Raw genomic sequence first — 57,671 nt, 5'->3', positions numbered from 1 at the left:
ACTACTTAACAATCATAATAAATAGAGCAAAGTCTAAACGACATACATTATAATTGTGTAGCATCATACAGTGCTTTTGACCAGTGGGATTTGAAGAATATAAGTCGTACTGTGTATTTAGATGACAGCAAACAATCCACTTGTTTTATTAATTACAATTTTATGGTAAATTACTATTAGCAAGGTGAACCCTTTCTTTTAGTGTTGTAATTGGTTATGCTTTGTCGGTAAATATGTCTAATTTTATAGCGCCTTTTTTATTAAATTAAGATAAGGCTTTAGTGTTATATATTTACAAAAAGCAAAATATTTAATGAATAAATTAGTTGTAGTATTAGTAATGGTAATAGGACTTTCAGGTTGTAAAACCATTTCCATTCAAAAAGAATCACAACAAACAACCACTCAAAACATGATGTTGGGTGTTGTTGGTAATCAAAAAGCTTTTTTTTTAGAGCAAGATTATAATCATGTAGCAATACCGGATTACAATCAACCAATTAAAGTGCAACCTAATGTGATTGCCTTTTCTAAGTCTTCTTTTAGTGCTTTTAAAAGTGCGCAACAAACACAAAATAATACGATTGATGTTAATTATATAGATTCTGTTAAAACTAACCAATCAAGTTTCTTAAAGCTAGAAATAGCAGATAGAGTTAGCGTTATAAAAGCACTAAAAAGTAAAGAAAACACAGAGGTGTTTCAGTTTTTACAAAACAATAATCAAACACATATTGTCACAAGTATTTCTATAGCGTTAAACCAAGGTGATCAAGATGTAATTAGAAATGCAGATGAAGTCTTTCTGGAAACATCAGGGGTTAAAAATTATGTGTTAAAAGCGTATATAAATAAAGCGTTGCAGCAGACTATAAAATTTACAGATGGCGTGGTGTTTACCTATCAGACGTCTAGTGCCTGCTGGAAAGAAGATAGTAAATATCAATTACAAATTATAGATTTGGTGGAGCGTAATGATAAATGCCCTAGTAAATCATATCTTTCAGCAAAACGTGCTAAAAAGAAGATTAATTATTTCAATTTTTAAAGATGAAAAACATAAGTTTTATACTAACTCTTTTAGTAATGTTTAGTTGTGATGATATTATTGAAGTAGAGGATATTTCAAGCAGTACAATAACCGTTTTAGCGCCACAAGAAGGTAGTGCGCTTACTAATTCTAATGTAGTATTCTCTTGGGAAGGTATTGAAGATGTTGAAAATTACCATATACAAATTGCAAATCCAACATTTGCAAATGCGATAGAGGTTATTGCAGATTCTTTAGTAACTAATACTAGTTTTTCTGCAACGTTGTCTACAAATAATTATGAATGGCGTGTAAGAGCAGAGAATTCCGGTTATCAGACAGCGTATACTTCTCAGAATTTTTCGGTTACAGAAACAGATGCAGTTGATATTTCAACCGAAACAGTTGTTTTATTAGCGCCTGCGGACGGACTTGTTTTTGACACTACAGAAACTATTAATTTTTCTTGGGAAACACTATTAAATGCTAACAGCTATGTTGTACAGATTGCTACACCAAGTTTTGCAGATGCCATAGAAATTATTGAAGATGAAACAACAACTGCGACTAACTTTAGTGTGTCTGCTTTAGATGCAAGTAATTATGAATGGCGTGTAAAAGCAACAAATTTAGATTATCAAACTAATTATACTACACAAGGTTTTACTATTGAATAAAACAAAAACATATCTGCTTCTTGTAGTCGTCTTAGCTATTTGGGGTACTATTGGTTACAAAATAATCAACGGTATAAACTCTAATACTCCAGAATTAAAAGTCCAAGAATTTAATGTGTCTTTTAACCCAAAAATCAATCCGAAAATTGATACATTCTCTATCCAAAAAACAAATAAAGATCCTTTTTTAGGCACTTTAACTTCCAAGCTTATAAAAGGAAAAGCCAAGACAATTTCTAAAGATAAAAAAACAGAATACTATCCAGTAGTATCTTTTAGTGGTGTAGTAAAAAAACAAAACACTTCAGATCAAATTTTTGTTGTTTCTATTAATAATAAGCAATATCTTCTAAAAAAAGGTCAAAAAGCAGATAGTGTAACTTTAATAAATGGAAATATTAAAGCAATTATTGTAAAATATAAAAATAAATCTCAAAGCATAAGTCGTAATTAATGGTTTGGTTAAAACTAAAGGGTGGGGCATTGCAACTTACACTGTTTATAGCTGTGGTAATAGCGTTACTTCTTGCGGGTTTTATTTTATTGATACATACGCACAAACGTTTTAATATTCAGACGGATTTTATAATACAAACAGCGCAAAATAGTAGTAAGGGTATAAGCCAAGTATTAATTAATCGCGTGCCTTTAAATGATACCATAAATGTAGGTTTAGAAGATGAAGATTACCAAAGTTTAAGAGTGTATCGCGAGTTTTGGGGTGTTTTTGAAAAAGTAACTTCTACAGCAAGTATAAAAAAAAACACGTTAAAACGTGTCGCTTTAATTGGAGGTGTACAATCTAAAAATAACAGAACAGCATTATATGTTCAAGACAACAATAAACCCTTGGTTTTGGTTGGTAATACAAAAATCGAAGGTGTTGTTTATCTGCCAGAAAGAGGTGTTAAGTCGGGAAGTATTTCGGGGCAATCTTATTATGGTGCCCAACTTATTTATGGGCCCATTAGAAAAGCAGTTGGTCTACCTAGTTTAGGTAAAGAGATTATATCTCAATTAACATCTGTTGAAGCCCAAGTTAATAAAACAGAAGTAGAAGATTTCATAACTTTAGAAAATGAAAAAACATTGTCGAATTCTTTTTTGAACAAAAAACAGATAATATTTTCTAATTCAGAAATAAGACTCAATAATATTAATATAGCTGGTAATATTGTTATTCAATCAAAAATTAAAATAATTGTTGAAGCGTCAGCATCATTAAATGATGTGATTTTGATTGCTCCCGAAATTGAAATAGGAGATTCTGTAAAAGGTGTTTTTCAAGCAATAGCTTCAAAAAATATTTTTGTTGGCAAACAAGTAACCATGGAGTATCCATCTGCCTTAGTTTTTAGTGCGGAACAAACTGAGCAATCAAATAATGATTTAGATACGTTAAATAAAAACAGCATTTTTATAGATGATTATTCAGTAATAAAAGGTGTTGTGATTTACATATCTACCCCCAAAGCTCAAATAAATAATTATAACCCACAAATAGAAATAAAGGAAAATGCTACGGTTATTGGGGAGATCTATTGCAGTGAAAACTTAGAGTTAAAAGGTAGGGTTTATGGAAGCGTTTTTACTAATAATTTTATAGCAAAGCAATCTGGGTCAGTATATCAAAATCACATTTATAATGGGGGTATAATGGTCAATAATTTACCTCAAGAATATATTGGTTTATCATTTAATGATTCTAAAAAAGGAATTTTAAAATGGCTGTACTAAAACAAAATAAAAACATGTGGACAACTTTATACCTGGTTTACCGCCTAAAAGGGTCTACATTAATGGAGACATTAGTAGCAACCGTATTGATAGTTGTTGTCTTTATAATGGCAAGTATGGTTTTAAATACGATTTTTTCAAGTAGTATTAAAAATAACACTCGTGCTATTAAGGCACAATTAAACCAATTACAATATTTAAAACTAAATGATAAATTAGAGTTGCCCTATCAAGAGTCTTTAGGAGATTGGTCTATAAGTGTTGAGAAATATATAGAGAATAATCAAACTATTATAGAATTTGAAGCAACCAATATAAATACCAATAAAACTATTGAGAGAAAGGAAAATGAAACAAAATAGTAAAACAAAGGCCTTTACACTAAGCGAAATGATTATCGTACTAATATTAACAAGTATTGTTGTAGGACTAGCTTTTTCTGTATTAAGTTTAGTGCAAAAACATATGAGTAGTATTCAGGAAAATTACAATAATACGACAGTTTTAAATAAGTTAGAAACAGCATTGTGGTTAGACTTTAATAGATATAACAGAATAGTATTTGATACTTTAGAAAACGAATTAAAGTTTGTTACAGCTTTGGATTCTGTCTCATATAAATTTCATGAGAACTATATCATAAAGGGACAAGATACTTTTAATATCACTTTAGAAAATAAAGTATTTTACTTTGTAACGGAAACTGTTGAAGATGGTAGGATAGATGCCTTAAAATTAGAAACAACTAAAGTATTACAGAATCAACAACTTTTTGTGTTTAAGCAAAATGATGCATCAACATTTATGAAATAAAAGTAGATGAATTAGTGAATTGTAAAACTAATAACTTGCCATTGCTATTTATGTAAATAGCTAGTGTAGCTTACAATGTGTAAGGTTAAAGCTTTCTGATGGTAAGCTTTACTTTTTGAATTTAAAAAATAGATTAATTTACTTTATAAAATTAATTATATCCAAGCATGAAAAATATTGTTTTATCTTTTTTAGTACTTTTAATTGGCACTGAATTATTTTCTCAAGAATTACCCAAGATAATTCAGCCTTCTCCAACAGTTTCTAGTTTAATGAGGTTTGAAGAGGTTGCAATAAATAATTATACTGGTCAGCCAAATATATCAATTCCTTTATTTCAGAAAAAACTAGTAAATAATTTTAATTTCCCCATTTCAATATCATACAATACTCAAGGTATCAAAATAGATGAAAGATCGGGTTGGTTAGGCAGTGGTTGGTCTTTCTTTGGTGAAGCTGTAGTATCAAGAACAGTTATGGATGTACCAGATGAAGCAAATTATAGTATAAATGGTTATAAGAGTGTAGGGGTGTATCATAATGGATTCTTTGATTTAAATTGGAATTTTAATACTACTAGCACGGGAAGTGTGAGCTATTTAGATTCTAATTATTCTGAAAACAGTAGCGATTTAACAATTCAAGAGTACCTATGGAATGCCAGTAATAAAGGTAGTAGTAAATATGATGGAGATTTTGACAATACATTAGATATTTATCAAGTTAGCTTGTTTGGTGTTTCTGCCAGATTTGTAGTAGAAAAGTTGAATAATGTTCTAGTTCCAAAAATGATTTCAAATGATGATAATTTGAAAATTACAATAGATTACTCAAACCAATTCCATATTAATTCATTTTTAATACAAGACACAAAAGGATTGAAATATTTGCTTTCACAAAAAGAGGTTAGTATATCTGATAATACTAGTGGTAGTATTTTACAAAATGGTTCCAATAATTTAAGTGGCTCAATATCAAATGCAAGAACGGAATATGTTTCGGCATGGAAAATAGAAAAAGTTATAAATGAGTCAAATATAGCGCTTGCTACATTTTTATATGATCACGTTGAAGAGGTTTATATTGCTCCTGCATCGATTAAAGAGAATATTATTGAAAATATAACTAGTCCTCACACAAAAGCTTCTCTTTTTGGTGGGGCTACAGCTTTTGAACAAAATGAATTAACTAATTATAATAATTCCATTGCTTTGCCAAAATGGTCGAAAGCGGTGTCTTATTTGACAATAGATACTCAAAAATTAAATACTATTAATTTTCACGACGGTACAAAGTTTGAATTTAGTAAATCGACTTCTCACTTAGAATATTCTTCTGGAGGTTGTTTATTAAATAGTATAACAGAAAGGGACTCATATAATAACGTTGTCAAAAAAATTGATTTTAATTATTCAACGAATGGTAGTAGAGCATTTTTAAGCACTTATTCAGAAACATATAATAGCATTGAAAATACTTCTTTGCTTTATACTTTGGATTATGATAGGAAAGAACTTTTGCCTGCTTTTGGAAGTTTAGAAAAGGATATTTGGGGTTATTATAAACCAGATTATCCAAATCAAATTCCTATTTATAAAACTAAATACGCAAGTGATAAATCTTACGTTACCGTTGGCTCTCTAAAAAGTATTCTATATCCCACAGGTGGAGTTAAAGAGTTTAATTTTGAATCTAATGATTTTTATCACTCAGGAACTAGCGCTTTTACCGATTTAGATTTTAAGAAATATAATGAAGATAATTGGAGAGCTTTAAACGTGTCTAGTACATTTTCTATTGCAGGCCAAAACACTTATACTAGTAATGAGGTTTTTAATATAGATGAGGAACAAGAAGTATTTATTGATCAAACTTTTATTTCTGGAGATTTAAACACTGCTAATAATTGTAGAATTGATATTATATCTGTTTTAAATACCGGAAATACAATTGGTGTTGGCGGTTTTAATAGTGAGGAAGATATTAGTGTAGTTGTACCTTCAGGTAGGTATAAAATAAAAATAACATCTTTGACTACTCAGCAGTATAATGCGCCTTCATCTAATATAAAAATTAAGATTTATTATAAAGATTATAAAGAAGATATAAACAGATTTATTAGAGGAGGAGGTGTAAGAATAAAAAATTGGAAGTTCAAAAATAGCATACAAGATACGTTTTCGGAAAGAGAGTTGAATTATAGCTATAGTTTAGAAAATGATGCTTTTAATTTAAATAATAGAGCAATCCGCTCTAGTGGAGTAATTGATGGTTTCTTTACTAATGTAAAAAACTATGAACTAACTAAAAAACATATTTTTGCTATACCCAATGGCGGATTTGGAAATACTTCGACATATGTGCCTACTCCAGTTTCTGTAAGGTATAACGTAAAAGAACAACTAAACAGCGTATATACTGCATTAACAAATGGGGTAAATGTAGGGTATTCTAGAGTTTCTGTCTCAGAATTGAATAAAGGAAAAAGTGTTTTAGAATATACATCTGCAATAGAATATCCTACATATGCGACTGACTATGGCTATCCTTTTCTCCCTTTGAAATCTAAAGAACATTTACAAGGTGCGATAAAAAAGCAAGAAATATTTAATAATGAAAACTCTCTTTTAAGTGAAACATTTTATAGTTATTTCCCGGAGATAACGAATGAAATTGCAAGATCTCTTTTTATATATGAAGATTTAAATTGTCCAGAGATTCAGTTTTATAGTACATTTCAAAATTATTTAAATCAATTTCCCTCTCCTGGAAGGGAATTTGTTGGGAGTACTGACGGTAGAATTTATTCTAACTGTGGTACTATTGCCCCTCTGTATTATAATTTTTATTCTCACTCCTTTAGTAAATTTTTATTGAAAGATAAATTATCTAAGCAATATTTTTATGATGCGAATGGTAATCAAACAGCGACGGAGGATGTTGAAACTTATGCCTACAATAACCAAATTTTTAAGATAAGTGAGCAAGTTCATAAATATCAAATTAATAGTCAGGAAATTGAATTAAAAAATAAATATCACTATCCTGTTGGTAGTGCTAATATAGATTCCAACACAAATGAGGTGAAAAACAAACTTATTGAATCAAATAAAATTACGGAGGTTTTAACTGTAGAGTCGTTTAGAAACGATATTAAACTTTCCCAAGTTTCTAATATCTATGAAGAACAAGCACCTAATTTAATTTTGCCTGCAAGGGTTCAAGTTTCAAAAGGATTGGGTTTACCAGAAACAAAATTAGAATATCATAAATACGATTTACAAGGTAATATTTTAGAGCTTAGTCAAAAAGACAATATGCATATTGTGTATATTTGGGGGTATAATAAAAGGTATCCTGTTGCAAAAATTGAAAATGCCACTTATTCAGAAATAGAATCGATATTAGGAACTAATTTTGATTTAGGGTCTAACGGATTATCTATTTCTCAAGAGTCTAATCTAAGGGGTAGTACAATCCTTTCTGGAGCAATGATTACGACTTATAAGTACAAGCCTTTAGTCGGTATTACGAATATTACAGATCCAAGAGGAGATATTATATATTATGAATATGATGATTCTAATAGACTTAAGTATATTAAAGATAAAGATGGTAATGTGTTAAATCTGACAGAATATAAGTATAGTTCATCTCAATTTTAAGATGTAAATAATTACAGTTGTAAGTAGCTTGTTAGTTAGTCAATGTTGTTATCTTTAGTTAATCTTATATAGCCAAAGTGTTTTTAGTTTAATGAAGAAAATAGTGGTATAGTTTAATGGGATTTAATTTAGAGAAAATTACTGCCTCAAAAAAAAAGGAAACAGTGAATAGAAAGAGTGAGCAAAAATCTTCTTTTTTGACAAAAGAAATCACGTTTTTTGGTCATTCGTTTTCAAACAAGATTAAAGAAGATTTTTATGCTGAACTTAGTGTTTTACTAAAAGCAGGTATAACTTTAAAAGATGCATTAGAATTGATTCAGAAGGCATTTAAAAAAGAACAGCACAAACAAAAACTTAAATTAATATCAGAAGACATTGTCTCGGGTTTAAGCCTCTCAGAAGCCTTAAAAAAGCAAAAAGAATTTACAGACTATGAATACTATTCTATAAAGATTGGAGAGGAAACAGGTACTTTATCAAAAGTGTCTGAGCAATTGGGGGCTTTTTATTTAAGAAAAAATGACCAACGCAGAAACTTGGTTGGTGCATTGACTTATCCAGCGATTATATTATCCACTGCAGTATTGGTTGTTGTTTTTATGTTGCAATTTGTAGTGCCTATGTTTCAGGATATTTTCCTGCAACAAAAAGTAGAATTACCAGCAATAACAAAGGTTATAATTTATTTGTCTAAAATGTTTAAAAGCTACGGTTGGTTAATGCTTTTAGTGATAGTTGTGTTACTGTTGTTAAGACCGCTTTTAAATAAAAAAGAAGAGTTTAAAAAGTTAAAAGATACGTTTGTTTTAAAGCTCCCTTTTATTGGTGATTTTGTTAGAACGGTTTATTTATCTCAATTTACACAAGCTGTATCCTTGTTAACAGCTTCAAAAGTACCTGTTGTAAACAGTATTCAATTAGTAAAAGAAATGATTGATTTTTATCCGCTTAAAGTTGCTTTAGAAGATGTAGAGCAAAATATATTAAGAGGAAAATCATTAAGTGAAAGCTTAAATGAGCATAATTTTTTTGATGCCAAAATGGTGGCATTGGTTAAGGTCGCTGAAGAAACTAACCAAAATGAGTTTATTTTTGAGCGTTTAAATACGCAATACAATACACAAGTACAACAACGCTCTAAACTGTTATCTACAGTAATGGAACCATTTATTATTTTAATCGTTGGTGTTTTGGTTGGTGTTATTTTAATAGCGATGTATTTACCTATGTTTAAACTAAGTAGTGTTTTAGGATAATAAATGTTACTTGTACTTTATTGTATAATTTATAAAAGGTTGTTTTAAGAAATCAACTTCGTTAATTCTGTTCTAGCCAATATTCTTCCAACTTATCCAAGTGTTCTTTACATAGGATAAAAACTGAAGATAGCTTCTTTGTGTCGTTATTGCTATTATGGTTTTGTCATCTATTTTTCCATAATGATTAGTGACAAAACTACTTTGACAAAATGTTTAATTTTTTGGAGATAGAAGGAACTGGTAAGAGAGAATAATTTTTTTTATTTTGTAATATTGAGTTTAAGTCAATGATATAAATAGGTGTTAAACTTATTTTGTGTTTTAAACAGCAAGGTATGTTTTGAGTACCTCAAAACTCAAAAACGCGTTTTTGTCCTTGCTAAAATAAGTTTTAGGGTTACGCTCCAAAGTCGCTAATTAGTTCTGTTTTTTTTGAAATAAGAGTGGATTTTAATGCGTTTTTTTATTTAATCTTAGAGAGCTTTTAGTGTTATGTAATGATTGTTTATATTAATTCATATAATAGCATATAGTTCCAAAATGTTTTATTCTAAGGTTTGTGTCAAGTATTTATTAGAATGGATTAGTAGGTTGTTTTGCAATAATAGTTAATATTTGAGGTGCATTGATTTCTGTAAAAATTTTTTTATTTTTTTAATAAAAAAGTTTTTATTATTTATATTTTTAATAAAAATTTTTTTAAATTTTTATTTTTTCACAGCCACACAGCCACACAGCCACACAGCCACACAGCCACACAGCCACACAGCCACACAGCCACACAGCCACACAGCCACACAGCCACACAACCACACAACCACACAGTGAAATAGTGATTTGTAAAAACTTTTTTAATAAAAAAAATTTTACTTTTTCTAAGCGAAACAGTAACAGAGTATAATAGTCTTACAAGATTACTTTTATAAAAACTGTTTAATTAATCATAATTTTACATAAAAATGCCATCAATTTCCGATTTCGAAGATTATCAAACTCAATTAGATAAACACCAAGATTATATTCTTTTAAACAGAGAATATAGTCATACTGAAATATTTAAAGAAATTATCCTTTTTATGGATAGCGCTTTTCCAGAATGGACCACTAATAGAGGAATTGGTTTTTGGGCTGCGGAGTTTGTGCTAACTGCAATTCAAAACTTGGAACATTTATATGAAGATATTAATAATAGTTCTATTCAAGTTTTGAAAGATGTTTATATGAGTTTAGTAGTCGATTATAAAATAACTAAAAAACAGTTTACTTCTGTTGTAATTGATACAATCATCCACAATTTCGAAATTGAATACAATGAGTTATTGGATGAAAATGAATACTTACCTATTAATGATTTTAAAGCTTTATACGATGAACTTTATAATGTGTATGAAATTAAGATTCTAAATAAAGTTACTTATAATTTTATGAATGAAGAGTTTCCTATTCTTTAAAGCTACAAATCTATAATTATACATTTATATAAAAATATTTTTATACAATTACGGAAACCCGTAATTATATGTAAACACGATACATTACTTTTATGTTTCGTTAATTATTTTGTTATTACCTAAGCATTAATATCAGTTTTAAATTTATTATCGTTTTTATCTTCTTATATCTTAAAATAGTCAAGCAATTTTTCTATTTTTGATATGAAGACAAACTTTAATTTTTATTAAACTAAATATGCTTAAAGAACTTTTAAGATCTAAAGGTGTTAAACAAAAATGGCTTGCTAACAAAATTGGTGTTAGTGAGGTTTCTGTTAGTAATTGGGTGAAAGGAAAAAGCGAACCTACCTTAAAAAACTATCAGAAAATAAGTGATGTTTTAAATATCCCATTAACAGAATTAACGAATTAATGGTTGCAGAAAAGAAATATAGTTTTTCGTTTACTGCAGCTTCTTTGCGCACAAGAGAATTAACGCTTGTGGCAAATCATGTTTTGGTGGAGCCTATTGATGATATAGAAGGTGTTTTGGGTCATGGAAAAAGAACCACAGGGAAACGCTATTTAGTAGAAATGGTTAAATGGTTGAATGTACTTACAGAGGAGCAAAAAGAGTTGTTATTGGAAGGGAATTTTAATGTGCAGAAAGAGATTACATTTATTGCCGTTTGTAAAAATTTCGCTTTTATACGTGATTTTATTATTGAAGTAGTTAGAGAAAAATATATCGTTTTTGATTATGAAATAACCAATGGAGATTACCTTTCTTTTTTTCGTCGAAAAGCAGAAAGCCATCCAGAAATAGACAAATTAACAGAGGTAACTCAAAATAAAGTAAGGCAAGTGACCTTTAAAATATTAGAACAAGCAGGATTGATAAACAACATAAAATCAAAAATGATACAACCTCAAATTATAGAGCCTCAAACCAAAAAGGTGATTCTTAAAGATAGTTCAGAATTGTTCAAAATCTTCTTGTACAGTGATTTTGATATTCAAACGTTGACAGTATAATTATGGGGAATCTTACAACAAAATTCGAGCATTTATTCAATGTTATTTCATCCTCTAATTTCTTAAATAAAGAATCGTTAGGAGGCGAAATTCCTTTCTTTATCTCTTCTTATAAAGCAGAAGAGGAATTAGCGTGTAGAGAAGAAATACACTTACTAAAAAAGAAATTAGAAAATCAAGGAGTACCTATTTTAGAACTAAATCTTTACGATCTTATTTGTGAGATATTAGAATCTAAAGGCGGAATGGAACGTATGTTTAAAGTAGAAAAAGCAAAGTCTAAAGATAAGTTTTTAAATGCTTTACAATCCTCCTTAAATATGCATCAGGTATTGATGCCATTAATAAAACAAAAAATAGAATCTAACAGTGCTAAGGTATATTTCTTAACCGGAATTGGTTTAGTATTTCCATTTATACGTTCTCATAACGTACTTAATAATCTTCAAAACATAGCAAAAGAAGCACCTACGGTTGCTTTTTTCCCAGGAGACTATAATGGACATACTTTAAATCTTTTTGGTTTACTAAAAGATGACAATTACTACCGTGCATTTAATATGGATAAAATAGAAGTTAAGCTATGATCAAAAATTATTTTGAAAAACTAATAGACCGCCCAATTGAAACGGTTATTAAAGCCGATGACCGCGATAACATTTCAACCGAAGTTACCGAGTACGTCATCACTAACGAAATAGGAAAAAAGATAAAAGACTTTTTTCAGGCCTACAATGATTATTCTGGAGCCAATGGTGTTTGGATCTCTGGTTTTTTTGGTAGTGGTAAATCTCACTTATTAAAAATCATATCGTACGTTCTTGAAAACAAAGAATACGATGGCTGGAAATCGGGAGAATTATTTGCTGAGAAAGTAGATAATGATGCGGTTTTAAAAGACGACATTCTAAAAGCGACACGTGTACCTTCAGAGTCAGTCTTATTCAACATAGACCAACAAGCACAGATTACCAGTAAAGAAGATGCTAATGCTATTCTTTCTGTGTTTTACAAAGTGTTTTACGACCATTTAGGTTATTATGGTTTTCAACCACACGTTGCTGAGTTCGAAATGTGGTTAGATAGTAAAGGTAAATACGATGCTTTTAAAACGGAATATGCAAAAGTTAACGACAATACTTGGGAAGTAGATCGTTTAGAATATTTTGTACTAGATGTAAAAGATGTTTTAGCAACGGTTTTTAATGAAAGTGCCGATAAGTATGAAAATATACTTGATGAATTAGAAGACAGAAACAAACAATCTATTGAAGATTTCTGTAATCGTGTAAAAGCATATATCGACTCTAAGCCAAAAGGATTCCGATTAAACTTTTTTGTAGATGAAGTTGGTCAATATATTAGCGACAATACCAAGCTAATGCTTAATCTGCAAACCATAGCAGAAACTTTAGCAACTAAAACAAAAGGTAATTCTTGGATTTTAGTAACCTCGCAAGAGGATATGGAAACTGTTGTTGGCGATATGAATAAAAGCCAACAAAATGACTTCTCTCGTATCCAGGCACGTTTCAAAATTAAAATCCCATTAACATCTGCAAACGTCGATGAAGTTATCGAAAAACGTTTACTAGATAAAAATGATAATGCGCAAGAAGAGTTAGGTGCCGCACATAAAAAAAATGGTTCGCATTTAGAATCGTTATTATCATTTTCAGAAGCTGGTGTACAATTTAAAGGCTATAAAGATGATGCCGATTATGCCAACAAATTCCCATTTGTTCCGTATCAATTTGATTTGTTTCAGCAATGTAGAATAGCCTTATCTAACCACAACGCCTTTCAAGGTAAACATGCTTCTGTAGGAGAACGATCTATGCTTGGTGTATTTCAGCAAGTGATAAAAGCGATTCAAGAGCGCGATAAAAATGCTTTAGTTAGTTTCGATTTAATGTTCGAAGGTATTCGTAACGAATTGCGAGGCGAAATACAACAATCCATCATTCTTGCCGAAAAACAGTTAGATGATGTATTTGCCATTAAAGTGCTAAAAGCTTTATTCCTAGTTAAGTACTTCGGGAATTTTAAAACCACAAAACGTAACATTTCCGTTTTGTTAATAGACGATATTAATGTAGATCTTAAAGCGCACGAAACTAAAATTGATACGGCATTAACCATTCTAGAAAACCAAAGTTATGTGCAACGTAATGGTGATATTTATGAGTTTTTAACCGATGATGAAAAAGATGTTGAAGAAGAAATAAAGAATACAAGTATTGATGAACAAGCGGTTACGCAATTGTTAAAAGAAATTCTTTATGATGATATTATAGAAGTCAACCGAATTAAATACCTAGAAAATAAGCAAGATTACGATTTTACAACCAAAATAGATGGTAGTTTTTTTGGTAGAGAAAAAGAGCTAGAGATAGAAATTATTACAGACGACTCTAGTAAAGATTTTAACGAATCGCACATACAATCCCAAACCATGGGAAGTACAGGTATGAAAGTGGTTTTAGCATCTAACGCTACTTTTATGCGCGATGTTAGAATGTATATTAAAACAGCCAAATATGAAATGCAAAATAGAGGTTCTGGTACTAGACCTCAAGTAGCAAGGATTCTTCAAGAAAAATCCATGCAAAATGTAACGCGTAAGAATAATTTAAAAGTCATGGCAAATACCGCTTTGGCAGCATCTAAAATATACCTAAACGGTGGTAAGTTAGAGATGACGAATTCTAGCGACGGTAAAACACGAGTTATTAATGCGTTTCAAAAATTGGTAGCAGTTGTATATCCTAATTTACGCATGCTAAAAGCGGTGACGTTTACAGAAGATACTATTGTTAGTACCGTACGCTCTGCACCTGAAATGTTATTTACGGAGGAAGAGGCTATTATGTCGGAAGCCGAAGGCGAAATTTTAAGCGAAATTTTAAAACGTAAAAAACGTAGTGATCGTACCACACTTAACGATCTTAAAAACGTCTTTATTAAAAAACCTTATGGTTGGTATCCTAACGCTATTTGGACAATTACAGCAAAACTGTACAAACGTGGAAAAATAGAAGCCAAACAAGATTCTAATTTATTAGATAATGATGCGTTTTTAAATGCCTTGTTAAATAGCTCTAACCACGGTAATACCATTTTAGAGCCACAAGCTTCGTTTGATGCTACAGCGGTAAATAAACTTAAAGAGGCTTATAAAGATGCCTTTAATGAGAGTTGTCCGTTACGTGAAGCTAAAGATGTTGCTACTGCTTTTAAAGATAAATTAATACAAATGCGTATTGATGTCAATCAGCTTTTAGCAAACAAACAATCCTACCATTTTCTAAAAAGTCTAGAACCATTCTCAGAGAAATTAGAGCGTTGGTCTAAAAAGGACTACAGTTTCTTTATTACCAATTTATCGGAGTTTGAAGACGATTTATTAGATGGTAAAGAAGACCTGTTATCGCCTATTCAAACGTTTATGAATGGCGAACAGCGCAAAATATATGACGAAGTAAAAGCGCTTTTAGAAGGCAATACCGCAAACTTCGATTACATACAAAGTGACGAGTTAGAGACCTTAAAAACCTTAATATCAACTAACACGCCATATAAAGGTAGCGCTGTACAATTGGCTAAAGCAGCAAAAGACCAACTGTCTAAAAAAGTAATAACGCTTATAGACGAAGAGAAGACCAATTTTACTAAAACAGCAGAAGACTTTATAGCAGATATTACAAACCGTAAGGCGTTTAAAAACTTAGGTATAGAACAGCAAACTAATGTTATTAGTGCTTTAAGTTATAAAAAGAGCGCGATAACTAACGAACGCTATATTTCTAACATTCGCCAGTCTCAACATCAGTTATCGCAGATACATACAGATGCTTTAAACTTAATGGCAAATTTAGCTGCGCCAAAACAAGAAGATGGTAAAGTAAAAGAGCCAGTTGCTAAATATATAAGGCGCTCACAAATACATGTAGATTACGATAAAAACGAGCTCGTATCTGAAGAAGATGTAAACGATTATGTAGAAGCGCTTAGAGAAGCCTTTTTAAAGCGTATTAACGAAAATATTAAGATCAACTTAAAATAGCATGAACACCAACCAACTAAAACGCTTTGCCCAAGACGCACGTATAAAATTGATAGACCAAATTGGTGCCAAGCTTGAAAAAGTATTGACAACTGATAGTGTAGAGTTACGTGAAAAAGCAGGGCATTTACAAAAACTACAACAGGCTATTAACAAAACCTCTAAAGCAGACGTTATAGATACCGTTGCTTATACTTGGTTTAACCGTTTTGTAGCCTTACGGTTTATGGACGTTAATGGCTACCAACCTATAGGTGTCTCTATTGTAAGCCCAACAGAAGGTGGTACGCTACCAGTTATTTTACAAGAAGCCAAACAAGGTAATATTGCAGAAGAATTGCCTGTGCAACACCAACGTATTTACGATTTGTTAGATGGTAAAATACCAAGTACAGATGCACAAAACGAAGCCTATAGTAATTTATTAGTTGGTGCTTGTAACCATTTAAGTGAAACTTTACCGTTTCTATTTGAAAAAATTGAGGATTATACCGAGTTATTATTACCAGACGATTTAATATCTAGTTTTTCTATAATTGAAGATATTAAAGTTGGGATGCAACCCGAAGATTGTAACGAAGTTGAAATTTTAGGATGGTTGTATCAGTTTTATATTTCTGCTTTAAATGAAAAGCTAATCAGCTCAAAAAAGAAATACGCTAAAAACGAATTAGCACCAGCATCACAATTATTTACGCCCAAATGGATTGTGCAGTATATGGTAGATAATACTTTAGGGCAAGTTTGGTCGGAAATTAGACCAGATTCTAAAGTTATGGACACCTTAGAGTTTTATATAAAACCAACTTATACAGAGCAAGCACAAAAACGAAAGCCTAAAAGTATAGAAGACGTCACCTTTTTTGAACCATGCGTAGGTTCTGGGCATATTCTGTCTTATGCTTTTGATGTATTTTATAAAATATATGAAGAAGAAGGTTATAATCCTTCTGAAATACCGAAGCTTATTATTACCAAAAATTTATTTGGTGTAGATATAGATAGACGTGCGGCACAAATAGCCTCTTTTGTCTTAATAATGAAAGGTCGCGAAAAGCAACGACGCTTTTTAAGAACCGTAGCAAAAGAACATATAGAGCCTAACATATCATTTTACCAAGATTTTGAGTTCGATAATAAATTCCATAACGCTACTGCATTAGGCTCTTTAATTGAAATTAATCCAAAAGACGTAGAAAAATTTAAAATTGAACAAAACTCATTATTTGCAGAACGCCAAAAAGAGGTTTTTAAACTGTATAAATTATTAGGGAAACGTTACGATTGTGTGGTAACGAATCCACCTTACATAACTTCCTCTAGAATGGAAGGGAGTTTAAAACAATATGTAGAAGCAAACTTTCCTGAAACTAAATCAGACCTCTTTGCAACCTTTATTTTGCGTTGTTTAGAGTTATGCGATGGTGATGGTTTAACTGGGTATATGACGCCTTTTGTTTGGATGTTTATTTCTAGTTATGAAAAATTAAGAGGTGAAATTATAACGAAACATTTTATAAATAATCTTATCCAATTAGAATATTCTGGGTTTGATGGAGCAACTGTGCCAATTTGCACATTTACTTTGCGAAATAAGCATTTGGACGCTCAAAGCAGTTTTATAAGTCTAGAAAAATTTAAAGGTTCTCAGAACCAAGGACCAAAATCACTAGAGGCTATTAATAATAGAAGTTGTGGTTGGTTTTATAATTCTAATCCTAAAAGATTCAAGAAAATTGACGGAGATTTACTTGGTTATTGGTTGAATGATATACAAATTGAATCACTTCAAATAGATAAAACACTTGATGATTTAGGAAAAACGAGAAGAGGTCTACAGCCAGGAGATACTCCAATGTTTGTAAGAGCATGGCATGAGATTGAATTCGAAAAACTCTTTATAGCTGAAAGTAATTCAACTGAAAAAATGGCTAATAAGAAATGGGCATTATTAAATAGTGGAGGTAAATTTAGAAAATGGTACGGTAATTTTGATTCTGTTGTAAACTGGGGGAATAATGGATATGATATTAAATCTTATGGCAAAGGAATAATTCCGAGTGAGCATTTATACTTTACTAAAGCAATTGTGTGGAACAAAATCACGTCAGGAAGGATGGGATTTCGCTTGCAACCTTTTAATATTATACCTGGTGATGCAAGTCCTGGTTTTTTTCCAAATGATTATAATGATATTAATACTATTTTAGGTTTTTTGAACACTAAAGTGACTAAGCCATTATTAAAACTATTTGCACCCACTTTAAATGCTCAAGTAGGAGATTTAAAAAAAATCCCACTGAAGTTAACCAAAGAAAATAGTATTCCGCTTTTGGTGAAAAGTATTATTGGTACTTCAAAATTTGAATGGCATTCAAGAGAAACCTCATGGGGTTTCAATAAAATTGAACTCATTAGCTTACAAGGTCAAGACCTAGAAGAAGCATACAATAATTTTTGTCAATCTTGGAAAAGTAAATTCTTTGAGGTACATAAAAACGAAGAAGAACTCAACAAACAATTTATAGATGTTTACGGTTTGCAAGACGAGTTAACGCCAGAAGTGCCGTTAGAAGATATAACTATTTTAAAAGAAGAAACCAGTATTAAAGATGGCAACTTAGTATTTCGCGAAAGCGAAATTATGGCACAATTTATAAGCTATGCGGTAGGTTGTATGTTTGGGCGTTATAGTTTAGATAAACCAGGTTTAATATTAGCTAATCAAGGAGAAACCTTAGAAGATTACCTCAAAACTGTCACACTGAGTGCAGCCGAAGTGTCTTTCCTACCAGATGATGATAATATTATCCCAATACTAGACAACGAGTGGTTTGAAGATGATATTGTTGGTCGTTTTTACGCCTTCTTAAAAGCCACTTTTGGCAAACCAAACTTTGATAAAAACTTAGCATTTGTAGAAGATGCAGTTGGCGATATACGCAAGTACTTTTTAAAGTCTTTTTATAATGATCATTGGAAGCGTTATAAAAAACGTCCTATTTATTGGTTGTTTTCTTCGCCATCAGGTGCGTTTAATGCATTAATATATATGCATCGCTACACACCAGATACGCTTAACACCATGCTTAATGGCTACGTTAAAGATTACCAAGAAAAATTAAAAGCGCAAAACCAACAGTTAGACCACGTTAAAAACGTGGGTACAGACCGTGAGAAAGTTAGCGCAGAAAAAGAACAAGCACGTATTAACAAAATACTACTAGAACTACAAGAATACGACCGTGAGTTATTTAAAATAGCCACAGAGCGTATCGCTATAGATTTAGACGATGGTGTGCTGGTTAACTATAATAAGTTTGGTAAAGTAATTAAAGAAGTTAAAGGCTTAAACGATAAAAAAGCCAAGGATAAAGTAAGAAAGTTTGATTGGATAGATGTAACAGAAATACAGTAGAGGCATGGGATTAGAAATCACTTATAATAAAGCAGAGCACCATCACGAAAATGTACAATTTAGACGTGTAGCAAATGCGTTAAAATCCTTGTTTGATAAACAAAATTGGGACGGTATACTTATAGGTAATCCAGTAAACGAAGACTATTATCGCTTTAGGGCAGATGGCTTACTTTTTTATAACAATGGACTTGTTATATTAGATTTTAAAGACTATTCGGGTGATATCATATTACCAGCAAGTGATGAAGATTTTGAAAAAGAAAGGTGGTTTCTAAATACAAAAGAAGGTGATCAAATTAAAATAGATGGTGGTGCAAATTTCCCAAACCCTTTTAGGCAACTAAAGTCTTATAGACAAGTTATGTATGATATCATTAATGATGATACATTGATGAAATATGTACTAGAACCAAGTCGTGTTTGTGCTTTAAATATTTTTTCTGGACCAATAACAACGAGCCGAAGAACTTCTAGAAAAGTGCCATATTACCAACTTGTTCAAGAATTAGATTTACATACTTTTTTATACGTTTACACTAGTAAGAATGCTTATGAAAAAGCAATTGCGGATAAATTTAGATTACTATTCCCAGCTGAAGAATGGCAAGAAGACCTTGTAGTTTCTGTAGAACCTAATGTATTAAAAGAAGAACCTTCCTTTGTTGATGGAGATTTAGAGCCCGTATTAGATGATTTTTTTAAAACTGAGGACGCAGGAGTTTTAATTTTAGAATCAAAGGATGCTAAACTTCGAGATAATTGGATGAAACGCGTAAATGCATATGCACTCGACAATCTTGGTGCAGAAACTCATTTATGGTCACACTCGACTAGAATAGCAAGCAAAATATTTAAAAGAGCTGGATTGTTACCTTTAAGTCTATACACTACTATTTATGGTGGTAAACAACAAGCTTCTGCTAATAATAATTTAGAGGAAGAGGATAATGAAGCTAAAGATGAAGATGAGATTTCTCAAGATGTTATTGGTTTAAGAAGTGACATAAATATTGATTTAAATGATGTTTTTATCATTCCAGAGGCACATCTAGTATCAAGAAGTTTACACCAATCAGATTTAATTCGATTTGGATCAGGAAGACTTTTAAATGACCTGTTTTCTTTTTTAAAGTTAACATCCACAAAGCGAAAGCTAATCCTTATAGGAGATCCATATATGCTGTCATATGGAAGAGTTGAGGATACAGCTTTAAATGTATCAGTTATAAATGAACTATTTGAAAATGGTAATATTATAACTTATAGAAATATTGATGATGAAACAAGTTCTAAGTCTCAAATATATAAAACGAGAAAAAAAATAACATCAGCTATTGATGAGCAGATTTTTAATAGACTGCAATATCATTATGATGAATCTCTGCTTGAGGTAAATCAAAATGGTGCGAGCGAACTCCTGACTGATTGGTTCGGGACACCTTTAGATAATGAACCAATAAATGCGGTACTTTTTTATTCTAAAAGTGATGCTAGAAAAACAAATCTGTGGATAAAAGATAGATTATTAAGAAATGGGCGTAATATATGTGATCGCGATTTATTAATTGTTAACAATAATATTAATATACCAGATGAATCTGGCTTTGGTCATCCTACGAAAGTAACAAACGGAAGTTACCTTAGGGTATTGGGAGTCGAAGGACTTGAACAAAAAGAAATTTCTTTAGGTAAAAATAAGACTTCTATTATTTTAAACTATCGAAAGATTAGAGTCAAATTATTAAGTAACTCACAACAACCAATCTTATCAATACTAATTCTTGAAAATTATTTAAATAATGAAGAGGATCTTGATAGGCAGGAACAAATAGCGCTTAAGATATTCACCAATCATAGATTTGCGGAATTAAAGAAGACATATAGTTTCGAGAAAAGTGTAAGCTATAATAGTCTACAAATTAATTCTGAATTTAAAAAAGTTACAGAACAATTAAAAGAGTTAGAGTACAGAGAACAGAAAGGAGAACGTATTCTTAAAAAGGATATTAAGCGGTTAACAGTAGAGCGCAATAAGATAGAAAGGCGTTACAAAAAAGACTATACAGCATCGTTAATAATAGATTTACGCAAATCTGATCCTTATATAAATGCTGCTTATATAAATTATGGATGGGCTATTACAGTTCATAAATCTGTTGGTTCTCAATTTGATAATGTTTTATTTAAAGTATTACAATCTGACGATGCAGGAATAACAAACGAAAGTTATTTTAGATGGTTATATAGTGGCTTGACTGCTATAAAAAATAAATCTTACATAATACATCCTCAGACTATTAGTCCGTTTAAAGAATGTTCCTTTATAGATGATGTAGAAATTACAGAGCACAGAGAGGTTATTAAAGAAAAAGACTTGTTGGAGTTCTCTATAGATGAAATAAATTTTACTACTAAAATTATTTTCCCTGAAGATTTTAATTCAAATGCAGCTGTTGCTATAACCTTAATAAATGATAACCTACAAGATTTTAAAGTCGAGTCTGTTAGAAAATTTACGGAATATTTAAGTAAGGTGGTTTTAATAGATAATAATGAAAATCAAACTACTATTTCAATAAATAATAAGGGGAATGATAAATTATCATCTATACGCATAGAATCTACGTCTCAAGAAAACGATGAAGTTATTCAGAGAGCTATAGATTCTCTTTATGAAAAAGAAAAAAAAGAAACTTTATTTCCTAATAATTTTAGAGGAGATATTTATAGTGATTGGCAATTTCTATTATATGAAAAAGATATTGTAATTGAACTTAAAACAGAGCATCTAAATGAAGATAGACTTATGTTATCTAAAGGAAATGACTTTGTAATGTTCAATCTACGATACACTACTGCACAAAAAAAGAGAGGTTTCTTTATCTCGTTAACCATTAAAGAGAAAACAAACCAATCATTAGTTTTAATATTGAAAGATCTTTTGAAAAATGGATAGTAAAAGAGAACTACAAGATCGTGCTAAATTATTAATAGAGACCAATCCATCAGGAGCTGCAGATTTATATCTTACCATGTGGAAGGATTATCGAGAAGATTTTAATAATTATGATGCGGTTGCTTTACTTCAGGCTCTGAGAAAAACGAATAGAAAGGATGTAATAGAGCTTCCTCTTATAGTCGAAAAATTCAAGGATTATGAAATTGTATCAAGTTTATGTGGTTGGTATGTGTTTAATAGTTTTATAAAACATAAAACACCACAGGATATTTTAAATAGTGAGAATTCAATATGTAACTATATAAATATTATTAAGCAAAAAGATATAAGTGTTGATGATAATTATCCGTGTCCTTTTTCTATTATTCTTTTTAAATTAATTGAAGCACATTCCAAAAACCTCTTCAACGCAAATAAAATTTATGAATATTGCAAGAAAATAAATCCAGATTTTCTTTCAAAAAAGACATCCGAATTTAAAGACAAAGAAGGAAAAACAAAACAAAACCCTTCTGATATAGAAACATATTATCAGTATTATACTAAAGTTTGTGATAAATTAAATAAAAGTGAGGAAGCAATAGATGCTTGTGAGAAAGGATTAAAAGCAGTTAGCGAGTATCACTACGATAATGATCTTTGGTTTCAGATGAGAATTGCTAGAGCTCACAGGAATTTAAAAGATTATGAGTCTAGTGAAAAAAAGTATTTAGAGCTTATTAATACTAGAGCTGGTAGTACTAAATACTTTCTATTCGAAGAGTATTCAGGATTACTTAATGATCAAGAGCGTTATAAAGAGAGTTGGATTCAATCGTTACGGGCAGGAATACAACTGTATGACGTTCAGTATAGTGCTAAATTACTTCTTCATCAATCAAGATTACTTGCTAGATTAGATAGAATTGATGATGCTAAGAAATTTGCAGAGATAATATTTTTAGGTATTCAAGAAAATTTATGGAATAACTCTACTGAATACCAAAAGCTTATTAATTACTTCGAAATTAAAGAGTTAAAAGGCAAGTCAGATAAGTTTTTTAAAGATTTATATAAAACGTTTAAGGATGAACTTTATTTTGATTCTGAAATTAACAAAGGTGAAATTGTATTTATACATCCACGAGGTAAGTTAGGTAGAATTAGATTTTCAAATAATGAAAGTATTAATTTTTCAAAAAGTTCATTTAATAATAGAGTTCGAAATCTTGATAAATTTAATGGAGCAAAAGTTTCATTTGTTATAGATTATGATTACAAGAGTGAACAGATTGCGGAAAATATAAAAATAGAAAACTTGGAAGTAGCTAAAGTCTTAGTAGGTTTAACTTCTAAAGGAAAAATCCGGAATATTGTAGATTTTGGATTATTTATAGATATGGAAAATGGGAAAACGGGATTAGCACATATCTCAACTTTACCTAAGGATTTTCAAGAAATATATGAGGTAGGTAACGTTGTTAAAGTGCGTGTTGAAAAGGAAACAGAAAAAGGTCTTAGTTTAAAAATAGTCGATTAAAATAATGAATACAAATATACAAGAAGCGTTAGAGAAAAAATTCCAAGATCACGATGTGATATTTTGGTATGACGAGCGCGATGAATTAAAAGAAAACTTTGACAACCTTGTTATCGATGGCGTTGAGAAATGCCATATAAAAAGTAACGAGTTTGAGATAAAATATAAGATAACATCAAACACCTCTAAAACAAAATTTTTGGTGTATTCTAATCAACCAAAACCAATAAATAATGAAAACTGGTTGTTAGATTTAGAGTTGGCTTACCATATTTTTCATACAGATCAAGAAGCTATTATTCTTCAAGACTTAGGTTTAGATTTAAGTTTAAGAGAATTAATTGCAGATCATATGCTATTTTTTAAATCGAAAGAACGTATTGATAAGCTAAAAGAGCTTCTAGGGAAAGGAGATATTTTAAGAGATATTAGATATAAAATGGTAGCTGTAACGCTAAACACCGATTACGTTAATTTAAATACGTTTATACACGCACATGGAACTGCTTTTGCTGACGGTAATGAAAAGTTACAAAGAGATTTAGAACGCTATGAATTATCAGATTTCTATTGGAAACAAATTTTAAATAAATTTAACTATAGTAGTCAGTCACCTTCTATTTACGATTTTCTAGTAGAAGCATTTTCTGATAATTTTAATGTGACTGATAAACCAAAATTATCTAAAGAAACGAGGCTTTTGCTATCGCTTTGGAAGGATACCATTACTTACAGAGAAGGCTTTGATAAAATATCTGCAAAAATTGCTAATGATATTCAAATAGAAAGTGCTCTCAACACGCTGCCTCTTGAAAAAGCAGTTAATGATGAGCTTTTTAAGTTAACGGATAAAAAAATAATATACGATTTAGTACAACGTCTAATTACAAATGACATTGCTAACGATACTTTACAGAGCTATGTAAAACAAAGGGAACATACGTTTTGGTATAGACCACATTTTGAAGCGTTTTATGAAAGTGTTTCGTATGCCGCACAATTACAGCATGACATTCAAAAATTAAAAATAGATTTTAAATCTATTGAAGATGGATTAGAACAATACACATCAACTCTTTATGAAATAGACTTTTTATATAGAAAGTTTATTCTTAACTACCGAAGAACAAACCAAGATACGGTATTAAGTGAATTGGCAGAAAAGGTAGAAAAATTATATACTAATGATTGGTTATTGCATTACAATGATAAATGGCAACTAGTAGTTGACGGTTTAGAGGCTTGGCCAGTAAAAGAGTCTTTTAGTCAAAGACAGTTTTTCAAGAATCATATTCAACCATTTGTAGATAAAAAACAACGTGTTTTTGTTATTATATCTGATGCGTTACGCTTTGAGTGCGGAATGGAATTAAATAAACGATTGCCACAAGAAAACAGATATGACAGCGAAATAAACGGTGCCATAACATCATTGCCATCGTACACGAAGCTTGGTATGGCATCTTTACTTCCTCATAAAGAATTAGCAGTAAAAAAAGGAACGGACCAGGTTCTTGTAGACGGAATGACTTCAATGGGTATTGCTTCACGTTCAAAAATTTTGACTAAAAATTCAGGAACACGAGCAACAGCTATTTTAGCAGAAGATTTTATGAAATTTAGTGCTAATACAACAGGTCGCGATTTTGTAAAGCAATATGATGTTATATACATCTATCATAACAATATAGATGATACAGGAGATGATACAACATCTCAAGATAAAGTCTTTGATGCGGTCGAAAATGAATTAGATTTCTTTATGGATTTATTAAAGAAAATATCTAATATGAACGGTAATAATATGATTATTACTTCGGATCACGGTTTTATATATCAACATGAAACGTTAGAAGAAAGTGATTTTACATCTGCGGATATTAAAGGCGATGTAGATAAACACAATAGAAGATTCGTTTTAGGTACTAATATTACTGCAAACGATGCTGTAAAATCATTTACGCACAAACAATTGGGCTTAGAAAGCGAAGGCGATGTGCTTATCCCGAAATCGGTAAATAGGCTAAGAGTTAAAGGTGCTGGTTCTAAATTCATTCACGGCGGAGCATCATTACAAGAAATTGTGATACCGGTAGTTAAAGTGAATAAGAAACGACAGGATACAACAGCTCAAGTAGATATAGATATTATAAAATCTTCGGATAAGATTACTACTAATTTGTTAGCGGTTTCATTTATTCAAACCGATGAAGTAAATGACAAGATGCTGGAAAGAAAAATAAGAGGCTCTATTGTTGCTGAAGATGGCACATTATTGAGTGACCTATTCACTTACACCTTTGATATTAAGGAAGAAAATCAGCGTCAAAGAGAAGTTAAAAACAGGTTTCAACTAACCGCTCAAGCTAGTGGTAAATATAAAAGCCAACGGGTTAAATTGATATTGGAAGAACCAATGGATCGCGCCAATAAATGGAGAGTTTACAAAGAATATTTCTACACGCTTAATATTTCTTTTACTAATGATTTTGATGAGTATTAAGAAAGGTTGAATTGGTTTTCAATGTTTAAAAGGCGGTTTATTTAATGAAGTAATAAGTGAGTTAAAGTATGCAAAGAGAAGAGTTTAAAAACTGGTTAATTAATACTGAAAAATATGATGTAACTACAATAAATTCTCGTATTGGTAATTGCAGTACTATAGAGAAAGCTTACGGAGATCTTGACGAGCATTATAAAAAGGATAGATTGGGTAGTCTTTTGAAACTTCTTAAATATTCAAGACAAGATGAAAGAGAAGAAATACAACAACAACCTCCATTAGAAATTGAAGGAGATATTTACACAGGGTTAGCCACTTTAAGACAAGGGTTAAAGAGATATCTTGAATTTAAGTTACAATTAGAAACAAACACTACCAGTAAAGATAAAAATGAATCAAATGATGCATTCAAAATAACTTTCCATAATAAAGTAATGTCAAAAGAATCACTAATACCATCTGAGAACAAAAATACTTTACTCTTACTTCCAATCAAAAATTTGAGTAATAAGTTTTTTGAAATAGGTAGTTATCAAAGAGGTTATAAATGGGGTAAAAAGGAAATACTAGAGCTATTGAATGATATAGATAGCTATGATAAAAGCCAAGGTTTGTATTGCCTACAGCCACTTGTCTTAAAACCTCTTAATAATGAGATAGAAAAAATAGAAATAAATAATACTTCCTATAGCATATTTAAAAATAATGAAGTTGTGGATGGCCAACAACGAACAACCACCCTATTTCTATTGTTAAAGTATTTTGAATATAAAGGTTGGGTCGACAAAAAGTATTTATATGAAATCGATTTTAAAACAAGAGAACGAAGTGGAGTGTTTTTAAAAGGGAACCTTAATTTAATTTTTGAATTCCCTCTTGATAAGATAACCAAGGAAGAACTTGACAAAAAAGAATATCATGATTTAAAAAATATCAATGCATTATGGGCGAGTTTTATAGATCAGAACTTAGATTACAATAATGTAGACGTTTATCATTTTTTTGTAGTTACCGGTTATCTAATTCGATGGGTTGAAGAGTTTTTATCGGAAGAAAATCTAAGAAATGTTTTTATTGAAAAACTACTCAAAGGTGTAAAAGTAATTTGGTATTCACTAGATGATTCTGAAAATGATAATCAAATTATTCAAGTCTTTTTAAACAACAATAAAGGGAAAATAGGTTTAACGTCTTCAGAATTAATCAAGGCACTTTTTATTCTAGATATTAAAAATAGTGAATCGGTTTCTATTAGTGATATACAAATAAATCAATTTGCTTCAGAATGGAATAGTGTAGAAAGACAATTACAAGACGATAGCTTTTGGTATTTTATTCAACCAAATGAAGAGCAATACCAAGGAGGAACCAGAATAGATTATCTATTTGATTTATTATTAGATAAGCCTAAAGGGGCTGATGATTTCTTTGCTTATCGACATTATGAAAAAAAGTTCAACTCTAAAGAAAGTATTCTAAAATCATGGGAAGAAGTAGTTCAGCTGTATTACAAATTATTAAATTGGTATGAAGATTCTGAAATATTTCATTTTGTTGGCTTTTTAACTAATTCAAATATCAAAACGGTAGATAAATTACTCAAAGAAAATAAAGGAAAAACAAAAAAAGAATTAAAAAAATCCTTAAAAAATGCTGTTAGAACTGGTTTTAAAAAGAAAGGTAAGACAGAAGATAATAAAGAATTTTTCATCTACAGTCTTGACAATCTACATTATGAAAATTATTCTCAAGAAACGAGGAAAGTACTGCTGCTTTATAATGTTTTTTATTACTTGGATAATATGGCAGGACATAAGTTCCCGTTTGAATTATTTATAAAAGAAAAATGGAGTATTGAACATATCATACCTCAAACACCCAAAGATATTGAAAATATTGCTATTTATGCTCAGTGGTTTGAAGATATTATAGCGTATGCAGAGTTGGAAGTAGATACTAATTTGATTAAAAGAATTAGAGCTCATGTTACCATAGAGGATTTAAAAAAAGACAAAGAATTGAAGTTTGACCTTGATAAAATTGTTATTGAAAGTGAAGACATCACGCATTATTTGAATAACTTATTACTTCTAGATAGAAATACAAATAGCACATTGAGTAATAAATTATTTGATGAGAAAAGAAGTATAGTATTACGGTTTGATAAAAATGGTTTTAATGACAAAGAAAAACCAGTATTTATTCCAATTGAAACCTTGAATGCTTTTAATAAAACATTCAGTAAAGAGATAAATATAAAAAACTGGACAAAAGAAGATGGTGATAATTATGTGTGCGCAATCAAAGATCGACTAAAAGAATTTTTACCAACAAAATTAGAAAACACAACTCCAAAAGTATAATAAAATGATGAAAGAAAATAATACACTTTGGAGTATTCTAAATCAATTTGGAATTGAAGTTCCTCCTATACAAAGAGATTTTGCTCAAGGAAGAGAAACGGAACATGCAACTAAAGTTAGGAAAGGTTTTTTAGACTCTATATGTAAAGCATTAGATAAAAACGATCCACTTTCTTTAGACTTTGTATATGGGAAAGTCTATGGTTTAAAAAACGAAGAGGAAAACAGAAAAAACAAGAATGCTATTCAGTCTTTAGTAAATAGTGTGAGAGATTATGCTTTGACAGTAGATCTAACATTAAAAGATATTGTAGTAGAGGATAAGTCTTCTGAAAAATCGGATATAGTTTATTTAATTCCTTTAGATGGTCAACAAAGATTAACTACGCTGTTTTTAATGCATTGGTACATTGCTAAAAGAATAGAAAATCTGGAAGGATTGAATATTTTAAGTAGATTCCGTTATAAAACGAGAAGGAGTTCTACTTCATTTTTAAAGCTTTTAACAGACGCAGACATGTCTTTAAAGTTTGAATTAGATGAGCAAATTGAAAAGGATTTAAAAAAGAAGAAACTTTATAACGAAATTACCGATTTAGAACATTTTTCATCTTCTTGGTTAAACGACCCTACTGTAAAAGCAATGTTGATAATGATTCAGGATATTCATATCAGACTGCAATCTCATACTAAAGAACTGTTGAAGATATACTGGGTCAATATAACGGATAATCAACTTTTATGGTTTGACTTTTTGGATCTTAGAGATTTTAATTTATCCGATGAGCTTTATGTTAAAATGAATGCAAGAGGAAAACAACTATCCCAATTTGAAAATTTCAAAGCTTGGTTATTTGATTTAATAAAAGAAAAAGAATTAATTGAAAACTTGGTATGGGCACCTTATTCAAAGAAGTTTGATGTTGTATGGAATGATGTTTTTTGGAATCAAAAGGCAAAAGATGTTTTTGATATTGACAAAGCATATTTTAATTACTTCAAGATTTTATTTTTATATGATAATTTAAAAACAGCAACAATAAGCGGTACTAATTTTGATAAAGAAGAAAAGGAATTTACCGTACTTGATACGGTAATAAATAACAAGTTCTTTGATTGGGAATATCTATGTACTGATATATTTGAAGATAATATTGAAAGCTACTTTCAGGTTTTAAATTATTGTGAAGGATTTGGTATTAAAGATAAAGGCAAATATTTGAAAGACTTCTTTCAATTTCAATTTTCAGTAAAAAGTGTTAATCCAGGTTGGCCAGATTTAATTAAAAATTTCATTACACTTTCTTTCATTTCAATTAAAGAAAAATCGTTAAAAGATTATTCAGAAGATGATTTTATTCATTTAGAAGAATATCATAGGATATTATTTAATCTTTTTGATAATACAATAATTGACAATCCAAGTTTGTATAAAAATGCAGTAAAAGAAATCGATCAATTAAATGCCGATTTTAAAAGTTTAGAATACAATATTAGTGATTGGGTAGAAGGTTTTGAATATACCACAAAGTCTGTGTTTACAAAAGAGCAATTTTTAGAAGAAATATTAAAATATAGACTTTTTGCTGATGAGGGTTGGAAAAAAATAATTTTAGAAGCTGAAGATGTTAGTTATTTTAAAAGACAGCTAAATTTTTGGTTTTATAGAGCTGGAATTTCGTTGGCTAAAAATGATTTTGATAACAACTTGTTATACGATTCAAACAAAAAAGGGATTTTTAAAAAGACAACTGAAAAAATTAATAACCTGTTTGACGAAAATGGAATTAGTAGAAACCAAGATTTCTCTGAACGTATTTTTGAAAGAGCATTACTTTCTAAAAGTGATTATTTGTTAGAAGAAAAAAGTAATAAATGTTTTGGGAGAAATACCGGTCGTGATGTAAGTTGGAAAAGATTGTTTTTTAGAGATAGAAATTCAAAGAATACAAATAGAGCTTTATTAGACGTTTTTGAGTTAGATTTTTCAAATGTTAAGGAATCGTTTGAGTTATACATTAATAATAATATTTCTGGTAATTCTATTGATAACTGGAGAATGGCTTTTGTGTCCAACAAAGATTTGTTTGACTATTTAGGGAATAATAAGTATCTAAGAAATATTTCTAACCATGGCTGGGTTTTAATAAAAGACACATATAAAACTTATATAGGAGCACATTATGAGTTGTTTAGTTTAGATTTTTATATAAACCACCTTAAAGGAAAGACTTTCCCTCCTTTTAATAAAATAGACTATCATGTTGCTCCTAAAAATGAAATGGAAGAATTTCCATGTGCTTTTTTAGATTGGAAAACAGATAATTATACGTACACATTGGATGTGAAATTTATTTCAGGTAAATATTGTTTAATCTTCTTTGCTAAAGAGGGTTTGTTATCATGCAATATAAAAACTATATTAATAAACTTGGGATTTAATGCAGTTTCCGATAATTATATTAAAAATATATTTTCAGCAGAGGAAACTATAAAGGAGATTAATGATTTAGTTAGTACTTTAAAAGGTAAGAATTAAGACTAAATGTAATTATACTATTTTTCAGTAATTAATAATAAGAAGCACAATATTAAATTTATAAATAAAGCCTTGCAATAGTCATAATGCCTCAAACTACGATATTAATAGCAACCTCCATGATGCGAACTGATTGGCTTATAAATAGAAGTTTATTGTCTGTTTATAAGCAGGTAAACGTGAATTCCGAGTTGATTAATGTTTTAATTGTCGATGATAATAAAAATGAAGATGAGTTTTTTAATATTAAAAATGAAGTTAATAAATTAAGAAAATTACTTAATCTTTCTGCTCTAGATTTTTCTACAGAAATAATAAGAAATACAGGTGTTAAATTTAACTCTGGGACAGGAGCTTGGAACACAGGTATACGAAACACTTATACGTCATTTAAAAATGGTTTTATTTCAATTCTAGATGATGACGATGAATACTTACCAAATCACCTATCAAATTGCATTTCTGAAATTGATAATAATACACTTGCTGTTTTTCAATGGTTAGAGTGGAGAAACCAAGATGGTTCAACAATGAATTTTCCATTAAACTTAGAAAAATTAACTCCTAAACATTTTTTTGTAGGAAACCCTGGTGTTCAGGGTAGTAATATGTTTTTTAAAACAGAAGCGTTAATTGCTATTAATGGTTTTGATGAAACACTGCCGAATACTACAGATAGAGATTTAATGATTCGTTTTTTGTGGAATAATGAGTCGAGTCAAATTAAAGTTATTGGGAATGTTGGTGTATTACATTATAACCACAAACAAGTCAAAGTGAACAATACTATTTTTCTTAAACAACAAGGTTTAGATTTGTTTTACCAAAAGTATACGACGCACTTTTCTAAAGAAGCATATATAAAGTCGCTTACTAGAGCAAAGAATTATTTCAGTTACACACCAATAGAAGAAAGATGAGAGAACAAATTGTAATATGTATGCCTTTAAAGAATGCAGAAAAAACTTTAAACAAGTCTGTTAACTCTATTTTGCAACAAGTGAACACGAAAAGAGAAGTTGTTTTGCTAGTTGGACTGGATAACTCTACGGATAACTCTGAAGAAATTTTAAAAAATATTGCTTTACAAAATCCAAATGTAGTTTTATTAAATGTGGATTTTAATGAAGCCTATTTGAATAGGAATTTTTTAAACGATTACGCTCGGAAAAATTATCCTAACTGTGTCTTAATTGGAAGATTGGATGCTGATGATATTATTTATTCAGATCGTACAATTAGTCATATTGAAGCATTGTATGATAAGCATAATTTTGATGTATTCATGTGTGGAAACAAGCAATTGCTTAATGGAGATGTGTTGGAGTGGGAAAATAAACCAAGTAAAGAATTATTGAAAGATGATTTTCTAATCGACCAACTTTTTGAAATGACACAAGGAAACCCAAAAGCAGAACTTGCATCATGTAATATATTTATTAAGCCAACGGTACTAATAGAATATCCTAAAAAGGTGAGTGCCGAAGATCATTGGTTTACTGTTTTACTTCTTTTACAAAAAGAAAAAATAAATATTCTTATTGACGAGCAATTACTATATTGTTTTTATTCATTGGATGGTGTTTTAACTAATGAAAATAAGAATAAAAACAAATACTCTCAAAGTAGAGAGGAATTGTATAATTACTGTCTTAATCAATCCCCATTGGTAGTTATTCGTAATAAATGGAATGATTATATGAGCAAAGGTGGTATGTCATTTCATGAATCTAATATTCTAAAAAATAAAGAGCGTCTTGAGAATTTTTGGAAGCTAGACTATCCTTTAAACAAAAGAATTGAAAAGCAATTAAAGGAGTTTGCTCATAAAAAAATAAGATTATTAGATATTGGCTGTGGTCCGTTTCCTAAATCTGGAGTACATCTTGAAAATTACTCTATCGATAGGACTTTAGTAGATTCTATGGCTGATAATTACCATGCATTACTTGAAGAACATAGCATTAATACTTACAGACAGGAAATAATTAAAAGTGAAGGTGAAAAACTAAGTGAGAAATTTAAAAACAATTCATTTGAAGTAATTTTCTCAAAAAATGCTTTAGATCATACATATAATCCTATTAGTGTAATATCTAACGCAATTGATTTACTAGTGCCTGGTGGATTTTTAATTATAGAGCATTACATAAAGGAAGGGGAATATACGAACTATTTTGGATTACATCAATGGGATTTTTTTATTAAAAACGGTAATTTCTACATTTCAAATAAAGGAGGTCAAATAATACATGATGTAAATGCTTTTTTTAAGTCTACACAAATAGAATCTTTTTATGAAGGAAAAAAAATAATTAATATCATAAAGAAAAAATAATGGTAGACAATAGAATAGCTACTGGTTTAATAATATTGGAAAGTAACTTTCCTCAAAAGAAATTTCACTTCTTGGGTGAAGGTAAAGCTTCTGTTGTTTTCCGTGATGAACACTTAGTTTATAAAGTGTTTCTTTTAGAAAATTACGAAGCATTAAAATACAAGCGTCATATATTTAATACCATTCAATTAAATAAAAAAAAATTTGATAATTCAACTGTTTTTTATCCTATAACTGAAATAATAGAATTAAATAACGATTGTTTCATTCTTACTTATCCTTTTGAAAAAAGCGAACCTTGTTTAGGATTTGAGCAAAGTGAAATTCAAGAATTTTTAGTGGAATGTTGGCAAAAACGGTTGGTTTTCCAGGATATAAAACCAGACAATTTTGTTCGAGTAAATAAAAAATTAAAATGGATTGACTACGAGCCTGATAAGTTTACAGATAATTTGTTTTTGAATATGGCTGTTAGAGCTTTTCTTTTTGTTAAGTATTCAAATGAAAGCGTATCTTTTTTAAACAAATTACGTAGAAGTGCAATAAATAACTTTGATATACCGGAGTTAAAGGGCTTACAGAGTTTCATGAATGATTTATTTACAAGAATAATTTTTCAAGAAAGTCAATTAGCCTTACAAACTAAACAACTAGATAACAACACGTTTGTAAATGAAGGTCCAGAAATTAGAAATGGAGGTAATTACAGTTTACCTTATCAGGATAGTTTCAATGCAGAACAACTATTTTGGCAACTCATAAATAAGAATATTTATCTTGATGAAGTTGGTTTTGATACACCTAGTATAGATGAAAGAAACTATTTTTCTCCTAAAAATATTATTCTTAAAACACAACAAATTATCGAGCCAAAACAAAAGGTATCGTTGGTTATAAAAGCGTGTATTCAGGATTCTGAAGTTTTATATGAATCTGTAAAACATATTATACGGCAACTTTCATTTCCAAATAATTTTAATGAAAAAATATTAGCGTTAGACATTCGTCAAACCGATTTTCTTAGAGAATATAATGGGAAAAATATTTGGCAACAATTAATTGAAACATCTCAAAAACTTGTTGATGATTTAATCATTGATAAATATATTTTTCCAAATGAAAATGATGTTGTAAGGGTTAATAAAAAATGGTTTGGAATTGAAACAAGTGCAACACATACCGTTAAAAAAGTTCCTGTCTCTGCTCAGATTTTTGCTTTTGAAAGCACTATTAGTGAATATGTCTTACAAGTAGACTGTGATGCAATGATCGGTAGGTTATCTAAAGAACATTCGTTTCTTAACGATATGATTTCGGAGTTGGATGCAAATGAAAATGTTTTATCAGTCGGTTTCAATATTTATAAAGGAAAAGAGAATTCGTTTACTCCATATTTCGGCTTTGAAAATGGAGGGTTTGTACCTGAGGTGCGGTTTTGTTTATTGAAGAAAAGTCGTTTTGATCATGTATTGCCATTAAAAAATGAACTGGTTGCAAACGCTTTTGAATTAAGTTGGTATAGAGCATTAGAAATAAGGCAAAAGGAAACGGAAACCTGTTCCATTAGAGGAGGAGATAGTCGCTCATTTTTTATCCATCCTCAAAATTTTAAAAAATCAGATAAAGATGTTTGGTTCACTACAATAGATAGAGTAGAACAGCTTCAAATTCCTGAGAAACAAATTAATGAATTTGATTTGGCAGGTTCATATCACGATTGGACAAGTCCAAAAAGAAATGAAGACCTAGTTATTATTTCTTGTTTTAGAAACATTTCGCTTTCACGTTTTTTACGTTACTGGTATTCATTGTTAAGTCAGACAAACCAAGATTGGGGATTAGTTTTAATTGATGACGCATCCAATAATGGAATTAGTCATTTTATAAAGGAACTTATAAAACCATATCAAGATAGAATTACATTTATAGAAAATAGTTTCAGTGTTGGTGCTGCTCAAAATACATATAAAGGAATTCACTATTTCACAGAAAATCAAGAAAGTGTTATTTGTATTCTTGATGCAGATGATGCTCTAATAGGAAAAAACGTTCTAAAAAGCGTTTTTGAAAAGTACTCTTATTTTGATGCTGATGTTGTTATTGGTAAAATGTATCGTACTGACAAATTGCATGCACATTATAATTACATGCCAAATTTTATTAACCCAAGATTATATGGAGGTAATGTATGGCAACATATAAGAAGTTTTAAAAAGTACCTTTATGATTCTTTAGGTTTTGAAGATTTAAAAATTAAAAACCAGCAACAAAAGACAGGTGATATTTTACTTTCAAGAAGATTTAGTCAAAAAATGGTCTTTCCAGAACACTGTATTGACTATTCTTATATGGTTCCAATAATTGAAATGTCTTCTAATCCAATGTGGATTAATCATTTTAATATTTTACACGATAGGACAACGATAAATACACCTGAAGTAAAAATAAGAAAAAATGAAATAATTGATGAAATTCTTTTAAAGAAATCTAAGTCACCCAAAGATGTCTTCTTTGGAAGAAAAACGTTTTTACCAAATCTAAAAAAGATAGAAATTGACATTACTTACGAGTGTAATTTAAAATGCATAAACTGCAATAGATCCTCAACACAAGCTCCAGTAAAAGAGGGAATGACTTTGCTTCAAATTCAAGAATTTGTTGATGATTCCATTCATTTAAATAAAAAATGGGAGCTTATAAATTTGCTAGGAGGAGAGCCAACCATTCATATAGATTTTATAGAAATTGTTAATACAATTTTATATAAATATATAATTCCATATTCACCTGATACAATTCTTCAAGTTACAAGTAATGGATTTGGAGATTTAGTGAAAAGTAAATTAGAACAATTACCAAATCATAAAAATGTAATTATTGATTATGCTTCATTTAAAGATGAAAGAGTAGTACCTTATTTTTCTCCTTTTAATGATGCTCCAATAGACAACGAAAGCTTATCTAATCAAGAATTTAGTAAAGGATGCTGGGTAACTTCCTATTGCGGTATAGGCTTAAATCAATTAGGTTACTATCCTTGTGGTGTAGCAGGAGGTATTGATCGAGTTTTTAAGAAAAATCTAGGTGTTCAAAAATTAGAAGACGTGGACGAGTCTATTTCTAAACTATTAAATGAGTTTTGTAAATATTGTGGGAATTTTACTGATTACGCTGAAAATCAAGGGAATTTTATCCCTAGACATGAAAAAGCTGCTATAATTAAGCCTAAGGTATCTGCAACTTGGAAAAAACAATATAAAATATATAATGGAAAAAAATAAAGTGATTTTACTCCTTAGTGGAGGTATTGATTCTACTACATTATTAGCTAAATTAAAAAAAGAGAATAAAGAAGTGATTGCAATTAGTTTTTTCTACGAACAAAAACATGCAATAGAACTTCAATATGCTAGAAATAATGCTAAAAAATATAATGTAATTGAACATAAGGTTATCCAACTTGATAGTCAATTGTTTTCAGGATCGGCTTTGGTTAATTCTGAAAAGCAATTGTCAACATATAGTAATGGAGAAAACCCTATTGGTCAAGAAAATGCTTACGTTCCTTATAGGAATTTAGTGTTTTTGAGCATGGCTCTTAGCTTAGCAGAATCTTCTAAAATTAATAATATTTATATAGCCTTTAATAAAGATGATTGTGTTAATTTTTGGGATTGCAAATCTGCTTTTTTAACTCAATTAAATTTAATTTCTGAACATTCGAACATTCAAATACAAGCTCCATTGATTGAGCTAACAAAAAAGGAAGTTATTATGTTGTCACAAAAACTAGAAGTTGATTTAAATGAAACTATTAGTTGCTATCAGCCTATAAATGATAAAGAGTGTGGTAAGTGTTTGAGTTGTTTAGTTAAAAGTAGAGGTTTGAATAATTAATATTTTTAATTATACTTAAAATCAAGCTTATCTCATTTAACTACGCAAAATTGGTGCTAAGTCCTTGCGGTTCCTTAGCTCAAATCTTTGCTTGTTTCATTTCGCTAACTTGATTTTATAATGAATGAGCGAATTAAAAGGGTGAAGGTTGCACAACCATTTTTTATTATATGTTAAAACATATAATTACATGTAAAATTCAATTTTTATATTCAATTACATCTAAGACGAGTTATAATTTTATGCTATAATCAATCAAAGTGCAGTCAAAATGCAGTGATAATGCAGTGTTTTATCTCTGTAAACCTTTGTTATTATTGGATAGTGCAGTAAATGAAGATAATGCAATCATAGTATAAAGATTTAAGTTAGTTTTATGTCTCTATAAAATATTATAAATAGTGCAATAAATAGCACTAATTAAGTCTGTATAGATCTAAACCAAACCAAAACACACTAAAAGTGTATTATAAAGCACTTATGTGTATTTTATATGTAATATTTTATTATATTTACATAAAAAGAGCCATAAAATGCACTTTAATAAATTAATAGACATCATAAAAAAGAGAAGAGAGATGCTACAAGTCACTCAAGAAATGCTATCTGAAATATCTGGCGTGGGTTTGCGAACCTTGAAAACGTTTGAAAGTGGTAAAGGGAACCCAACCGCAGAAACCTTAACTAAGTTAGGGCATGCGTTAGGATTAGAACTTACTTTTCAAGTAAAAGAAACAGAAGCTAACAAATGAGACAAGCTGAAGTATTATATAAAAATAATCTAGCAGGATTATTAACACAATTAGATAACGGTAGTTTTGTTTTCCGTTATCATGATACTTGGTTTAATGATTCTAGTAAGCCTTCTATTAGCCTCACTTTACCTAAAAATAAACAGCAATACGAATCTGATTTTTTGTTTCCTTTTTTTTATAATATGTTACCAGAAGGTTCTAATAAGCAATTAGTTTGCTTTGAATTTAGAATTGATGCTAGCGATAATTTCGGATTATTATTAACTACAGCTAAATTTGATACTATAGGAGCTATTAAAATAAAAAAGGTAGAAACTAAATGAGTTTAATAGACATTAAATATTGTCCTTCAACATTAAAGAAAGGCTTTTTAGATTTTAGTAATCTGGCTTTAAAACGTTTGTTTAATGGAAAAAAAGTAACTGCTATTTTACCATACGATTCACCTGCAAATAATGTAAACGATAATATTTTTATTGAAAACAGAAAACGCATGTCAATCTCTGGTGTACAAGAAAAATTTTCAGTGTTATTAGATAAAAATAAGCTGCGGTTAATAAATGAGCAGGAGCAAGGCACTTATATATTAAAACCAATTCCTAATGTAGGTAAATTAACAGATCAAATGCCAGCAAACGAGCATGTAACGATGCAAATAGCATTTCAAGTTTTTGGAATAGAAATAGCTCAAAATGGATTGGTTTTTTTTAAAAATGGAGATCCTGCATATGTTACAAAACGTTTTGATGTAGCTGATAATGGAGAAAAATTAGCACAAGAAGATTTTGCTTCTTTAGCAGGAAGAACACCTCAAACGCATGGCGAAGACTATAAATATTTGGGTAATTATTTAGAGATTTTTCAGTTGTTGAAAAAATATGTACCAGCTTACCAAATAGAATCAGTAAAGCTGTTTAAGCTTATTCTTTTTAATTATTTGATATCTAACGGTGATGCGCATTTTAAAAACTTCTCGCTAATTGAAACGCCTTTAGGAGATTTTAAATTAAGCCCAGCATACGATTTATTGAATAGTAGAATTCATATAGAAGATCGAGATTTTGCACTAGAAGATGGGCTTCTACCTTCAAATCACACAAAAGGAAAAGTTAAAGAGCAATTCTTTAAATTAGGAGAATTAGCAGGTATTTCAGGAAATCAAATAGATAAAGTTTTTAAAGCGCTAACTAGTAATGAAGAACAAGTTCTTTATTTAATAGATGTTTCTTTTCTTAGTGATAAAACAAAGCGAAATTATAAGCAAGGGTATCAAACAAGATTGAAGAAACTATTAAGAGAATAGATTGTATTAGTGTTTCAAAAACTTGTCAACAAACAAAATACTACTATAAACAACTAAAAGTTTACACCTTATTTACATCTTAACATCTGTAGAACCTTTAAATAGAGTGTTTGTTACTTATTGTATTGGGAAGTAAAGGACTAAATTTTTTTAATTAAAAATGCATACATCAAAAATCAAAACAAAAGTAGACTACAATGTGCAATTACAGCTAATTATAATAGGTTTTTTGCTCTTAATTGTTGGATTATACCTTGAATTCTATAAACCTCATCGCACTAGTTTTTGGTGGTTAACTTTTGGTAGTATAATTGTTTTAATAGGTCTTTGGAATGTTAAAACCTATGAGATTTCGGAAAATTATTTTAAAACCCATCGCTTTTTAGGACTTATAACAAAACAGCGTAAAATGAATGAAATAGTAAGTTTCAATATAAAAGAAATTGATTTTAAGTTTTCACCTTATCCTTTTTTTATTTTGGCCATTTATGCCAAAAGAAGCAGCTATTTGAGTTTTAGATTAGTTAAACTAAAATTTACAGATGGTAAAACGATGCGTATTAACGAAAATTACATAAAAGGGAACACCTTAAACAAACTACTTCAAGAGGTGAAAAAACATGTAAAAAACAATTAATACCTAACAAAATAGATTTATCGGGTAGACTAATAAAGCATTTTATTTAAAATACTTCTTTTGTGCTAAAAAAAATCTTATTTCTAAATTAAGAGAGAAACTACTGATCTTTGCAAATCGAAATAATTTATTAGCCTCGTTTTAATGTAAAATGGCCACGTATTGTATTTCCTGTATGTAAATCTATCAGGTACCAATAATCATTTGTTGGTAAAGGTTTGTCGTTAAAAGTGCCATCCCAACCTACAGAATTAGGATCTATTTGTTTAATTAATTTTCCATATCTATCAAATATTTGAATTTGTTTTATTGTGTTGTCAACATCAAGAACTTGCCAGTAATCATTATAGCCATCATTGTTTGGTGTAAAATATTTAGGAGCTTTAAAACGAGTGATGATTATTTCAAAAGCGATCATTTTTTCTACACAATTGTTTTCATCTGATACATAAAGAGTATAGTTACCAGCTGCTAAATTAGAATACGTATTATCTGTTTGATAATTAATGCCATCAATTGAGTAGTTATATTCAATAGTTGTATCATCCATTTCAATCGTTAAATTTTGAATATCAATTTCTAAATTTGATTCAGTTAAATTAAAATCTGGTTGTGTTCCTGTTATTTCCCAATCACATGTTGAATAATTAAATGTAGTTATTTCCCAGCATGCTAATCCTGTTGGTTCAGTTGGTTGTGTTCCTGAAGTTATCCAAACACAAGAAGTTGTGTCCCAAGTATTAGTTTCCCAACATGCTAATCCTGTTGGTTCTGTTGGTTGTGTTCCTGAGGTTGTCCAAGCACAAGATGTTGCGTCCCAAGTGTTAGTTTCCCAACATTCTAATCCAGTTGGTTCTGTTGGTTGTGTTCCTGAGGTTGTCCAAGCACAAGATGTTGCGTCCCAAGTGTTAGTTTCCCAACATGCTAATCCTGTTGATTCAGTTGGTTGCGTTCCTGAAGTTATCCAAGCACATGACGTTGCGTCCCAAGTATTAGTTTCCCAACATTCTAATCCTGTTGGTTCGGTTGGTTGCGTTCCTGAAGTTACCCAAGCACAAGAAGTTGCGTCCCAAGTATTAGTTTCCCAACATGCTAATCCTGTTGGTTCAGTTGGCTGTGTTCCTGAAGTAATCCAAGTACAAGAAGTTGCGTCCCAAGTATTAGTTTCCCAACATGTTAATCCCGTTGGTTCTGTTGGTTGTGTTCCTGAGGTTGTCCAAGCACAAGAAGTTGCGTCCCAAGTATTAGTTTCCCAACATGCTAATCCTGTTGGTTCAGTTGGTTGCGTTCCTGAAGTTATCCAAGCACAAGAAGTTGCGTCCCAAGTATTAGTTTCCCAACATTCTAATCCTGTTGGTTCGGTTGGTTGTGATCCTGAGGTTATCCAAGTACAAGATGTTGCGTCCCAAGTATTGCTTTCCCAGCAAGCTAAACCTGTTGGTTCAGATGGGGCAGGATTTACAGTTATAGTCATTACTGCTGTATCTGCACACTGTCCTAAGTCTGGTGTAAAAGTATATTCTGTTGTTGCAGTTGTATTTAAAGTTGGAGACCAAGTGCCTGTAATTCCGTTATTAGAGGTTGTCGGTAAAGCGCTTAAAGCTTCGCCTTCACATATTGCATCAACTTGAGTAAAAGCTGGTGTTTCTATTGCATCTATAGGTGCAGGTGTTACGCTATTAGTATCAAAAAGTTTTAATTCTCTTATTTCGGTAAATGGCGCATTACCTAATGATCCATCATTTTTTGCTTCAATTAATAAAAACCTTGAAGTTGTGTTTGGGAAATTTATTATAGTAGGCATACTAACAGTGTCTCCAGTAATTACTCCAGCACCTATGCTAGTTTCTGTAAAAATAGGTGTCCAACCAGCATCAGAATAAAATGGTACGGTTGCAGTGTCTAAATGAGAATACATTCTTAAACTAGTAACTTTTCCATCACTAAACATTTGAAAAACTCTTAATTCATTAAAAGTTCTTGGCATAGATAAGTCTATTACCATGTATCTTGAGGCACCACCTCCAGCAAACCAGGAAGAACCATTTGCATTATTTTGTTTTACTGAAACATCTTTATTATTAATTAAACAATCTGAGCATAAAGCATGTATCCATCTCCAATTTCCGGAAGCACAATTTCCATAATCGCCATAATCATTTGGTCCAAAATAATTAGTGTTGTCTGTGCCGTCACCAACGATAGCACCATTTACAGTAGACATGTAGTTTATGGAATAAGAAGCAGTCGTTACATTTAATGTTATATCATTACGTTCTATAGTTAAATCTGTTACAATATCACTAGTAACTACACAGTGATAGGTTCCAGCATCAGTAAATTGAACATTAGTTAAGGTTAGTGTTGCTGTTTGTGTTCCAGAAAAAGTACCAGTATCATTTAAAGGTGTATTATTTTTATACCATTGGTAGTTGTTTTGTGATCCACTGCAATTGGTAACCATTGTAGTGTTGTTTCCTGGATTTAGGTTTAGAGTTTCAATGGTATCTACTTTTGCTTGAGGCGAATCGTAGAAACCAACTGAAATAGCATCATAAACAGCAAACTCATTTTCGAAGTCTCCAAATTGAAATGCGTTACCCTGTATTGCTACCCAATTTAAAGGTGACGCAGTTAAGTCTGGTATTGCTCCACTAAGATTATTATTAAATAGATAGAAGTGGGCTAGTGACGTTAGATTTTGAAATGAATTTGGTACACTTCCTGTTAATTGATTACTATTAAGCCATAATAAATTTAGGTTTGTTAGATTTCCTAATTCTTGAGGAATAGTACCAGTTAGTTGGTTACTACCTAAGTATAATCTAACCAAATTAGTAAGATTTCCAATTTCAGGAATAATTGTTCCTGAAAGTTGATTAGAAAATAAATTTAAATTAGTTAAGTTAGTTAAATTTTGAATTTGAGGAGAAATAGTACCAGATAATTGATTTTCTCTTAAGTTTAATACTGATAAACTATTTAGTGTATATATTTCAGGAATTAAAGTGCCAGTTATTGCATTATCTTCTAAATCTAAATAGGTTAAAAAAATCAGGTTTGCAATTAGAGGAGAAATAGTACCAGACAGTAAGTTTTCTTCTAAATCTAAAGTGACTAAATTAGTTAAAGAATATATTTCAGGAATTATAGTGCCAGAAATGTTGTTATTTCCTAAATTCAATAGCGTTAAATTTATAAAATCTTGAATCTCAGGAGGAATTACTCCAGTTAGATTATTTCCATTTGTTATGGATTGTGTTAGATTTATTTCAGTAACTGTATTGTTAGCACAATCTATAGTTAACCCAAACCAGTCTTCTATTGGGTTTGCAATATTCCAATCGTTTGTAGTATCTCCATCTGTTTCACTAGTCCAGTTTGCACCATTTGTACTTGAGTATAAAGCTAATAGTGCATCTATTTCAGATTGTGGTATTGTACAAGGCGGATTTGCAACACTAATAGTAACTTCATTTCTTAAAATGGTTAAATCAGTAACTATATTACTAGTAACTTCACAATGGTAAATACCTGCATCTATAGGTTGTAAGTTGTTTAATATTAAAGTTGCATTTGTCTCACCAACGATTTCTGTAGTTCCATTTTTAAACCATTTGTAATTGTTTTGTGTTCCGCTACAGTTAGTTGTTATTGTGGTATTGTCGGCTGTATTTAGGTTTCTAGTTTCTATATTGTCTACTTTGGCTTGAGGATTATCATCAAAAATAGAAATACTAGTATCGTAAAAATTAAATTCATTTTCAAAATCACCAAATTGATAGTTGCAACTATTAAAACTTAACCATGTTAAACTTGTTGATCCAGAAAAATCTGGAAAATCACCTTCAAAATCATTATTACCAACTAAAAAACGATTCAAATTTGGGTGATTATCAAATGTATTTGGTAAAACTCCTGAAAAATTATTATTGAAAAAATAAACAAATTGTAAGGCATCAATGTCTCCTATAGCAGCAGGAATTACGCCATCTAAATTATTATCACTAATATAAAAACGATCAAGATTTATTAGATTACCATAAGCACTAGGTACTTGACCTGTTAAATTATTATCTCTAAAATCTAATTGTGTCAATGTAATAAGACCAGATAATTCATCTATTAAAGTTCCGTTTAAGCCTGTATTTTGTAATCTTATTTGTTCAATACTACTTAAACCAGAAAAAGTAGTTGGTAAAACACCTCCAATTTGTGGATTATTATAACCCAATAATTCTTCTAAAGTACTATAATATCCATATTCTATTGGGATTTCGCCTGTATAATCATTATCCGAAAAATCTATTATTCTTATTGCATTAGGCGCGTTTATTAATGGTAAATCTCCTGTAATAGCACAATCGTTAAGAAACAAATATTCTAGGCTTGTAAGGCTTGGAATAGCTGGTACAGTGGTTAAATTATCATTTTCACTTAGATTTAAGTAAGTTAATGTACTTAAGTTATTTATGGTAGTAGGTACTGTTGTTAATAAATTAAAACTGACATTTAAATTTGTAAGATTTGCTAGATTACCAATTTCTGTTGGGATAATAACAATCTCATTTCTTCTCAAGTCTATTTTCTTTAAAGCAGTCATTTGACCAATCTCAATTGGAATACCTGTAATATCATTATTATCTAAATAAAAATCTATTAAAGATGTTAATCCCGATACTGTTGTTGGTAGGGATCCAACTAAGCCATTATTTCCTATATGTAATTCTAATAAGTTGGTTAAGTTTCCAATTCCATTTGGAATTGATGTGCCTGATAAATCTGCATATTCAATTTCTAAAAAGGTTAGGAATGGAAAATCTCCAATTTCATTTGGTATAGTTCCTGAAAGATTATTTTGACCTGGACTATTAAAATTACTAAGATTAAGTTCGGTTACGTGTTCTTGTCCGCTAATATTACTTATAGTTACACCATACCAATCATTAGTTGGGCATTGAGTAAAGTCCCAATTGTCATTTGGATCTATACCATCGGTTTCACTAGTCCAATTGGCGCCACCTAAAGAAGTATATATGGCTTGTAATGCATCTATTTCAGATTGTGGTAGTGTACAAGGCGGATTTGCAACACTAATAGTAACTTCATTTCTTAAAATGGTTAAATCAGTAACTATATCACTTGTAATTTCACAATGGTAAATACCTGCATCTATAGGTTGTAAGTTGTTTAATATTAAAGTTGCATTTGTCTCACCAACGATTTCTGTAGTACCATTTTTAAACCATATGTAATTGTTTTGTGTTCCACTGCAGGTACTTGTTATTGTAGTATTATCGCCTGTACTCAGGTTTCTAGTTTCTATGTTGTCTACTTTGGCTTGAGGATTATCGTCAAAAAAAGTAATATTAGTGTCATACGAGTTAAACTCATTTTCAAAATCTGCAAATTGAAATAGATTATTATTAATATATAAACTTGATAAATTTAATGTTGTAAAGTCAGGAATGCTTCCAGATAATTGATTGTTATTGATACGTAGTCTTTCTAAATTAGTAAGGCTTGCTAAAGAAGCAGGAATGACACCATTTAGCTGGTTGTTTTCTAAACGCAGCTCTCTTAAGGTTGTAATATTTCCTAATTCTGAAGGGATATTACCTGTTAGCAGATTGTTGTTTATCTCTAATTTTTGAAGAGAAGTAAAATTTCCAAATTCAATTGGTATACTACCATTTATTTGGTTGTTACCAAGATTTGCAAATCTTAAATTATTTAAATTTGATAATTGCCAAGGTAAATCTGTTAATTGATTATCATATAAATTTAAACTTACTAGTGATGAAATATTTCCAATTTCAGCAGGAATGTTACCTGTTAATTGATTAGCGCTTAAATTTAGGACTTCTAAACTTTGTATATTACCTAACTCAGCTGGAATATTTCCAGATAATTGATTTTGTAATAAGTTTATCCTATTTATTGAGTTTGAGTTACCTAAACCTATGGGGATGTTACCTGATAATTGATTATTATAAAGTCTTAGCCAACTTAAAAATGGTAAATCTCCAAACTCTCCAGGAATATTACCAGACAATTGACAGTTACTCATTTGAAACCTTTGTAACTTTATCATACCAGAAACTGTGTTTGGTATACTTCCATTAACAGCAGTGTCACTAATATCTAGACTAATTAGGCTAACAAGGTTGCCAATACTTGTTGGTAAAGAACCAGAAAGTGTTGGGTTATCCCATAATGTTAGATATTCTAACTCAGCTAAGTTTCCTATGTCTACAGGAATTGCACCTGTAAATTGATTTCTATCTAATCCTAAGGATATTAATTTTGTAAGTTGTGTTATTTCTGATGGAATATCTCCTGACAAATTATTATCACTAAAACTTAATCTTTCTAAATCCAACAGGTTACCAATTTCTATTGGAATAGCGCCTGTTAAAGCTGAATTGTGATCAATAATTAATTGTTTTAAACTAGTTAGGTTTCCTAATGTTGAAGGTAATGGTCCATCTAGACTGTTGTAGCCTAACTCTAAAACTTCAAGTGCTGTTAAATTTCCTATTTCTAATGGAATTGTTGTTCCTGTTAAATCTGCATATTCAATTTCTAGATTAGTTAAAGCTGGAAAATCACCAATTTCTGGAGGTATTACTCCTGATAAATTGTTTTGGTCGTTAAAATGACTAAGTTGAAGTTCTGTTATATTTGTTCCAATAACGCTAATTCCATACCACGCACTAGTTACAGGTTGTGTAAAATCCCAATCGTCGGAAGTATTTGCATCATTTTGACTATTCCAGTTTGGGCCATCTAGTGCGTTATAAACGGCTTGTAATGCTGTTTTTTCTGCAGGTGTTACTTGCGCAAATAAAACTGTACTTATAAACAAAGTACCTATTGTTAGATAAAGTTTGATTTTTTTTGTTGAATACATTGTAACTTATTTAACCAGTTTCTTGTTTATTAATTGGACTATTTCTTTCTGTTGTTTGATAGGTATGCCTATTGAATCTAGAGGAATTTTTTTAGAACTATTTTTTGTTCTGATAAATCCATTAGACCAGTTAGAATTCATCTTAATTTCAACTATATCTTGGTAGATATATAAGGTGTTTGATTGGTTTTCTTTTAATAAAGTTAATCCCTCATTGTCTAGTTTTAAAACAGGTGTTTCTATTTGTTTTAATAGATAAAGCCCTTTTGTAAATAGAAAAGTTATAGGCACTAATACAAGCCATAAGTATTGGTTTATAGCATAAGCAGCTGTAAAGAAAACCCCTAAGAGGAGTAAAGCTATAGTAAAATAGAGCTTTGGGTTTTCTTTTTTAGAGTAAATTAAGTTCATTATTCAGCGTGTTATAAATCGACTTTAATTAAAAATACTATTGTAAATAGTAATAACAAAAGGTTAATTTATAAGCGTCTCTAATAATTTTGTATTCGTTGTAATTAGGAGTCTAACAACAAAATAATTTCAGCTTTTTTCCTTACTGAAATTGGGATTTCAACTTTGTTTTTTAAAACTAAGGCGTTGTTTTTTATAAAATTTATTTCTAATTGGTTAACTAAATAGGACTGATGAGGTCTTATAAAACCATGGCTTGAAAGTAGGTCTTCAAAATGCTTTAAATTTTTGGACGCCAAAATAGATTCTTTTTTTGTTATAATATTTGCGTAGGCACCTTCGGCTTGACAATACAAAATATCAATTAGGTTGATAAAATGAATTTTATTGGTGGTTTTAATTACAATTTGAGACGTTTTGTCTTCTTCAATATTGTCTATTAACAGCTTTAGTTCTTTAGCATTTGATACGTGTTTTTGTGCTTTGTCAATCGCATGTTGTAACTCAGAAGGATCAATAGGTTTTAATAAATAATCTAATGCATTAAATTTAAAAGCCTTTATAGCATATGCATTAAAAGCGGTAATAAAAATAAGTTTAAAATCTAATTGAGGTAACTGTTTTAGTAAGGAAAAAGCATTACCATCTTCCAACTCAATATCCAGAAGTACAATATCGGGATTTAATTGCGGAAGTAGGCGTTTGGCCTCTTTTATAGATGCTATTTCTGCGACTATCTCGCAATTAGAATACAAGATGCTTAGTAATTTTTTAATTACTATTCTCACATTTTTTTCGTCGTCTATTATAGCTACTTTAAACATTAAATTAAATTTAAATAAAACGTGACTGTTGTACCTGGACTGTTTTTATTTGAATGGATGGAAAATAATTTGCTTTCGTCTAATTTTCTTAAATGTAAGCGTTTTTTAAAGATGTCTATAGCGTGCTCTCTATCTGTTGCTTTAAGCGATTTGCTTAATCCAACACCATTATCTGTAATTTTAAAGCGCAATAAGTCGTTTTCTTTTGTGATTTTTATCTCTAAAAGTCCTTTCTCAGATTTCGGTTTTAAACCGTGTTCTATTGCGTTTTCAACAAATGGTTGTAATAACATTGGTGGTATTTTAATATAAGAAGCATCAATATTATTATCAATAGTTATGTTGTAATCAAATTTGTTTTCAAACCTTAATTGTTGTGTTTCTATATAGTTTTTTAGGGCATCTAAATCTTCTGATAAATGAATCTCCTTCTTGCTTACAAACTCAAAATTTTGTCTAATTAATTTAGCAAATTTGGACAGGTAAGACGCCGATTTTATAGGGTCGTTATCAAAAATGGTTTTTTGAATAGCAGTTAACGCATTAAAAATAAAATGCGGGTTCATTTGTGTTTGTAATACCTTTTGTTCTAAGAGGAGTTTTTCTTGTTTTAATTTTAATTTACTGTTCTTGTTTTTTTGAAATATATACAGTACTAAAAATAATAATAGACCTAGTAAAACAGCAAAGATGACTTTGTTTTTAGTATTACTATTTTTCTCTTGACTCAGCTCTTTTTCTTTATTAATAAGATTATATTGGTCTTTTATTAGTTTTATTTTTTCAATATTTTCAGCTTTGGTTAATAAGTCATTAACGGAGTCTTTTTTTGTAATATATTTTGTCGAATTTTTAAAATTTTCATTTTTAATTGCGCTTTCTAATAAAACACCATATATTTCTTTTTGAAGTGATAATCTTCCTGCTTCTTCTTCAATTTTTAAAGCCTTTAAATATAAAGAATCACATTTTTTGTACTGATTTTCCATGAAAAACACATAACCCAAATTACGGAGTGGACTTGAGTTTAAACGATTAACGTCTTTGTTTATATCAATGGCTTTTTGGTAGTACTCTTTAGCCATTTTTAAACTGTCTGATTGTTCTAATATAAAGCCAATATTGTTATAAGATGCAGATAACTCTTCCTTGTTATTGGTTTGTAATTGGATAGTTGCAGCTTGTTTTACATAGGTTATAGATTGCTCTAAATTGTTATTCTGAAAAGCAATATGCCCTAAGGAATTAAGTGCTTTTGCTTCTCCTGTTTTGTCACTAATAGTCCTAAAAATGTTTAATGCTTTTTCAATATGAATTAGGGCATTATCGTTTCTAGAAAGAAAAGCTTCAGAATCTCCAATAAGCATATTGGTTTTTGCGATAAAAATTTTATTATCTTCTTTAATAAATGAAACTAACGCTTTTTTAAAGCTTGCAATCGCTTCAATATCTTTTTCTAAATGACCAAGTGCTTTTCCTTTTTCGTAGTATAAAAGTCCTGTGTTGTGATTTGATAGAATGTCGTTTTTAGCAATACTATCTATTCTTTTTACAGATTTAGCGTAGGTTTCGGCATTTATAAATAGTACAAATGCTTCATCCGTTTTATGGCTTTGCGACGGTTTTTTTTCGCAATTAATAAAAATCAAAAATGTTGCTATTAGTAATATAAGGTTGGTTTGTTTCATTTATTATAATAAGCTAGTGTCACGTTTATTATTTACGAATATAATCTTTATACAATAAGTCTGTCAGAGTGTTCTTCTTTTATCTAAAAACTAAAGGCGCTACAAATAAGTAAAAACAGTATATTGTTAAGCTGTGATCTAAACTATTTTTATTACAAGCTTAAATCAAATACAAATATTTTTGTGTTTTATCATAAATTAGGTAAATGCCTTTTTGTATTATTTATTTTTTGTTTTTTTTTCTTAATTTTCACTAATTTATTATTGTAGGAAACAGCTTTCTTTTAGGTTAATGGAGGGCGATATGCTCTAACGTTTATGGCTAAGTTGTTTTTAATCGTAATGTTTAGAATTAATTCGCTTTTTTGATTTTATTGAATTATCTTTTTCCAATCAAACCGTTTGTTTTTTATAAAATATACAATTGTTGGATATAATTAAAAATATTATAAGACAATGTAGGGGCAGTAACTATATATTTTTATGGGTAAGTTGGAAAAAATATTAATTAAAGAATTACAAGAATTATATGGCTTTTCGGATAGTTATATAGAGTCCTTACAGGATGGTTTACTAATAACAAATACTGAGGGAAAAATACTTCTTGTAAATACTGCTTTAAGTCAAATTACAGGTTTTGATAAAACTGAATTGCTTAACGCTGATTTACCATTTCCATTTTGGCCTCCAGAATATAGAAAGGATTATAAAGCGTTATTTGAAAAACAATCTAGTGGTTATGTAAAGCGAGAATTTCAGGTAGTTTATATGCATAAAAATGGGGTTAGATTTCCCGTTTCTGTTTTTTTTGCTAGTATACTAGATGCTCATGAAAAAGTAATCGCTTATATCGGGTTTATTCAAGATGCAGAAGAGGAGATTGCTCAAAAAATTAAGAATACAACTAATAACAATAACGAAATTTTTTCTGTTTTAAATTACAGAAAAAAATATCTGGATTTGTTAGTCGAGAAAAGGACTATCAGGAAGTTAAATGATACTTTAAATAATATTTCAGACGGGTTTGTATCTCTAGATTCTAATTGGTGTTATACTTATATTAATAAAAAAGCAGCAGGTTTTTTAGGAAGGAAACCAGAATCTTTAATAGGAAAACATATTTGGACTGAGTTTCCTGAAGGTGTTGGACAATCTTTTTACAAGGCTTATCATAAGGCTTTTGAAACTCAAGAAACGATTTATTTTAACGACTATTATGCGCCATTTGACCAATGGTTTGAAAATAAAATATACCCATCTCCAGACGGAATATCCATTTATTTTAGTGACATCACTGCTCTAAAAAATGCAGAAGCATTATTAGATAAAAGTGAACAAAATTTAGAAAACATAATTAATAATATCGGAGATCCTGTTTTTGTAAAAAACGACAAGAGTCAGATGATTATCGTTAATAATGCATTTTGTAAAATGTTTAATCGTTCTAGAAGCCAACTTTTGGATCGATCAATACCAGAAGGGTTATCATCGGCTGATTGGGAAAAATTTATTGAAGTTGATAAAAAAGTACTAGAAACAGGTGTTGAGGATTTATCTGAAGAAAGTTTTAAGCTAGAAGGAAAAGAAAAACGAATCATTTCTACAAAAAAAACTAGATTTATAGATAAAGAAGGTAATAAGTTTATAATTGGTACAATAAGAGATATTTCAGAGCAAAAAAAGGTAGATGCTAATAATCAAATGCTTTTATCTCTGATTGAGACTAGTAATGATTTTATTGGCTTAGCAACTTTAGAAGGTAAACCTATTTATTTAAATGCACAAGGTAAAAAAATGATTGGGTTGCAACAAGAGGACGATTTACCTCTTAATATATCACATGTTTTTCCAGACGACAAACGTAAAAAAGTATTAAACGAGCATTCTACAGTAATTAATAGGAAAAGCGAATGGAATGGGAAAGCAACCTTTAAAAATTTAAAAACAGGACAATTATTTCCAATAGAAATGTCTGGGTTTATAATTAAGGATGAAAAGACTAATATACCATTGTCTTTGGGTATTGTAGCCAAAGATATATCTGAAAACCAAGAAGCTGAGAAAAAATTAATTAAAAGTGAGCAATTATTTAAACGCTTAACATCTAAGGCACCTGCAGGAATATTTCAAACGGATACAGAGGGTGCTTGTAATTATGTAAACAAAAGATGGTCAGAATATGCAGGACTATCTTATGAAGAGGCTATGGGGTATGGTTGGGCAGATACTGTACATCCCGATGATAAAGATAGGATTCTTGTAGAATGGCAAAAATATATGTTGTCAGATGATAATGAGATTGAAACTGAATTTAGGTTTCTACACAAAAACAAGAAGGTCACATGGGTGTCTGTTAAAACAGTTGGGATTTATGATGCTCAAAATAAGTTGTATGGTTACATTGGTATGGCTTTAGATACTACTGATAGAAAGGAAGCTGAACAAAAACTAATAAAAAGCGAACAATTATTTAGGCGTTTATCGTCTAATGCTCCGGTAGCTATTTTTCAAACAGATCAAGATGGTGCTTGCAATTATGTTAATCAAGAATGGATGAAATATTCAGGGTTAACGTTTAATGAAGCTCTAGATTCGGGATGGTGTAATGCAATACATCCAGAAGATAGAGATTACGTAATGATAGAATGGGAAAAATCAGTAGCCTCAAAAAAGGAGTTTATATTAGATTATAGGTTTCTTGATAAAAAAGGAAAGTCAACATATCTATCTGCAAAAACTACAGGTTTGTATGATACAAATAATCAATTGTATGGTTATGTTGGGATGCTAGTGGATATAACAGAACGTAAAGAAGCTGAAGAGCAAATTATTAGTAGCCAAAAATATTTAAATAATATTATTAATACTATCGGGGATCCTGTGTTTGTAAAGGATGATAAAAGTCAATTTATACTTGTAAACGATGCCTTTTGTTTAAATTTTAATCTTCCTAGGGTAGACATTATTGGGAAGAAAATGACGGATAATTTTTCTTCAGAAGTAGAAGAAAAGACTTTGAAGAGTGATAGAGAGGTATTATTAACTGGAGTGGAGAGCATATCAGAAGAAACTATTAGTTTAAATAATAATGTTAAAATTCTTTCTAGTAAAAAAACCCGATTTATTGATAGTAATGGTGATAAATTTATAATTGGGGTAATAAGAGATCTTACTGAAATTAAAAAAGCGGACGAAGAAATTAGGATGGCGCACCAACGCTTGACAACACACTTAAATAATTCTCCATTGGCGATAGTAGAATGGGATAAAGATTTTATAATATCTAGTTGGTCTGCACAAGCCGAAAACATCTTTGGATGGAAAGCATCTGAAGCTTTAGGAAAACAATTGATTGATTTAAATTTGGTTTATGAAGAAGATATACCTAAAACGGATAGTATTTCTAACGAGTTAAGAAGGGGTAAAGTAAAAAGTAACACAATAATTAACCGTAATAACACTAAACAAGGAAAGGTTATTTATTGTCAATGGTATAATTCTGTTTTACAATCTTCGGATGGAAAAGTAGATACGGTTTTATCTTTGATACAGGACGTAACAGAGCGTAAAGACGCTGAAGAAAAATTAATAAATAGCGAGCAATTATTTAAACGGTTATCATCTAATGCGCCTGTCGCAATTTATCAATCGGATAAAGAAGGGCTATGTAATTATGTTAATGAAGAATGGATAAAATATTCTGGGTTAACTTTTAATGAGTCTTTAGGTTCGGGTTGGGTAAATGCAATACACCCAGATGATCAAAATAGGGTGGTTGAAGAATGGAAATTAGCTATTAGTCAAGGAAAAGATTTAATTTCAGATTTTAAGTTATTAAATAAAAAAGGAGAAACATTATGGCTTACTGCTAAAACAAGTGGATTATATGATGTTAACAATAATTTATATGGTTACATAGGGACATTGGTGGATATTTCTGAACGAAAAAAGGCAGAATTTGAATTAGAAAAATACAGGAATAATTTAGAACAATTAGTAGCGTTAAGAACTGAGGAATTAGAAAAAGAAAAAGTCAAAGCTCAATCTGCAGATTTAATGAAATCGGCCTTTTTAGCAACCATGTCACATGAGTTAAGAACACCTATGAACTCCATAATTGGTTTTACAGGTTTATTATTAAAAGAGATTGCAGGACCATTAAATAATGAGCAGAAAAAGCAAATTAAAATGGTTAAAAATAGTGGCGAGCATCTATTAAGTTTGATTAATGATATTTTAGATATTTCTAAAATTGAAGCTGGTAAATTAAAAGTGTCATTTAGTCCTTTTTATTATCTAGCTTCTTTAGACAAAATAATAGCATTTTTAGCGCCTCAAATATCTAGTAAAGGACTCAATATTAGAACAGAAATTAGCGAGATGGATATTACTTTGGTTAGTGATGAAGGGCGTGTAGAACAAATACTTTTAAATTTGATTTCAAATGCTATTAAATTTTCAAGTCAAGGCACAATTGTAATAAAGGTAGAAGTGAAAGATAAACTATTAGTTACACAAATTATAGATCAAGGTATTGGTATAGATAATAAAGATCTTAGTAAACTGTTTAGACCTTTTGTTCAAATAAAAGCAGATAAAAACAAACAACACGAGGGTACAGGGCTAGGGCTTTCTATTTGTAAAAGTTTAATTAATAAGCTTGGAGGAACTATTGAGGTGCAAAGTGAAATAGGAAAAGGAAGTAATTTTACATTTAAATTACCATTATCATATCCTAATAATAAATAATATGAAGACAATATTAATAGTAGATGATATTTTTGAAAACCTATATCTTCTTAGGGTGTTATTAGAAAAAGAAGGGTATACGGTTATTGAGGCTAATGACGGTAAAGAAGCGCTTGATAAATTAGAAGATAATACTGTTGATCTTATTGTTTCTGATATTTTAATGCCAGTTATGGATGGTTATATGTTTTGTCAAGCTTGTAAAAAAGACAAACGTTTTGAAGCCATTCCTTTTGTGTTTTACACATCTACATATACAGAGAAGACCGACGAAGATTTTGCATTAAAATTGGGTGCTGCTCATTTTTTAAGAAAACCAACAGACCCAGATAAAATTTTAGACTTAGTCCAAATTTTATTAAAACCAGAGTCTACAACAGTTGTTTTAAAACCTAAAGAAAAATTTACGGAGCAAGAAGTTTTAAAGCTATACAGCAAACGTTTAATTAGTAAACTAGAACAAAAAAATCAAGATTTAGAAAAAGAAATTTTTGAACGTGAAAAAGTAGAACAAAAACTAATTAATGAAAACGCAATATTAGAGCTAATAGCCAATAACAAACCTATTAAGAAGGTGTTTGACCACATAATTAACAATTATGAAGCTAGTCGTCCAGATTTTTATGTCTCGATTAGTTTATTAGATGCTGATGGAATTCATTTAAATTTTATCTCTGGATCAAGTTTACCTAAGGCTTACACTAATGCTATAAAGCGAATTGCTATTGGAGAAAAAGTGGGGTCTTGCGGCACTGCAGCCTTTACAAAAAAACCAATAATTGTTTCTGATATAAGCAACCATGAACTTTGGGTGGATTATAAGGATTTAGCTTTAAAGTATAATTTAAAATCGTGCTGGTCTATTCCAATACTTTCAGAAAAAAACAAAGTATTAGGGACTTTTGCTATATATAGTAGTGCAATTAAAACACCTACTTTAGGTAATATTAAGGAGTTAAATTCAGCAGTTAATCTTGCCAAAATAGCCATTGTAAAATTTAATATTATGGCCGAGATTAAGAAAAGAGACGAGTCGTATAAAACACTTGTCAATCATGCAAGTGATGCTATTTTGACGTATTCGTTTGATGGTAAGATACATAGTTTTAATAAGGCAACATACACAAAGTTAGGTTACACGCTAAAAGAGTTTTCAAAATTACAATTAAAAGATATTGTTGTTGGCCCCATTATAGAAAGTACTGAACACTATGATAGGCTAATGTCTGGTGTCTCTGTTATTTTTGAGAAAAAACTAATTTGTAAGGATGGGACCATACTTAATATTGAAGTTTCAGCAAAAAGAGAAAAAGAAAACAGAATTCTGTCAATTGCCAGAGATATTACAGAACGTAAAAAGGCAGAAATAAGACTTTTAGAGAGTGAGCATAACCTTAGGCAGTCTCAAATAGTAGCTAATATAGGCAGTTTTACTATTGATTTAGAATCGGATTCATGGGAAAGTTCTCCCGTTTTAGACGATATTTTTGGAATTGATCAACGTTATATTAGAAACAAAGCTGGTTGGGGTAAAATTATTCATCCAGATCAAAGAGAAGAAATATTAGAACATTTTGAGAATTGTATTCAGAATAGAAAAAAATTAGATATCGAATACAAGGCAATAAAAATTAATTCAAAAAAAGAAATCTGGGTACATGCTATTGGTGAGTTGCTTTTTGATAGTAATACAAATCCAGTAAAAATAATTGGAACTACGCAAGATATTACAGAGCGTAAAAAGGCAGAGGTAAAACTTCAAGAAAGCGAATATAATTTAAGACAATCGCAAGCAGTAGCTAATATTGGGACTTTTTCGTTTGATATGGTTTCTAAAACCTGGAAATGCTCAAAAGTCTTAGATGATATTTATGGATTTAAAAATCAAAAAATTAAAATTGTTGATGATTGGGTAAGTATTATTCATCCTGAAGATAAAGATGAAGTTTTAAATCACTTTGAACATAATGTGTTAGTCAAAGGTGAACGTTTTAATAAAGAGTATAGGATTATTAGAAAAGACAATAATAAAATTGTGTGGGTACATGGTTTTGGAGAATTAGTCTTGGATAGTTTAGGAGTGCCCTTTAAAGTAATTGGAACCACTCAAGATATTAACGACCGTAAAAAAGCAGAAATAAAACTTTTTGAAAGCGAGTATATTTTAAGACAGTCACAGATTGTGGGTAACATTGGGTCTTATGCTGTAGAGTTAGATACTATGACTTGGACTAGCTCTGATGTTTTAGATAATATTTTAGGTATTGATAAGTCTTATGTTAAAACAGTACAAAGCTGGGGCGATTTAATTCACATAGAAGAAAGAGCAGAATTGTTAGACTATTTTGAATATTGTGTTAAAAATAACAAGAAGTTTAGCAGAGAATATAGGGTTGTTAGAGCAATTGATAATAAAAATATTTGGGTGTTGGGTGTCGGCGAATTACTTTTTGATAATGAAGCTAATCCTGTTAAGTTAATAGGGACAATCCAAGATATAACAAGCAGAAAAGAGTCTGAAATTTTAATCCAAGAAAGTGAAAGGTCATTACGTTTAGCGCAAAAAATAGCTAAAATAGGAAGTTTTAACTTGGATCTAAAAAATTTAGTTTCAGAAAATTCTAATACGTTTAATGATATAATTGGTATACCGTATGACAAGCCCGTAGATTTTAAATTATGGCAATCTATAGTGCATCCTGAAGACCGATTAATAATTAAAGAGGCTTTAATTAATAGTCAGAAAAGTGATCATAAATTTGATTTGGAATATAGAATACTTACTAAAGACAAAAAGGAGTTAAAATGGATTCATGGTTTAGGCGAAGTTATTTATAACCATGATAAACCTGTTAGTTTTATAGGAACAATACAGGACATTACAAGTCGTAAACAGTCAGAATTAAAACTTCAAGAAAGTGAGTATAACCTAAGACAGTCACAGATAGTTGCAAACATTGGGTCTTACACTGTGGATTTAAATACAATGACTTGGAAAGGGTCTGCCATTCTAGGAAGATTGTTTGGTATTCATAAAAAACACCCAAAAACCATGGAGGGATGGGGGCGTCTTATTCATCCGGAAGATAGAGAAGGCATGCTGACTTATATTGAAGAAGGCATAAAAAACAACA

33 protein-coding genes (1 of these 33 only partly in view) are annotated in these 57,671 nt (G+C 30.1%); 29 read left to right on the top strand and 4 right to left on the bottom strand.

The features are described 5' to 3' along the window. The first annotated feature begins 313 nt into the window (after positions 1-313). From BMZ09_RS07115 to BMZ09_RS06980, 27 genes are all read left to right on the top strand, one after another. Complete coding sequence (locus BMZ09_RS07115; protein ID WP_090838907.1) at positions 314-1,048, top strand: hypothetical protein; 735 nt, start codon at positions 314-316, stop codon at positions 1,046-1,048. A 2-nt stretch (positions 1,049-1,050) separates the two neighbouring features. Then, positions 1,051-1,707 (top strand): hypothetical protein, encoded by a 657-nt coding sequence (locus tag BMZ09_RS07110; protein WP_090838905.1) that lies wholly within the window; start codon positions 1,051-1,053, stop codon positions 1,705-1,707. Then, positions 1,700-2,161 carry a hypothetical protein gene (locus BMZ09_RS07105; RefSeq protein ID WP_090838903.1) on the top strand — a complete coding sequence of 154 codons (462 nt, stop codon included), beginning with the start codon at positions 1,700-1,702 and terminating at the stop codon, positions 2,159-2,161. The genes BMZ09_RS07110 and BMZ09_RS07105 overlap by 8 nt, the downstream gene beginning before the upstream one ends. Beyond that, on the top strand, positions 2,161-3,444 hold the full coding sequence (locus tag BMZ09_RS07100) for a hypothetical protein (RefSeq protein WP_090838901.1): 1,284 nt from the start codon (positions 2,161-2,163) through the stop codon (positions 3,442-3,444). The genes BMZ09_RS07105 and BMZ09_RS07100 overlap by 1 nt, the downstream gene beginning before the upstream one ends. Then, a complete protein-coding gene (locus tag BMZ09_RS07095; RefSeq protein ID WP_245741101.1) occupies positions 3,432-3,806 on the top strand; it encodes a PulJ/GspJ family protein in 375 nt (124 codons plus the stop codon). Before BMZ09_RS07100 ends, BMZ09_RS07095 begins: the two co-directional genes overlap by 13 nt. Beyond that, on the top strand, positions 3,793-4,257 hold the full coding sequence (locus tag BMZ09_RS07090; RefSeq protein ID WP_143067791.1) for a PulJ/GspJ family protein: 465 nt from the start codon (positions 3,793-3,795) through the stop codon (positions 4,255-4,257). Before BMZ09_RS07095 ends, BMZ09_RS07090 begins: the two co-directional genes overlap by 14 nt. A gap of 167 nt (positions 4,258-4,424) precedes the next feature. Next, positions 4,425-7,922 carry a hypothetical protein gene (locus tag BMZ09_RS07085; RefSeq protein ID WP_090838899.1) on the top strand — a complete coding sequence of 1,166 codons (3,498 nt, stop codon included), beginning with the start codon at positions 4,425-4,427 and terminating at the stop codon, positions 7,920-7,922. A gap of 197 nt (positions 7,923-8,119) precedes the next feature. Next, on the top strand, positions 8,120-9,181 hold the full coding sequence (locus BMZ09_RS07080) for a type II secretion system F family protein (RefSeq protein ID WP_245741099.1): 1,062 nt from the start codon (positions 8,120-8,122) through the stop codon (positions 9,179-9,181). A gap of 962 nt (positions 9,182-10,143) precedes the next feature. Beyond that, positions 10,144-10,635 (top strand): hypothetical protein, encoded by a 492-nt coding sequence (locus BMZ09_RS07070; protein ID WP_090838894.1) that lies wholly within the window; start codon positions 10,144-10,146, stop codon positions 10,633-10,635. Between the two features lie 238 nt (positions 10,636-10,873). Beyond that, on the top strand, positions 10,874-11,050 hold the full coding sequence (locus tag BMZ09_RS07065; protein ID WP_090838892.1) for a helix-turn-helix domain-containing protein: 177 nt from the start codon (positions 10,874-10,876) through the stop codon (positions 11,048-11,050). Next, positions 11,050-11,652 (top strand): DUF1819 family protein, encoded by a 603-nt coding sequence (locus BMZ09_RS07060; RefSeq protein ID WP_090838890.1) that lies wholly within the window; start codon positions 11,050-11,052, stop codon positions 11,650-11,652. The genes BMZ09_RS07065 and BMZ09_RS07060 overlap by 1 nt, the downstream gene beginning before the upstream one ends. Before the next feature lie 2 nt (positions 11,653-11,654). Beyond that, complete coding sequence (locus BMZ09_RS07055) at positions 11,655-12,239, top strand: DUF1788 domain-containing protein (protein ID WP_090838889.1); 585 nt, start codon at positions 11,655-11,657, stop codon at positions 12,237-12,239. Continuing rightward, positions 12,236-15,718 (top strand): BREX system P-loop protein BrxC, encoded by a 3,483-nt coding sequence (gene brxC, locus BMZ09_RS07050; protein ID WP_090838887.1) that lies wholly within the window; start codon positions 12,236-12,238, stop codon positions 15,716-15,718. The genes BMZ09_RS07055 and brxC overlap by 4 nt, the downstream gene beginning before the upstream one ends. A 1-nt stretch (position 15,719) precedes the next feature. Next, positions 15,720-19,136 carry a BREX-1 system adenine-specific DNA-methyltransferase PglX gene (gene pglX / locus BMZ09_RS07045; RefSeq protein WP_090838885.1) on the top strand — a complete coding sequence of 1,139 codons (3,417 nt, stop codon included), beginning with the start codon at positions 15,720-15,722 and terminating at the stop codon, positions 19,134-19,136. A gap of 4 nt (positions 19,137-19,140) precedes the next feature. Next, positions 19,141-22,095, top strand: a complete 2,955-nt coding sequence (locus tag BMZ09_RS07040; protein WP_090838884.1) for a hypothetical protein — start codon at positions 19,141-19,143, stop codon at positions 22,093-22,095. Next, entirely contained in the window at positions 22,088-23,617 is a 1,530-nt protein-coding gene (locus BMZ09_RS07035) for a S1 RNA-binding domain-containing protein (RefSeq protein ID WP_090838882.1), read from the top strand. The genes BMZ09_RS07040 and BMZ09_RS07035 overlap by 8 nt, the downstream gene beginning before the upstream one ends. Positions 23,618-23,621: 4 nt before the next feature. Next, positions 23,622-26,120 carry a BREX-1 system phosphatase PglZ type A gene (pglZ, locus tag BMZ09_RS07030; RefSeq protein WP_090838881.1) on the top strand — a complete coding sequence of 833 codons (2,499 nt, stop codon included), beginning with the start codon at positions 23,622-23,624 and terminating at the stop codon, positions 26,118-26,120. A 68-nt stretch (positions 26,121-26,188) separates the two neighbouring features. Continuing rightward, a complete protein-coding gene (locus BMZ09_RS07025) occupies positions 26,189-28,483 on the top strand; it encodes a DUF262 domain-containing protein (protein ID WP_090838880.1) in 2,295 nt (764 codons plus the stop codon). A 4-nt stretch (positions 28,484-28,487) separates the two neighbouring features. Beyond that, entirely contained in the window at positions 28,488-31,022 is a 2,535-nt protein-coding gene (locus BMZ09_RS07020) for a GmrSD restriction endonuclease domain-containing protein (protein ID WP_090838879.1), read from the top strand. A gap of 86 nt (positions 31,023-31,108) precedes the next feature. Beyond that, a complete protein-coding gene (locus BMZ09_RS07015; RefSeq protein WP_090838877.1) occupies positions 31,109-31,942 on the top strand; it encodes a glycosyltransferase family A protein in 834 nt (277 codons plus the stop codon). Continuing rightward, entirely contained in the window at positions 31,939-33,360 is a 1,422-nt protein-coding gene (locus tag BMZ09_RS07010) for a glycosyltransferase (protein WP_090838875.1), read from the top strand. Before BMZ09_RS07015 ends, BMZ09_RS07010 begins: the two co-directional genes overlap by 4 nt. Then, positions 33,360-36,641 carry a glycosyltransferase gene (locus tag BMZ09_RS07005; protein ID WP_090838873.1) on the top strand — a complete coding sequence of 1,094 codons (3,282 nt, stop codon included), beginning with the start codon at positions 33,360-33,362 and terminating at the stop codon, positions 36,639-36,641. Before BMZ09_RS07010 ends, BMZ09_RS07005 begins: the two co-directional genes overlap by 1 nt. Next, entirely contained in the window at positions 36,628-37,257 is a 630-nt protein-coding gene (gene queC / locus BMZ09_RS07000) for a 7-cyano-7-deazaguanine synthase QueC (RefSeq protein ID WP_090838871.1), read from the top strand. Before BMZ09_RS07005 ends, queC begins: the two co-directional genes overlap by 14 nt. A 533-nt stretch (positions 37,258-37,790) precedes the next feature. Next, a complete protein-coding gene (locus BMZ09_RS06995) occupies positions 37,791-38,009 on the top strand; it encodes a helix-turn-helix domain-containing protein (RefSeq protein WP_090838869.1) in 219 nt (72 codons plus the stop codon). Further along, on the top strand, positions 38,006-38,335 hold the full coding sequence (locus tag BMZ09_RS06990) for a HipA N-terminal domain-containing protein (protein ID WP_090838867.1): 330 nt from the start codon (positions 38,006-38,008) through the stop codon (positions 38,333-38,335). The genes BMZ09_RS06995 and BMZ09_RS06990 overlap by 4 nt, the downstream gene beginning before the upstream one ends. Further along, entirely contained in the window at positions 38,332-39,315 is a 984-nt protein-coding gene (locus BMZ09_RS06985; RefSeq protein ID WP_090838865.1) for a type II toxin-antitoxin system HipA family toxin, read from the top strand. The genes BMZ09_RS06990 and BMZ09_RS06985 overlap by 4 nt, the downstream gene beginning before the upstream one ends. A gap of 160 nt (positions 39,316-39,475) precedes the next feature. Beyond that, the gene (locus tag BMZ09_RS06980) at positions 39,476-39,952 is read left to right on the top strand and encodes a hypothetical protein (protein WP_090838863.1); all 477 of its coding nucleotides are present in this window, start codon (positions 39,476-39,478) and stop codon (positions 39,950-39,952) included. 130 nt (positions 39,953-40,082) lie between these two features. Here BMZ09_RS06980 and BMZ09_RS06975 read toward each other — a convergent pair whose 3' ends face one another. The 4 genes from BMZ09_RS06975 to BMZ09_RS06960 all read right to left on the bottom strand — a co-directional run bounded on the left by BMZ09_RS06975 (position 40,083) and on the right by BMZ09_RS06960 (position 49,788). Continuing rightward, on the bottom strand, positions 40,083-46,865 hold the full coding sequence (locus BMZ09_RS06975; RefSeq protein WP_090838861.1) for a leucine-rich repeat domain-containing protein: 6,783 nt from the start codon (positions 46,863-46,865) through the stop codon (positions 40,083-40,085). Positions 46,866-46,871: 6 nt separating this feature from the next. After that, on the bottom strand, positions 46,872-47,276 hold the full coding sequence (locus BMZ09_RS06970) for a hypothetical protein (protein WP_090838859.1): 405 nt from the start codon (positions 47,274-47,276) through the stop codon (positions 46,872-46,874). A 104-nt stretch (positions 47,277-47,380) separates the two neighbouring features. Then, positions 47,381-48,100 (bottom strand): LytR/AlgR family response regulator transcription factor, encoded by a 720-nt coding sequence (locus BMZ09_RS06965; RefSeq protein ID WP_090838857.1) that lies wholly within the window; start codon positions 48,098-48,100, stop codon positions 47,381-47,383. Further along, entirely contained in the window at positions 48,100-49,788 is a 1,689-nt protein-coding gene (locus BMZ09_RS06960) for a tetratricopeptide repeat-containing sensor histidine kinase (protein WP_090838853.1), read from the bottom strand. Before BMZ09_RS06960 ends, BMZ09_RS06965 begins: the two co-directional genes overlap by 1 nt. 483 nt (positions 49,789-50,271) lie before the next feature. Between BMZ09_RS06960 and BMZ09_RS06955 the strand changes: the two genes are divergently transcribed. Together BMZ09_RS06955 and BMZ09_RS16325 are read left to right on the top strand one after the other, a co-directional pair. Continuing rightward, positions 50,272-54,537 carry a PAS domain S-box protein gene (locus tag BMZ09_RS06955; protein WP_090838851.1) on the top strand — a complete coding sequence of 1,422 codons (4,266 nt, stop codon included), beginning with the start codon at positions 50,272-50,274 and terminating at the stop codon, positions 54,535-54,537. A gap of 1 nt (position 54,538) precedes the next feature. Beyond that, a protein-coding gene (locus BMZ09_RS16325) for a PAS domain S-box protein (RefSeq protein WP_245741097.1) crosses the window boundary here: on the top strand, positions 54,539-57,671 show its 5' end (the start). It continues 3,422 nt past the right edge of the window; 3,133 of the gene's 6,555 nt are visible here — the first part of the coding sequence; it begins with the start codon at positions 54,539-54,541; its stop codon lies beyond the right edge, outside the window.

This window comes from Olleya namhaensis (assembly GCF_900114005.1).
GTDB classification, from domain to species: Bacteria; Bacteroidota; Bacteroidia; order Flavobacteriales; family Flavobacteriaceae; genus Olleya; species Olleya namhaensis.
This window is presented reverse-complemented; position numbering and strand designations above follow the sequence as displayed.

Bases quoted from the DNA above. Each gene is read 5' to 3' on its own strand.
- BMZ09_RS07115 (WP_090838907.1), top strand. From the start codon at position 314: ATGAATAAATTAGTTGTAGTATTAGTAATGGTAATAGGACTTTCAGGT.
- BMZ09_RS07110 (WP_090838905.1), top strand. From the start codon at position 1,051: ATGAAAAACATAAGTTTTATACTAACTCTTTTAGTAATGTTTAGTTGT.
- BMZ09_RS07100 (WP_090838901.1), top strand. From the start codon at position 2,161: ATGGTTTGGTTAAAACTAAAGGGTGGGGCATTGCAACTTACACTGTTT.
- BMZ09_RS07095 (WP_245741101.1), top strand. From the start codon at position 3,432: ATGGCTGTACTAAAACAAAATAAAAACATGTGGACAACTTTATACCTG.
- BMZ09_RS07090 (WP_143067791.1), top strand. From the start codon at position 3,793: ATGAAACAAAATAGTAAAACAAAGGCCTTTACACTAAGCGAAATGATT.
- BMZ09_RS07085 (WP_090838899.1), top strand. From the start codon at position 4,425: ATGAAAAATATTGTTTTATCTTTTTTAGTACTTTTAATTGGCACTGAA.
- BMZ09_RS07070 (WP_090838894.1), top strand. From the start codon at position 10,144: ATGCCATCAATTTCCGATTTCGAAGATTATCAAACTCAATTAGATAAA.
- BMZ09_RS07065 (WP_090838892.1), top strand. From the start codon at position 10,874: ATGCTTAAAGAACTTTTAAGATCTAAAGGTGTTAAACAAAAATGGCTT.
- BMZ09_RS07060 (WP_090838890.1), top strand. From the start codon at position 11,050: ATGGTTGCAGAAAAGAAATATAGTTTTTCGTTTACTGCAGCTTCTTTG.
- BMZ09_RS07055 (WP_090838889.1), top strand. From the start codon at position 11,655: ATGGGGAATCTTACAACAAAATTCGAGCATTTATTCAATGTTATTTCA.
- brxC (WP_090838887.1), top strand. From the start codon at position 12,236: ATGATCAAAAATTATTTTGAAAAACTAATAGACCGCCCAATTGAAACG.
- pglX (WP_090838885.1), top strand. From the start codon at position 15,720: ATGAACACCAACCAACTAAAACGCTTTGCCCAAGACGCACGTATAAAA.
- BMZ09_RS07040 (WP_090838884.1), top strand. From the start codon at position 19,141: ATGGGATTAGAAATCACTTATAATAAAGCAGAGCACCATCACGAAAAT.
- BMZ09_RS07035 (WP_090838882.1), top strand. From the start codon at position 22,088: ATGGATAGTAAAAGAGAACTACAAGATCGTGCTAAATTATTAATAGAG.
- pglZ (WP_090838881.1), top strand. From the start codon at position 23,622: ATGAATACAAATATACAAGAAGCGTTAGAGAAAAAATTCCAAGATCAC.
- BMZ09_RS07025 (WP_090838880.1), top strand. From the start codon at position 26,189: ATGCAAAGAGAAGAGTTTAAAAACTGGTTAATTAATACTGAAAAATAT.
- BMZ09_RS07020 (WP_090838879.1), top strand. From the start codon at position 28,488: ATGATGAAAGAAAATAATACACTTTGGAGTATTCTAAATCAATTTGGA.
- BMZ09_RS07015 (WP_090838877.1), top strand. From the start codon at position 31,109: ATGCCTCAAACTACGATATTAATAGCAACCTCCATGATGCGAACTGAT.
- BMZ09_RS07010 (WP_090838875.1), top strand. From the start codon at position 31,939: ATGAGAGAACAAATTGTAATATGTATGCCTTTAAAGAATGCAGAAAAA.
- BMZ09_RS07005 (WP_090838873.1), top strand. From the start codon at position 33,360: ATGGTAGACAATAGAATAGCTACTGGTTTAATAATATTGGAAAGTAAC.
- queC (WP_090838871.1), top strand. From the start codon at position 36,628: ATGGAAAAAAATAAAGTGATTTTACTCCTTAGTGGAGGTATTGATTCT.
- BMZ09_RS06995 (WP_090838869.1), top strand. From the start codon at position 37,791: ATGCACTTTAATAAATTAATAGACATCATAAAAAAGAGAAGAGAGATG.
- BMZ09_RS06990 (WP_090838867.1), top strand. From the start codon at position 38,006: ATGAGACAAGCTGAAGTATTATATAAAAATAATCTAGCAGGATTATTA.
- BMZ09_RS06985 (WP_090838865.1), top strand. From the start codon at position 38,332: ATGAGTTTAATAGACATTAAATATTGTCCTTCAACATTAAAGAAAGGC.
- BMZ09_RS06980 (WP_090838863.1), top strand. From the start codon at position 39,476: ATGCATACATCAAAAATCAAAACAAAAGTAGACTACAATGTGCAATTA.
- BMZ09_RS06975 (WP_090838861.1), bottom strand. From the start codon at position 46,865: ATGTATTCAACAAAAAAAATCAAACTTTATCTAACAATAGGTACTTTG.
- BMZ09_RS06970 (WP_090838859.1), bottom strand. From the start codon at position 47,276: ATGAACTTAATTTACTCTAAAAAAGAAAACCCAAAGCTCTATTTTACT.
- BMZ09_RS06965 (WP_090838857.1), bottom strand. From the start codon at position 48,100: ATGTTTAAAGTAGCTATAATAGACGACGAAAAAAATGTGAGAATAGTA.
- BMZ09_RS06960 (WP_090838853.1), bottom strand. From the start codon at position 49,788: ATGAAACAAACCAACCTTATATTACTAATAGCAACATTTTTGATTTTT.
- BMZ09_RS06955 (WP_090838851.1), top strand. From the start codon at position 50,272: ATGGGTAAGTTGGAAAAAATATTAATTAAAGAATTACAAGAATTATAT.